This is a genomic window from Azospirillum himalayense (genome assembly GCF_042657465.1).
Lineage (GTDB): Bacteria > Pseudomonadota > Alphaproteobacteria > Azospirillales > Azospirillaceae > Azospirillum > Azospirillum himalayense.
The window spans coordinates 167,527-220,635 of record NZ_JBHSLC010000005.1 but is presented as its reverse complement, the minus strand read 5'-3'; the positions used below and the strand labels follow the sequence as shown (position 1 = coordinate 220,635).

The following is a 53,109-nucleotide window of genomic DNA, read 5'->3' as shown; positions in this document are numbered from 1 at the left end:
AGACGCTCGCGGTCCTGGAGCGGAGTCCAGTCGCCATAGGCGCCGACCAGCTCGCCGAGATAGGGCTTGGCGATCTCCAGGATGCGCTGGAAGTCGATCTCGTCCGGCTCGACAATGCCGCGGTTGGGATTCTCCAGCGCCCAGATGATGCCGGCCAGAACCGCCACCGTGACCTGCAGCGAGGTCGCGTTGTTGTAGGGCACCAGGGCGCGCGCCTCGTCGATGCCCAGGCGGGAACCGAACCAGTAGATGCCCTTCTTGTGGCCCATCAGCAGCACGCCCAGCTCGTCGGTGCCGCTGACGATCTCGTGCATCATCAGGCGCTGGCTCGGCTGCATGTACCAGTTCTTGCCGGCCAGCTCGTGCACCGACTTCACCGCGTCATCGCACGGATGATAGGCGTAATGCACGGTCGGGCGGTAGGTGACGTGGTTGCCGTCGCGCTGGGTGTAGTAGTCGGCGATGGAGATCGCCTCGCTGTGGGTGATGAGGAAGCCGTGGAACGGCCCCTCCAGCGGGGTCCAGGTGCGCACGCGGGTGGAGGCGCCGGGCCGCATCAGATAGATGGCGGCGTCGCAGCCGAACTCGTGGCGGCGGCCATCGACCGGGAAATGCTTCTCGTGGCTGCCCCAGCCGAGTTCGGTGGGCTGGCAGCCTTCGCCGACAAAGCCGTCGATCGACCAGGTGTTGACGAACTCGCCCACCTTCTTCGGCTCGTTGGAGACCTGGGTGTCGCGCTCGGCGATGTGGATCACCTTGACGCCCAGCTTGGCCGCCAGGGCGCCCCAGCCGGCGCGGTCCTTCGGGACCTCCGTCGATTCGCCGATGTCGGCGGCGACGTTGAGCAGCGCCTGCTTGACGAAATGCGAGACGAGGCCGGGGTTGGCGCCGTGGGTCAGGACGGCCGTCGGCCCGCCCTCATAGGCGGCGCGGTGCGACAGCGCGGTTTCGCGCAGGGCGTAGTTGGAGCGCAGCGACGGCGACAGCGACGGGTCGGTGTAGCCCCCGGCCCACGGTTCGACGCAGGTGTCGATGTAGAGCGCGCCGACCTTGTGGCAGAACTCGAACAGGGCGACGGACGACACGTCCACCGACAGGTTGACCAGGAAATCGCCCTTGCCCAGCATGGGCTCCAGAACCTGGACGTAATTCTCCTTCGTCAGCGGCAGGTTGATGAATTTGACGCCAAGCTCATCCGCCTCGGCATGACCGCGCTCCTCGGCGGTGACGATGGTGATCTGGTCCTTCGTGATTCCGATGTGGCGCAAAATCAGGGGCAACACTCCCTGGCCAATCGATCCGAAGCCGACAATGACCATGCGGCCGGTGAAGGTGATGTGCTTGGTGTCCAGGGTCATCTAAGACGGTCCCCCGTGGTTGGCGTGACAGAAATACAGCCCGTCACCCTCGCGCCTCTTGCAAAGGCGGAGGGTGGCGGACCAACGATGGTTTACGGTGATTTTTTAGGGATATCCACAGCTTTCCCGCGATGCGGGACTTATGCCACGCAGCTCTTGAGGACGTAGCCGGGCGTTTCCAGCAGCGGCGCGTCCGAAACCTCGACCACGCGGGCCTGGTCGAACCCGTTGAAGGCGGTGCGCAGGCAGGAGCCGTAGGCCCCCAGCTGGCCCAGTTCGATCCAGTCGCCGGCACGGATGTCGGCGGGCAGGTGGAACGGGCCGTTCATGCGGTCCGCGCTGTCGCAGGTCGGGCCGTAGAAGGCGAAGGCCTCCACCGGCTCGTCGCCCATCGGCGCGAACGGACGGATCATGCGGACCGGGAAGCGGAAACCGGGAACCCCGGCGTCCGACAGGGCGCCGTAGACGCCGTCGTTGATGAACAGCTCGTTGCCCCGGCGCTTGACCACCTGCACGACCAGCGACACGCCCGGCGCGACCAGCGCGCGGCCCGGCTCGCACCAGACGCGGCAGTGGGCCGGCAGGTCGAGCTTGGCCACGCCGCGGGCGATGGCCTCCATGAAGTCGCCGAGCGGCGGCGGGGTGACGCCCGGGTAGGAGACGGGAAAGCCGCCGCCGACATCCAGAACGTCGATCACCACGCCCGACTCCGCGATGATGCGGCCGGCCAGCTCCAGCGCCCGCTCATAGGCGGACGGGTCGAGCATCTGCGAGCCGACATGGAAGGACACGCCGACCTTCGAGGCCACCATCCGCACCGCCCGGAGCAGTTCCACCGCATCCGCCGCCGGGGCGCCGAACTTGCCGGACAGGTCGTAGACCGCGTTGCCCTTCGGCAGGGCCAGACGCACGACGAGGCCGAGGTCCTGGGCGTCGCCCGTCTCCTCCAGGATCTTCTGAAGCTCCTCCATGCTGTCGAGCACGAAGTCGCGCACGCCGTACTGCTGGTAGGCGGTGCGGATCGCCTCGCGCCCCTTCACCGGGTGCATGTAATGCAGCACCGCGTCCGGGAACATCTGGCGGATCAGGCGGATCTCGCCGGGCGAGGCCACGTCGAAGTGGCGCACGCCGCCGGCCCACAGGGCGCGCAGCACCGCCGGCTCCGGGTTGCACTTCACGGCGTAGAGCACGTCGCCGGACACGGCGGCGTCGAAGGCGGCTACGAAGCTGGACGCGGTATCGGCCAGGACGCCCGGACGGATGCAGTGCATCGGCTCCTCGGGCCGGGCCAGCGCCACCGCCTGATGGACGGAGGTGCGGCGGTCCGACACCGGCGAAGCGCCGAAGGACGGGGCGGAGACGGAAACGCCGCGGCGCAGCGGGGCGACGGCGGAACGGGAACGGATGAAGCCCATGGCGCACTCCTTACCCTGGGCCACCCGGCGCGGGGCGGTCCAGCGAACAGACGGGAATCCGACACGACCGTCGAAGCCGCGGATCGGAATTCGGGTTGTGGTGAAAGGCGACGGAGAAAAGCCGGGTCGAACGCTCACGAGCGGGCTAACAGCTCCGCAGGTTCAAAGCGTCGATGTCCGGCTATGGGCTACCGTCTGGGAGCCCTGCCGTGGAGAGCCAACATGCCTACCTCCCTCTCGGGACCGGCCCACTGATGACCGGTTCTGCCAAAAAGGACGCGGTACGTCGTTGCATAACCACAGAGGGCCATTGGCACGTGCGAGTGCGTCGTGCCCGATGAATTACGCTTTTTCCCCGGCGATTCAAGTGATTTTTTGATGACAGGCCGGGATCGGCTTGGCAACGGAACGATGGCGGCGATCAGCGGGGCGCCGCGTCCGTCGTCTCGGCGAAGGCCGGGCGGTCTGAGCCGAGCACATGGTCCAACAGCCAGAAGCGCAGGAATCCCCGCACCGCGACACCGGGGTCGAGGCGCCCATCCTCCACCTGCTGGCGGATGCGGGCGAACTGCCCCTCCAGCAACCGGTGATGGTTGCGGTGAGCCACGAAGCGGCCCGGCGCCACACGGCGCAGCACCCCTTCCTCCATGGCGAAATGGGCGTGCACATGGTCGTGCAGCAGCCCCAGAAGGTCCAGTGATTCGCGAACCGGCGCCCCTTGGCGGCTCATCAGGTCCAGTTCGTTCATGAGGTCGGCGAGTTGGCGGTGCTGCGCGTCGAGCGGCCCCACCCCGACGTCGAAGGCGCTGTTCCAGACGATCAGGGTCTGCCCTTCCGGCGTCCTGGAGGCGTCGCGCACCAGCGCGGTGTAATCGCCGTCGTGCCGGATCTCGTGCCCGCACAGCGCGGCGTCCAGAGTGCCCGCAACCGTGCACAGGAAGTCCGAGGTGACGTCGCAGTGGCGCACATAATCGATCAGGCGGCCGAACTGCTGGTCCAGCATCGCGTGATGGCTGGCGTGCTCCTCCCACCGGGTGAAGCCAGCGGCGCGGATGATGACCTCCTCATGGTCGAAATGCGTGCGCATCTCGTCCGCGAAGCGACTGAAGCGGGGAACCATGGAGTCGCGGGTGGCGCCGGACGCGCATTCGCGGCGGATGGTCTCGACATGGTCCATCAGTGAGCTGTGGGCCGCGTCGATGAAGCCGTTGCCCGTGCGCGGGACGGTGTGGCCGTCCGTGGTCATGGAACCTCCGAAGCGGGTGACGCCCCGCCATGGGTTGTGCGCTGGTGCCGAAGGGCTTGTAACAGCACCGGTTTTCGGCCGCAATCGGCTGCGGCGAAAGGTAACGGCCGTGTCCGGATCATGGCGGACAGATCATGGGACGCGACCGGTTTCGGACTCGAACTTCGGAAAGCGGTCGGCGATCACATCGCCGGTCACGGACGCCACCCAGCCGTCCGGACGCGTGAAGAAGCGGATGGCGGTGAATTCCGGGTCCGGTCCCATGTCGAACCAGTGCTTCGTCCGCGCCGGGATGCTCAACAGGTCGCCGGCCCCGCACACGATGCGGAACACCTTCTCGTCGACATGCAGATAGAAGGCCCCGCTTCCCTGTACGAAGAACCGGGCCTCGTCCTCGTCGTGGGTGTGCTCCGCAAGGAAGGCGGCGCGGCGGGCCGCCGCGTCCGGCAGGCCACGCGGCATCCGCACCACGTCGGCGGATTGGAAGCCGCGCGCCTCCTTCAGGGCCGCCACCGGCCCGGCGTAGGCATCAAGCACCGCCTGGGCATCGGCGGCGTCGGGGATGGCCTGGGGCGTCGGCCAGCGCTCGAACAGCACCCCGGCCAGCGCCAGATGGGCGGTGACCAGCGCCGGGTCGGCGGACGAGAGTTCCGCAACGCTGGGATCGGTGTCGCTGTAGACGGACAAACGGGCCATGGTCGCCTCGTTGTGCAGGTGCACTCAGAATGAGACGAAGCGGCGCCCGGCGCAACCGAAACGGTTGAAGCCATACCTCAGTATGCGCGCAATGAACGAATCAGCGGCGGATCGCCAGCCCCAGCGACACGATCAGCCCCACCGCCAGCAGAAGCCCGACGAATCCGCCGACTCCGGCCCAGCCGAACCCGTGCCAGAAAACGCCGCCCAACGTCCCGGCGATGGTGGAGCCCATGTAGTAGCAGAACAGATAGATCGCCGACGCCTGACCACGGTTGACCGGCGCCCGCTGCCCGATCCAGCCGGAGGCGATGGTGTGGACCCCGAAGAAAGCGAAGGTGAACAGGGCGATGCCCGGCGTCATCGTCCACAGGCTGTCCGGCGTCATCAGCGCCAGACCGGCCGCCATCATCGCCGCGGCGACGGCCAGCACCCTGCCCCGCCCCAGCCGCACCGCCAGCCCGCCGAACAGCGGCGAGCTGACGACCCCGCAGAGATAGACGGTGAAGACGGCACCGACCGCCGCCGGGCGGAGGTCGAAGGGTGGCGCCAGCAGGCGGAAGCCGATGTAGTTGAAGACGGTGACGAAGGCCCCCATGGACAGGAACCCCATGGCGAACAGGGCGAGCAGCCCGCGGTCCATCAGGTGCCCGCGCCACGCCTCGGCCAGTTTCCGTACGCCCGCCGGCCGCCGCTGGAAATGGCGCGAGGCGGGAAGCGCGACCCACACCGCCACGGCGGCGGCGATCCCGAGCGTGCCGATCACCCCCATCGCCATGCGCCAGGACGCGACGTCGGCGACCAGCGCCGTCAGCGCCCGCCCCGACATGCCACCCAGCGCCGTTCCGCCGATGTACAGGCCCATGGTGACTCCGGCGGAGCGTGGGTCCACCTCCTCCGACACGTAGGCCATGGCGACCGCGGGAAGACCGCTGAGGGCCATCCCTTCCAGCGCCCGCACCAGCAGCAGCGAGGCCCAGTCCGGCGCCATCGCCCCGCTGATGCCCAGCGTGCCGGAGGCGAGCAGGGAAAGCGCCATGATCGCCTTGCGCCCGAACCGGTCGGACACCGCCCCGGCGACCAGCAGCGCGAAGGCCAGAACGCCCGTGGACACCGACAGGGCAAGGCTGGACTGCGCCGGGGTGACGCCGAACTCCCGCGTGAACTCCGGCATCAGCGGCTGCACGCAGTAGAGCGCCGCGAAGGTGGAGAAACCGGCGACGAAGAGAATGCGGCTCGCCCGCTTGTAGGCCGGCGTGCCGGCGACGAGATACTCCGCCGCCACGCCCTTCTGTTCAGCCGCTCCTTGCCCCGCCGGTTCGATCCGAACCCTGCCGAAATCGCCGTCCGCCACGTCGGTCCGTCCTCATGATGCGCCGCAACATGCACGCAAGAGGGGAATGTGCGCCCGCGACGGCGTCCTGTCCAACGGATCGGACGCAGTGCAGCAATATGATTCCGTTATGACAACCGGCCACTTATGACAACAGGGTGCCCGGCGGATTCAGGGGATCAGCGCGCCGAGGTCGAACTCCTTGGCGAAGGCCAGCATGGCGCCGCAGGCGCTGGCCGACGACACGCGCAGCACGCCGTTGCCGACCACCGTCGGGAACTTGCTTTTCTGAAGCGCCTGCTGGGCGCGCTCCAGATCGGCCACCGTCAGCACCATGCCGGCCAGGAAGGGGCGCGGAACAGCCAGCGCCGGGTCGCCGGTCCAGCCCCAATGCAGCGCGGCCGGATCGGCCACCACGATGGGGGCGCTGCCGGTCGGCACGACGCGCGCCGGTCCCCGCGCCTCCACCGCCGTGCCGAACAGCCGGGCGTAGGAGGCGGCGGTGGCGTCGGGATCGTCGGCGGCAACGACCAGGGCGGCGAGGCCGGTCACCGTGTTGTCGTGCTGGATCAGCTCGGGACGCCAGACCACCTCGGGGGTGTGGTGCTGGCACAGGAAGACCCGCCCGCCCCATTCCGGCACACCGTCGATCGGGGTGGTGGTGAAGCGCGCCTGCTGCGCGCCGCCCGGCAACTCGACGGGGCGGCCGAACTCCACCGGCTCGCCCGCCGGATAGCCGGCCTCGACCAGAAGCCGCTGCGCCGCCCGCGCGTCGTCGGTCTTCAACGCCGCCGCGGCAATGCCCTCGCGGGTCTTCAGCACGTCGCTGAAGAAGGCGGTGAAGGGGTGCGGCTGCTCGATGGCGAGCAGTTCCAGATAGTCGCCCGCCCCGAACATGATGGTGTGGTTGGCCGACTTCAGCTCGCCATGCCGGCCCTTCGGCGAGATGGTGAAGCCCATGCGGCGATAGGCGTCCTGCGCCTTCTCCAGATCGCGGACGACGATGACGAGGTGGTCGATGCCGTTGATTCCGTGTGCGCCCATGACCCTTGCCCTTCCGCTTTGCCGGCTTTTCGCGTCCGGCCAGCCATAGTGCAAGGGGGCGGCGCGGCGCAAGTGTCAGGGAGCAAGGGTCAGGGCGCCAGCGGTCGCTCGCGCCATGCGGCAACGACGTCCGGCATGGGCGGCGATTCCCCATGCTCGCCGTGGATCGCCAGAATCTCCGCCGGGGCGACCACGGCGCCGCGCGCCACGAAGGCGCCCTGCACCACGGCCAGCGCCGCCGTGCCCGCGGCGGTCTCCACCCGGTGCTCGATGAAGAAATACTTGTCGTCCCAGCACAGCACGCGGGTCGCCAGCTCGAAGCGCTGGAAGGGCGCCAGCGGGCGGCGGAAGCGAACGTTGGCGGCGCCGATCACCGGTTGCCAGCGGTGGCGCAGGATCGACCGCCCCATGCCGGAGCGCAGCATCAGATCGACCCGTCCCAGGTCCATGACGCTGAAATAGCGGGCGTTGGTCATGTGCAGGTTGAGATCAAGGTCGGTCGGCCAGACCCGGAAGCGCAGCCGCGCCGGTTCCAGGAACCCCACCGGCCGGCCGCTCAGAGCGGTCGCGATGACGGCGATCAGGCGGAACAGCAAATTCATGACCCTATCCCCTCCGGCCCGGCCGGGCGGACGGGACCGCACCGGCTCAGGCGCTCTTGGACGCCAATCCGCGCTCGTCCAGCGCGGCCTGCACCTGGGCCTCGATCTCCCGCAGTTCGCCCACGGTCGCCTCCAGGTCCTGGCGCTGCTGCTCCAGGTCCTTCAGCCGCGCGTCGATGCGCTTCTGCAGGACCTTCAACTGCTCCACCCCGCCATCGACGTTGTAGAGGTCCAGATACTCGCGGATCTCCGCCAGCGAGAAGCCCAGCCGCTTGCCCCGCAGGATCAGCTTCAGCCGGGCGCGGTCGCGCTTGGTGTAGACGCGGTTGTTGCCCAGGCGGTTGGGCGACAGCAGCCCCTTCACTTCGTAGAAGCGGAGGGCGCGCGGCGTGATGCCCAGTTCCTCCGCCAACTGATTCACCGTGTAGAGCTGTTCCATGGTGGGGGGCACGCCTTCCGTCACGTCGCGCCGCGGCGGCGTGGGGAACGAAGGCCGCTCGTTCCACGCCGCCGGACGGCGTCTCCGTTCCTACCACACACACCACGGCGTGACAAAGCCACGCGCTTTTCCCACGTCACTCCCCGGTGTCACTCCCCGGTGTCACTCCCCCGGCTTTTGCAGGGTCTCGGCGATCAGCTCCTTCTTCGACAGCTTGCCAACCGCCGTCTTGGGCAGCTCGGCACGGAAGTCGATCAGCTTCGGCATCTCGATCCGCGAGATCTTGTCGCGCAGGAAGTCCTTCAACTCCTCCGCGGTCAGGCTGGCGCCGGGCTTGAGCTGCACGAAGGCCTTCGGACTCTGGCCGCGGTAGTCGTCGGGGATGCCGATGACGCAAACGGCCACCACGTCGGGGTGCTGGTAGATGGCCTCCTCGATCACGCGTGGATAGACGTTGTAGCCGCCGCAGATGATCAGGTCCTTCAGCCGGTCGAGCAGGAAGACGTAGCCGTCCTCGTCCATCAGCCCGACGTCGCCGGTGAACAGCCAGCCGCCGACGATGGTGCGCCGGCTCTCCTCGTCCTGGTTCCAATAGCCGGCCATGACGTTGGGGCCGGACAGCGCGACCTGCCCCTTCTCGCCGGGCGGCAACACGCGGTCGGGATCATCCAGCGCGCGGATCTGCACCATGATGCCGGGGAGCGGCAGGCCGATGGAGCCCTCCTTGTTCACCCCGGTCAGCGGGTTGCAGGCGCAGACCGGCGACGCCTCGCTGAGACCGTAGCCCTCCACCAGCACGCAGCCGGTGGCCTCCTCGAACTGGCGCTTCAGCTCCATCGGCAGCGGCGCCCCGCCGGAGATGCAATAGCGGATCGACCGCATCGGATGGCGCGCCACGTCGGGATGGCTCAGCAGCGCCTTGTACATGGTCGGCACGCCGGGCAGCAACGTGGGCTTGCGCCGGGCGATGGTCTTCAGGACCTGCAGCGTGTCGAAGCGCGGCAGCATGACCAGCTCCGCCCCCGCTGCCAAGCCCATGTTCAGGATCACCGTCATGGCGAAGACGTGGAAGAAGGGCAGGACGGCGAGCATCCGCTCCTCGCCCAGCGCCATGCCGGGGAACCAGGCCTGCACCTGCCGGGCGTTGGCCACGAGGTTGGCGTGGGTCAGCATCGCCCCCTTGGGCACGCCGGTGGTTCCGCCGGTGTACTGCAGCACCGCCACGTCGCGCCGCGGGTCCACCCGCACCGGCTGGACCACGCCGTCGTTGGCCAGCAGCGAGTCGAAATCCACGTGCCGCCCGTCCTGCGGGATGCTGGCCAGTTCGCTGCGCTTTAGCACGCGGAACAGCACGCTCTTCACCGGGGACAGGATCGAGGCCATGCGGCAGACGACCACCGTCTTCAGCCGTGTGCGGTCCAGCATCGCCTCGATGCGCGGGTAAATCTGCTTCAGATCGAGCGTGACCATGATCTCGGTCCCGGAATCCTCGATCTGATGCTCCAGCTCCCGCTCGACATAGAGCGGGTTGTAGTTCACCACCGTGCCGCCAGCCTTCAGAATCCCGAAATAGGCGATCACGTAGGTCGGCGTGTTCGGCAGGCACAACCCCACCCGGACACCCGGCTTCACCCCCATCGCGGCGAAGCCCTTGGCCGCCCGGTTCACCAGCCCCAGCACCTCCGCGTAGCGGTAACGGCGGCCGAGAAAGTCCAGGCACGGACGGTCGGCGTAGCGACGGGCGGCCTCCTCGAACAGCTCGGCCAGCGACGTCACGGCGATCTGTTGGTCCCAGGCGATGCCCTCGGGGTAGTGGGTCAGCCAGGGATGGGCCGGCGTGTCCTCCCCGATGCTGCCCCGGCGCGCAAGATTCTCGGTCATCTCCGATCCTTCCGGCTGCGCGGCGGGTCAGGACAAGCGACGGCGGAAGGCGGTGCGGGGCTTTCGGAGTCCGGGCGCGGCGGTCTGCATGGTTTCACTCCCCTCGATTGATTTGATGGTTCCCGGATCGTTGAGGCGCCGGAAACGTTTTGGTTATGACGTTGACGTAAACGTAAACTCCGCCTACTGTCAAGGTCCGACAGACACGAATTCAAGGGAGAGTGACTGATCCATGGTTGAGGACATCCTGCGCGAACTTCAGTCCCGCTCCACCAGCTTCCGCAGCCTGAAGGCCGACGTCCGCTTCGCGCTGGAGGACGGCGAGGCGGTGCGGGTCAACGCCCGCGAGACGCCTGTCGCCATCGCGCGGGAGGACGCCGGGGACGCCGATCCCGACTGCACCATCCGCATCTCCGCCGAGAATCTGAAGAAGCTGATGGACGGGCGGCTGAACCCGATGCTGGCCTTCACCATGGGCAAGCTGAAGGTGGACGGATCGATGGGCGTCGCCATGAAGCTGGCGCAGCTTCTCGACGACTGAGCGACGGGAACCGGGCGGCGGCACCACCGTATCTCCGGCGACGTGGAGCGCGATCTGTGGTTCGACGCGCAGGGCACGCTGCTGAAGACCCGCTTCAAGCGCAGCGGCTACGATGTTACCTACATCCTGGACTGAGATGTGTTCTGCGTGAGGGTGTGATGCCGCTGTTCGTGTTCCCCGACGACCCGTCCTGGAACGAGGAGGCCGATGCCGTGGAGTTCGCGGTGGAGGTGGGGGAGTATCACGGGCGGGTCTTCGTCCCGCGCCGCGCCTTGCAAACCCTCGCCGGCCATCTGCCGAAGCCGGACGAGGCGCTGCAGTATGTCTGCCTGAACCGGCCGGTCTTCGACAAGGCGGTGGAGGCCCGCATCATGGACCGCAAGCTGGACCCGGATGCGAACGTCCATTTGACGGCACGGGACGTGCGGCGGGTGGCGCCGTAGGGTTGAGTGGTCGCGTCGCCCCCCTCCCGGCCTCCCCCCGCTCCGCAGGGGGAGGAGAAAAAGCCCTCCCCTGCGCAGCTCTCGCGCAAACCGGAGGTTTGCGCTGACGCGGCAGGCGGACCTTTGGTCCGCCGAGAGCGGGGGAGGGTTGGGTGGGGGCCCGGCTCGACACCCTCAAATGCTGTAATTGTCCGCGATCCCCGACCGCAGCTGCTCGACCTGCTCGCGGAAGCCGCCGCTCTCGCGGCCCGGCTCGTTGCGCACGTCCTGGACGATGCGCGCCGGGCTGCCACCCAGAACAATGATGCGGTCGGCGAGATGCACGGCCTCTTCCAGGTCGTGCGTGACGAACAGCACGGTCTTGCCCGTCTCGCGGTGGATGCGCAGCAGCTCGTCCTGAAGGCTGTGCCGCGTGATGGCGTCGAGCGCGCCGAACGGCTCGTCCATCAGCAGAATGTCCGGATCGACGGCCAGGGCGCGGGCGATGCCGACGCGCTGGCGCTGGCCGCCGGACAGCTCGTAGGGCCAGCGCCGCCCGTAATCGTCCAACCGGACGAGGCGCAGCGCGGCGGCCACCCGCTCCTCCCGCTCGGCGGTGGAGATCGGCAGCCCCTCCAGCCCGAAGCGGACGTTCTTGGCGACCCGCCGCCAGGGCAGCAGGCGGGCGTCCTGGAAGACGAGGCTGACCGGACGGTGGCCGGGCTTCTTCGTCTCGTGGATGGTGACGGCACCGGCGCGCGCCGTGTGCAGCCCGGCGACGACGCGCAGCAGCGTGGACTTGCCGACGCCGGACGGCCCGACGATGGCGACGAAGCTGCCGCGCTCGATGGACAGATCGACGTCCACCAGGACCGGCGGGGCCTCGGCGCCGTAGCCGATGGCGACGCCCTTCAGATCGATCACAGCGGAGCCGTTTACTTTTGCCATGCGAGCACCCGCTGCTGAACCTGCATGAACAGGAAGTCGCACACGCCGTAGAGCGCCGCGATGGTGACCATGTAGAGCACGACGATGTGCGTGGCGAGCAGGCCGGAGGCGTCGGACATGCGCGCGCCCAGGCCGGAGATGCCGAACAGCTCCGCCGCCACCACCGTCATCCAGCCCTGCCCCAGCCCGGCGCGCACGCCTGCCAGGATGCCCGGCAGCGCGCCGGGCAGGACGATCTTGAACAGGCGCGGGATCAGCCCGCCCTGCCCGAAGGCGTGGCCGAGTTCGATCAGGTCCTTGTCCACCCCGCGCACGGCGCTGTAGGTGGCGTAGTAGTTGATCCAGAAGACCGTCAGCGCGATCAGGAAGGTCGCCGCCGACTTGCTGACGCCGAACCAGATGATGGCGAAGGGAATCCAGGCGATGGACGGGATGGGGCGCAGCATGCGCACCACCCAAGCCTGGAAGGCGTCCCAGATGCCCCAGGTCGCCGCCGCCGTGCCGAAGGTGATGCCGAGGACGGTGCCGAGCGCCAGCCCCGACAGGTAGTGCGACAGGCTGGCGAAGACCATCGCCTGCCAGGTGCCGGACCGGAACTCCGCCAGGAAGGCACCGGGCACGGCGCTGGGCGACGGCAGCAGGCCGGAAGGCACGATGCCGCTGCGCGCCAGCGCTTCCCAGGCGAGCAGGAAAGCGCCGACGCCGAGCGCCGACAGGGCGATGGAGCTGTGAAGCTTCAACGGCTGACGCATCGCGCTTACTTCGCGGCGGCCGCGTCGTAGAAGCGGAAGTCGAACGCCTCCGCCACCGGGACGGTGCCCTCGGCGGAACCGATCTCCTTGGCGTAGGCCATCATCTGCTCGACCGCCGGGACCACGCCGTGCGGGTCGGCGACGAACTTGGAACCCGGCGAACGGAAGGCGGCCTCCAGCGTGGCCGGCTCCATCAGGCCCTTGCCGAGATACTCGTTGGCGACCTTGGCGGAACGGGCCGGATCCTTGGCGATCTGGTCGACGGCGCGGATGTGCGCCTTGAGCAGGCGGGTCAGCGCCTCGCCATGCTCCTTGGCGACCGGGTCGCGGACCGCGATGACGGTGCCGGGCTGGTTCGGGAACATCTCCGCGCCGGTGGCGAGCAGACCGACGTTCGGGTCGACCTTCTGGGTCACGGTCACCGTCGGCTCACGGATCGTCGCGGCGTCGAGCGCGCCGGCGAGCAGAGCCTGCTGGGTCTTCTCGATGCCCATGGAGATGATCTCCACGTTCGCCGGGTCGGCCTTCACCACCTTGAACAGCCAATGGCGCAGCACCGTGTCCGGGACCGAGCCCGGCGGCTGCGTGCCGATCTTGACCTTGCGGCCGCTGTCGGCGACGAACTTCGCGATGGACTCCGCGGTGGCCTTGCCGCCCAGCGCCTTGGCGAACTCGCCGCGGCTGGCGACGACCATCTCCTCGACCGCCGAGTTGGCGATGACCGACACGTCCGCACCCTTCGAACGGGCGACCAGGACCGGGGCGACGCCGGCGTAGAGCAGGTCGATCTTGCCGGCGGCCATCGCCTGGATCGCGTGCGGGCCGGATTCGAACTTGGTCAGCTTCAGGTCGATGCCCGCCTCGCGCGCCCAGCCCTCCCCTTCCAGGATGAACAGCGGCGCGGCGGCGAGGATGGGGATGTATCCGACCTCCAGCTTCACCGGATTGGCGGCGCGGGCCGCGCCGGGCGTGAAGGCGGTCAGGGACGCGGCGGTCAGGGATGCGACGGCGGCCACAGCCAGCATCGCGGAGCGTCGGGTCAGGGCGGTCATGAATCCATCCTCGCTGGAAATACCCGGCCTATTTAGCACATCCCCTATCGGAAGGAAGAGCGAATTGCACAAATTTGCATGATGCAATGCCCTATTAAACTGTGAAAATTTGTTCTTTTGACCGTCAAAAAGGCCCAGCCAAAGCGGTTTTCCGGCCTCCGAACTTTGCCGCCGCGATTACTTCAACCTCTAATTATCATTTATAAAAGATTAGCAACCAGTATCCAATTATCCGGTATGGCCCACAGCGGGAGAGGGAATATGACCGCCATCGACTCCACAAAGGCGCAGCCCTTCGCATCTGCCCTTTCCCAATGGACCAGAACCGGTCCGACGAAGCTTCAACCCACCATCCCGGAGAACGGCTCCAGCCCCGCGGGCGATCAGGTGACCTTGTCCGCTCAGGCCAAAGGCCTCATGGCTGGCGGTTTGGAAGCGATTCCGGCCAAGGGAGGACCGACGGAGTTCGCCATCACGGACATCCCGCCGGCGAGCAGCGACCCGACGGACGATTATTTCGCGAAAATGCAGAAGTATTTTGAGGATTTGAACAATTTTACAAAGAAGACCCTCGGCCTGGGCGATCGGGCGGGCGTGACGGGGGTTGGACTCACCGGCGACATCATAAACATCATGAAGAAGGCGGCGGCGAAGGCGGGCATCGTCGAGCCGGAAATGCCCGCCTCGATCAAGGCGATGAAGGAGGAGCGCGAGGCGCGCAGCGCGTCCGAACCGGAGAAGGAACCGGGGCCGGGGATGAAGGGGACCTCTCTGATCACCCTGTACATGCCGGAGGAACAAGGCGGCGGACAGGTTGAAATATGGATCGACAACAAGGGCCTGGACAAGCTTGCTGACCTGTCGTCGCAGACGGTCAAATCCAGCCTCGTCGACCTGATGAAGGGCGACGACAAGGCGGCGGCGGCGAACGCCGCGATCGACAACGGCATCTTCGGAAAGGCCTTCGCGGAGAACGCCGCCTGGCATCCGGAATTCCGGACCCCGAAAGCGCGCATGGCCTATTTCGACCCGAGCGCGGAACCCGGCGAAACTCCGTTGTTCATGATCCAGTCGAAGCAGCAAGCCGGATACGTGTCCCAGCACGCCGGTGATTTGGCGGCAAACCTCATCAACCTGCTGAAGGCGGCAAAGGATTGAGGCGCCGACCTCCCCTTCCCGAAGGAAACGGAAAGCCGACGCCCCTCGTAATGCCCGTCCGCGTTACACCCGGTCGCGCTTCAAGGCGTTCCGGCCGAACGCGCCGTCCACATAGTCGAGCAGTTCGCCCAGCGCCTCCACCGGGGTGACCGCGCCGGTGTCGATGGTCAGCTCCGCCGACTCCGGGGCCTCGTAGGGGGCGGAGACGCCGGTGAACTCCGGAATTTCCCCGGCGCGCGCCCGGCGGTAGAGGCCCTTGGGGTCGCGCGATTCGCAGGTGGCGAGATCGGCGGCCACATAGACCTCGTGGAAGCGCTCGCCGCCGATGGCCCGCGCCCGCGCCCGGTCGGCCTGGAGCGGCGAGATCAGCGACGCGATGACCAGAACGCCCGCGTCCGCGAACAGCTTGGCCGTCTCGGCGACGCGGCGAATGTTCTCCGCCCGGTCCTCCGCCGAGAAGCCCAGCCCGGCGTTCAGCCCGTTGCGGACATTGTCGCCGTCCAGCACGAAGACCTGCCAGCCGCGGTCGAACAGGGCGCGCTCCAGCGCCATGGCCAGCGTGGACTTGCCGGCCCCGGACAGGCCGGTCAGCCAGAGGACGCCGCCCTTGTGGCCGTTGGCGGCGTTGCGCTCGTCCGCCGTGACGGCGTGCGACACCTCGGTGGTGTTGGCCGAGGCGGCGGGACCCTCGTCCACCTCCACCACGATGCAGCCGCCGACCACGTCGTGGCCGTCGATCAGCACGCCGCGCCCGGTGCGCGACAGCGTCGAGGCGAGGTCGACCGCGATCGGCGAGCGGGAACGCAGGACGACCTCGGCCACCTCGTTGCGGTGGACGGCCTTGGCCGGGGTGCTCGACAGGTCCTCGATGTCGATGACGGCGGTGATGCTCTCCACCGTCACGCGATGCTCGCCCGTCGTGATCTTCAGCGTGTAGGTCTTGCCGACCGCCAGCGGCTCTGAGGTCAGCCAGAAGGCCCGCACGCCGACACGGTGGGTGACGTGCGGCGCCCCCTCCTCATGGTGGGCGATGTGGCCGCGCTCGGCGAAGATGCGCTTGTCGAGCGTGATGCCGATGCTCTGCCCGGCCTGGGCGGCGACGATGGGCTGGCTGTGGTTCCACCCCTCGATGCTGACCACCGTGGCGGTGGCGCCGGTCGGCGAGAAGCGCAGCGTGTCGCCGACGCGCAGGCGCCCGCTCTCGATCCGGCCGGCCAGGATGCGGCGGTCGTCGGGCTTGTAGACGTCCTGCAGCGGGAAGCGCAGCGGCAGTTCGGTCGGCGCCTGCTGCGGACGGAAGGCGTCGAGCGCCTCCACCACGGTCGGGCCGTCGTACCAGGGCGCCTTGTTGGAGCGGGTGACGATGTTGTCGCCGTGGCGCGCCGCGATGGGGATCACTGTGGAGGTGTGCAGGCCGAGCTCCGCCAGATAGGCGCGGATCTCGTGGGACACCGCCTCGAACCGGTATTGGTCGAAGTCGACGCGGTCCATCTTGTTGACGGCGACGGCCACTTGGCGCACGCCCAGCAGGTGCAGCAGGAAGGCGTGGCGGCGCGACTGCTCCAAGGCACCCTCGGCGGCGTCGATCACCAGCAGGGCGGCGTCTGCCTGCGAGGCGCCGGTCACCATGTTCTTCAGGAACTCGGTGTGGCCCGGCGCGTCGATGATGACGTAGGGGCGCTGCTCCGTCTTGAAGTGGATCTGCGTGGTGTCGATGGTGATGCCCTGGTCGCGCTCGGCCTGGAGCGCGTCCATCACGAAGGCCCATTCGAAGGGCATGCCGCGCTTGCGGCTCATCTCGTGGACCTGCTCCACCTTGCCGTCGGGCAGGCTGCCGGTGTCGTTCAGCAGGCGCCCGATCAGCGTCGACTTGCCATGGTCGACATGGCCGACGATGACGATGCGGAGCTGGCCGTTCAGTTCGTTCCGGATGTCCATGGTCCCAATCCCCGCTTCTTACATGTAGCCCGAGCTGCGCAGGCGCTCGAAGCTGTCCTCGGCCTCGTTGTCCATGGCGCGGCCGGCGCGCTCCGGAATGCGGGTCACGACCAGTTCGGCGATGATCTCGTCGATGGTGCCGGCGGTGCTGTCCACCGGGAAGGTGATGTTCTTCTCGCCCAGCGAGCGGTAGCGCTTGCCGTCCTTGGCGAAGTACAGCGGGACGATGGGAATCCCCTCGCGCTTGGAATAGCGCCAGATGTCCAGCTCGGTCCAATGCAGCAGCGGGTGGATGCGGACGTGGGTGCCTTCGTCGAAGCGGGTCTTGTAATGGTCCCAGAACTCCGCCGGCTGGTCCTTCACGTCCCAGTCGCCTTCCAGCGAACGCGGGGAGAAGACGCGCTCCTTGGCGCGGGTCGCCTGCTCGTCGCGGCGGATGCCGACCATAATGCCCTGGTACTTGCCGGTGCGCAGGAGGTTCTTCAGCCCCTCCGTCTTGCGGGCGGCGGCGCGGGTCAGCGGCGGCAGGGTCTGGTCCATGTCCGCTTCCGGCGGGCACTGCTCGACCCGCAGGTCGAGGTCCCACTCCCCGGCGATGCGGTCGCGGAAGTCGTAGACCTCCTGCAGCTCCATCGTGGTGTCGAGCTGGACGACCGGGAACGGAACGCGCCCGAAGAACGCCTTGCGGCAGAGCCAGAGCAGGACGTTGCTGTCCTTTCCGATCGACCACAGCAGAGCCAGCTTGTCGATGCGGTTGTAGGCCTCGCGGAGGATGTAGATGCTCTGGCTCTCAAGGTAATCGAGATCGGCGGTCATTGTGCGGTTCCGGTCTTCTTGAAGGTGTGAATGCCGCATTCGGTCTTGGCGGTGCCGGCCCAGCGGCCCGACCGCGGGTCCGCACCGGGAGCGACGCGCTCGGTGCAGGTGAAGCAGCCGATGGACAGGAAGCCGTCGGCCTCAAGCGGGTGGCGCGGCAGGTTGCGCCGCGCGAATTCCTGGTCGATCCGCTCGCGGTCCCAGTGGGCGAGCGGGTTGATCTTGATGCGGCCCGTGCCCTCCTCCGCCTCGAACAGCGGAAGGGCGGCGCGCGTCGATGCCTGGAAGCGCTTGCGCCCGGTCACCCAGGCGTCGAAACCCTCAAGCGCGCGGTCCAGCGGCACCGTCTTGCGCAGATGGCAACAGGCGTCATGCGAGCGGGTGAACAGCAGGCTGTCGGGGTCCCCCGCCGCCAGATCAGCGTCGGTCGGGCCGATCGTGCGCACGCCGGTCAGGCCGAGCGCGGACACCAGCTTGTCGCGGTAGCGCAGCGTTTCCCCGAACAGCTTCCCCGTGTCGACGAAGAGAACCGGGAAGGACGGGTCGGCCTCCGCCGCCAAGGCGAGCAACACCGCCGATTCGGTTCCGAAGGATGAAACCACGGCGACGCGGCCGTTGAATTCATCATGCAGAAGCGCGTTCAGAAGCACCGCCCCGTCCAACCGCCCATAGCGTTCGGTGAGGTCGGCCACGCGGTCGAATTTCACAGCACGAGCGAGTCCATCGAGCATGGCCTGTTTGCCTATCCACGAAGTGGAGTATTTGTTCTGAATTGCACATTAACACCAGTTTCACGGCGTTGCAATGCATATACATTGTCTACTTGTATTATAGGTTTAAGTGAGTTTGTGAAATCTGTTGATTACACCCTGCCATAGCGCTTAAATGCGCCCATGATGTCTATTCACGATGGCTTCGGTGTGCATTCCGGGTGGCGGCGGTGATTCCGGTCGCCCTCGACCCTGCGCATGTGCGGATCACGCTGGTCGGCCAGGGGCCGCTGGCGAAGCGCCGCCTTGCGCAGTTGCTGGAAGGCGGCGCGGCACCGGCGGTCTATTCACCGGAACCGGATGCGGAATTGATTGCCCTCGCGGGAGCGGCCCTGCGCCGGGCACTGCCCTCGCCTGCCGACTTGGATGGCGTGCAGGTGCTGTTCGTCGTCGGCATCGACGACCCCGCCGCGGAGTCGCTGGCCCGTCAGGCACGCGACCGCAGCATCCTGGTCAATGTCGAGGATGTGATTCCGCTCTGTGATTTCCACGCGCCGTCTGTGATACGGCGCGGCGACCTTCTGATGACCGTCTCCACCGGCGGCAAAAGCCCGGCGCTGGCCCAGGTGCTCCGCGAACGGCTGGAGACTCTGTTCCCCGCCGTCTGGGCGGACCGGCTGGCCGAACTCGCCGCGCTCCGCGACCGCCTGCGCGCCGCGGGCGCCAAGGGACCCGAGGTGCTGCGCGCCTGCCGGGATCTGATCGCCGCCAAAGGATGGCTGCCATGATCGCATCGTCTCTTCTCTCGCGCCTGCCCGCCTTCGAGCCGGGCAGCGTCTGGCTGGCCGGGGCCGGCCCCGGTGATCCGGGCCTGCTGACCCTGCTGGCCGCCAAGGCGCTGGGCGAGGCCGACGCCATTGTCCACGACGCGCTGGTCGGCGGCGGCATCCTGGAGGCCGCCAACCCCGACGCCCTTCTGGTGGACATGGGCAAGCGCGCCGGCCACCCCTCGCCCAAGCAGGAGGCGATCAACGCCCGGCTGGTGGAGCTGGCGCGCGAAGGCCGGCGGGTGCTGCGGCTGAAGGGCGGCGACCCCTTCGTCTTCGGGCGCGGCGGCGAGGAGTGCCTGGCGCTGGCCGAGGCCGAGATTCCCTTCCGCGTGGTGCCCGGCGTCACCGCGGGGATCGGCGGGCTGGCCTACGCCGGCATCCCGGTGACCCACCGCGGCTTCGGCACCACGGCGACCTTCGTCACCGGCCACGACAAGGCCGGCGGTCTGCCCGCCGACCTGGACTGGGACGTTCTGGCGCGGCTGCCCGGCGCGCTGGTGTTCTACATGGCGCTGGGCACCATCGGGACCATCGCCGAACGGCTCGAAACCGCCGGCAAGCCGCCGATGACCCCGGTCGCCATCGTGTCGAGCGCCAGCACCGAGGCGCAGAGCGTCATCGAGACCAATCTTGCCCATTGCGCGCGGGACGTCGTGCGGCTACAGGCCAAGCGCCCCGCGATCGTCGTGGTCGGCGAGGTCGTGCGGCTGCGCGCCCTGATCGGCGCGTGGCAGCAAACCACCGGCCGGAACCCGTTTTCCATCGCCGTGTCGGCGTGAGCGTACGTGTTAGGAGTTGAAGGCATGGCGTTGAACGATAAGTCCAGGAACGAGGCGGTGCTGAAGGCCATCACCGCCAACCGCCTGCGCGACGGCGAGGTGATCTTCCTCGCCCCCGGCCCCGACCTCGGCTGGGTTGAGCGTCTGGACGACGCCGCCCTGTTCGAGGACGCGGCGGCCGCCGAAACGGCCCTGGCCGCCGCCAAGGCCAAGGCGGAGGGCGAGCAGTTCGCCGTGGACGTCTATGCCTTCGAACTGCGCGTCATGGACGGGCAGCGGGTGCCGGTCAAGACGCGGGAGCGCATCCGGGCGCTCGGCCCCACCGTCCGCATCGATCTCGGCAAGCAGGCTGCGGCCTGAACCGGGCGGCCACTTTTTTGACAAGGGCGAGTTCCATGAACCACATCGCGCCCGGCCGCAACGCCGGGGTCTACAGCTACGACGACATCGACCGCCGCTTCGTCGCGGAGCGCGTGGAGCAGTTCCGCGCCCAGGTCGAGCGCCGCCTGTCCGGCGAGCTGACGGAGGACGAGTTCAAGCCCCTGCGGCTGATGAACGGCCTCTACCTCCAGCTTCACGCCTACATGCTGCGCATCGCCGTCCCTTATGGCGTCCTGACCGCGCGGCAGCTCCGCAAGCTGGCCGAGATCGGGCGGAAGTACGACAAGGGCTACGGCCACTTCACGACCCGCCAGAATCTCCAGTTCAACTGGATCAAGCTGGAGGACACCCCGGCGATCCTGCACGAGCTGGCCGAGGTGGACATGCACGCGCTGCAGACCAGCGGCAACTGCGTGCGCAACGTGACCACCGACCAGTTCGTGGGTGCTGCGCGGGACGAGGTGGTGGACGGGCGAGTCTACGCCGAGATTCTGCGGCAGTGGACGACCCTGCACCCCGAATTCACCTTTCTGCCGCGCAAGTTCAAGATCGCCATCATGGGGTCGGACGCCGACCGCGCGGCCATCCGCGTCCATGACGTGGGCGTCTTCGCAAAGCGCAACGAGCGGGGCGAGGTCGGATTCACCTTCTACGTCGGCGGCGGTCTCGGCCGCTCGCCCTTCATCGGCAAGCTGATCCGCGACTGGGTGCCGGAAGAGGACTTCGTCGCCTATCTCGAAGCCATCCTGCGCGTCTACAACCAGTACGGCCGGCGCGACAACATCTACAAGGCGCGCATCAAGATCCTCGTCCACGAGCTGGGCCAGGAGAAATTCACCCAGGAGGTGGAGGAGGAGTTCGCCCGCCTGCGCGGCCCGAAATACCGCCTCGCGCCGGAGGTCGTCGACGAGATCCGCCGCCGCTTCGGCGGCCCGGCCTTCGAGACGCTGACCGACGAGCCGGAGTCCTTCCAGGCCGCCAAGGCCGCGAACCCGGACTTCGCCCGCTGGGTGGCGGTCAACGTGCTGGCCCACAAGGTCCCCGGCTACGCCGCCGCCACCATCTCGCTGAAGCCCGCCGGCGGCATCCCCGGCGACGCCACCTCGGAGCAGATGGAGCTGATCGCCGATCTGGCCGACGCGCACAGCTTCGGCGAACTCCGCGTCAGCCACGCCCAGAACCTCGTTCTCGCCCATGTCCGGCAGGACGCGCTGTTCACGCTGTGGACGGCGCTGGAGGCCAACGGGCTGGGCACGCCGAACGCCGGGCTGATCGGCGACATCATCGCCTGCCCCGGCCTCGACTACTGCGCGCTGGCCAACGCCCGCTCGATCCCGCTGGCCCAGGCCATCTCGGCCCGCTTCGCCGATCCGGCGCGGCAGCAGACCATCGGCGAGCTGGGCATCAAGATCAGCGGCTGCATCAACGCCTGCGGCCACCACCATGTCGGCGCCATCGGCATCCTCGGCGTGGATAAGAAGGGCGAGGAGTTCTACCAGATCACCGTCGGCGGCGACCCGACCCTGACCACGGCGATCGGCGACATCCTCGGCCCGGCGGTGACCGCCGACGAGACGGTGGACGCCATCGAAGCCATCGTCGAGGTCTATCTGTCCAACCGGCACGACGGGGAACGCTTCATCGACACGCTGAAGCGCGTCGGCCACGGCCCGTTCAAGGAGAGAGTCTATGCCGCTCATTAAGGACGGCCGCATCGTCGAGGACGAGTGGGTTGCGGTCGCCGACGGCGAGCCGGTTCCCGCCGACCGTCCCGCCATCGTCACCTTCGAGCGCTGGCAGGCGGAGCGCGCGAGCTTCGACGGGCGCAACGCGGCGCTCGGCGTCCGGGTCAAGAGCGGGACCCTGGCCCCGGCCATCGCGCCGGACCTGGACCGCTTCGCCCTGGTGGCGATCGAGTTCCCGAAGTTCCGCGACGGCCGCGGCTTCTCCACCGCGCGCGAGCTGCGGGAACGCTTCGGTTATCAGGGTGAAATCCGGGCGGTCGGGCACGTCATCCCCGACCAGTACCGCTTCCTCCTGCGCACCGGCTTCACCTCCGCCGAAGCGCCGGAGAACACCAACCCGGAGAGTTGGGCGCACGCCCTGACGGAGATCACCGTCGCCTTCCAGCCGTCGCTGGACGACCCACAGCCGCTGTCGCTCCTGCGCCGCCGCCTGGGGTCCTGACACGCTTCGCCCCGCGCCCGCGTCCCAATTTCATCGGAGCGGGCGCGGCGCGGTTTCACACCCCGCCAAACGCCCAGAACAGGCCGCCCGCCGCCGCCGCGGCGAGCGCGACCAGCACCCCGGCCACGGTGCGCCGCAACCGGGCCTCGCGCCGTTCGACCTCCTGGCGCTTTCTCAGCAGATACTGTTGCTCCGGCCCGAGAAAGGCCCCCGAATCGCCGTCCAGAGAGACGGAGCGTTTCGCATTGCCCCGGCTTTGTAAGACCGGGGTCGTCCGGACCTGCGGTCGCGGCGCCCGCCCCTCAAGGACCATCGATTCGCCCGCCAAAGAACGCCCGGCGGCGGAACGCCCCCGGCCGGTCTTCCTGGATGCCTTGCGTCTCTTGCTTGCCATAGCCATTCCCTCCCCATCCGCCTGCGGAGCATAGCGGTCCCGGCCGGCTTATCCAGCCCTGGAACGCGACAAGCCAGCAAAGTCACACCGCATGGATTCAGACTCTTATGCCGACGCATTGGGCAATTGAGGCGAATTTGCGGCGATCCCACGTCAGTTCCCGCGAATGCGGGCGAACGGCTGGAAAAATCCCGACAACATTGCTCACACCTCCAGCCAAAATCCGTACTATGCGGCATCGCGCCGATGCAGCCAGGATTCTCGCATGTCCCATGATGTTCCGCTTATTTCCATGATCGCCATCGCATTCGGGTTGGCCTTCATCTTCGGATATCTCGCCGACCGCATTCGCTTGCCTCCCCTCGTCGGTTATCTGGTCGCCGGCATCATCATCGGCCCCTTCACGCCGGGCTTTGTCGCCGACGGTGCCCTGGCCGCCCAGCTGGCCGAGATCGGCGTCATTCTCCTGATGTTCGGCGTCGGTCTTCATTTCTCGCCCTCCGACCTGCTGGCGGTCCGGAAAATCGCCGTTCCCGGCGCGGTCGGCCAGATCGGCCTCGCCACCGCGCTGGGCGTCGGGCTGGCTTGGTTGTGGGGCTGGAGTCTCGGCGCCGGTCTCGTGCTGGGCCTCAGCCTGTCGGTGGCGAGCACGGTCGTCCTGCTGAAGGCCCTGGAAGAGCGCGACATGCTGAACACCGCCGAGGGCCGCGTGGCGGTCGGCTGGCTGATCGTCGAGGACCTCGCGATGGTTCTGGCGCTCGTGCTGCTGCCGGCTCTGGCGGAGGTCCTGGGTGGCCACGCGCCCGGTGCCGCCGGGGGTGCCGCCGGGGGCCATGGCGCCGGCTCGGACGGGCCGATCTGGCTGACTCTGGCCCTGACGCTGGGCAAGGTGGCGGCCTTTTCCGTTCTGGCGATCGTGCTCGGCCCGCGCGTCGTCCCGGTGATCCTGACCAACGTGGCGCGCACCGGCTCGCGCGAGCTGTTCACCCTGTCGGTTCTCGCCATCGCGCTCGGCGTCGCCTACGGTTCGGCGGTGCTGTTCGGCGTGTCCTTCGCGCTGGGTGCCTTCTTCGCCGGCGTGGTGCTGAACGAATCGCGCTTCAGCCACAAGGCGGCCACCGATTCGATGCCGTTGCAGGACGCCTTCGCCGTTCTGTTCTTCGTGTCGGTCGGCATGCTGTTCGACCCGTCGATCCTGCTGCGCGACCCGCTGGCGGTCATCGCTGTGGTGGCTCTGATCGTGGTCGGCAAGTCGCTGATCGCCTTCGGCATCGTGATCCTGCTGCGCTTCCCGGTGGGCATGGGTCTGGCGGTGTCGGCCAGCCTCGCCCAGATCGGCGAGTTCTCCTTCATCCTCGTCGGGCTGGGCCTGTCGCTCGGCCTGTTGCCGGAAGAGGGGCGCGACCTCGTGCTGGCCGGCGCGCTGCTGTCGATCACGTTGAACCCGGCGGTCTTCGCGGGGGTCGCCGCGCTGCGCAAGCATCTCCAGGCCAAGCGGACGGCCGGTGTGCCGCCCTATGGCTGGGAGCAGTTCGAGCGGCTCCAGAGCAGCCTCGCCGACGCCCGCCACCAGGCGGAGGAGCGCGAGAAGGAGCATGACCTGCAAATCCAGGCGCTTGCCAAGACCTTCCCCGTGCTGTCGCTGCTGGACGCCCACGAGCAGGAACGGCTGATGATGCTGTTCCGGCCCAAGTCGGCGGTGCCTGGCGAGCGGATCATCCGCAAGGGCGACCGCGCCAACGCCATGTACTTCATCTCCTCAGGCGCCGTGGAGGTGCTTATGGAGGGCCAGACCATCCGCCTGGGCGCTGGCACGATGTTCGGCGAGATGGCGCTGCTGAGCGGCCAGCGGCGCAACGCCGACGTCGCCGCGGTCGACTATTGCCAGCTTCAGGTGCTGGAGCGGCGCGACTTCAACCAGTTCACCGCCCGCCACCCGGCGCTGCGCACCGCCCTGATCGACATGGCCGCGCAACGGCGCAAGATGAACCAGCAGGACGCCGCCACTGACGAGGCCGTGGCCGCATCGGAAAGCGCCGCCTGAGCGCACGCGCATTGCAACGGAACCGCCGCCGGCCTCTCCAGCGGAGGCCGGCGCCTTCGGCAATCCGGCCTTTGGAGAAAAGCAAAAGAAAAGGCCTTGGAGCCGATCAGCTCCAAGGCCTTTTCATCTTCCAGAACATTGGTCGGAGCGACAGGATTTGAACCTGCGACCCCCAGACCCCCAGTCTGATGCGCTACCAGGCTGCGCTACGCTCCGTTCGACGGACCGCCCTTCGTTCTGGAAGGGAGCGGGACTATAGCCGGGACCTTGGTCCAACGCAAGCGCTACAGTTCACTTTTTTCACACTTCTCGAATTTCTTTTTCCTCTCCCACCGCGAGCAGTAGGCGCGCCTCCCTCAACTCGTCAAGCGCCTGGGCGATGGCCTGCCGGATGGTGTCCGATAGGCCGTCGAGCGCAACGACCGGAGCGCCCCCCTCCCCGTCGAGCACGGCCACGCCTGCCTCGTTGGGAACGGCCTCGAAGGTGTCGGGTACATCCGGTTCCTCCGGCGTTTCCTCCACCCTCCGGGCGTCCGGATCGTCGTCCACCTTCCCGTCCTTCAGGAGGCGCTGGACACCCTTGATCGTGTAACCTTCGCCATACAGCAGGTTCTGAATCTGCCGCAGCAGGTCCACGTCCTCCGGGCGGTAGTAGCGCCGCCCCCCACCGCGCTTCAGCGGGCGGAGTTGCGGGAACTTGCCTTCCCAGAAACGCAGCACATGCTGCGGCACGTCCAGGTCGGACGACACCTCGCTGATCGTGCGGAACGCCGTGGCGGACTTCGTGGGGCCGCGCGCCTTCATATCCGGGAAACCCTTGTTGCCGGCCGGTTCGTGCAGCGGATCAGGAGACCGCCTTCACGCGCTGCGCCTCGGCTTCCTCCGCCTCAACGACCTCGTTGATGCGGTTCTTCAGGACGTGGCTCGCCCGGAAGACCAGGACGCGCCTGGGCAGGATCGGAACCTCTTCGCCGGTCTTCGGGTTGCGGCCGACCCGCTGCCCCTTCTGCCGGATCTGGAAACTGCCGAAGGACGAAATCTTGACCATCTCGCCGCGGGCCAGGGCGTCGGAGATCTCCTCCAGGACGCTTTCGACCAGATCGGCGGATTCGTTGCGCGACAGGCCGACCTCTTGGTAGACCGCTTCGCTGAGCTGCGCGCGGGTGACGGTGTTCTGTGACATGGTTCGCTTCCCCCCCGAAACCATAGGGGAAAAACCGTAATCCGGGGAAAGAACCCGGTCAATTCAAAAGCTTGGATCGCGTCGTTGTGAGCAGCGCAGCAAACGCCACCCTGCGGAAAAAGAAGCGGGTGCGCCGCTTACCAGCGCACCATCGCGGCACCCCAGGTCAGGCCGCCGCCGATGGCCTCCATGAGGATCAGGTCGCCGCGCTTCACGCGGCCGTCATGCACCGCCTCGCACAGCGCCAGCGGGATGGAGGCGGCGGAGGTGTTGCCATGGCGGTCCACCGTCAGCACGACCTTGTCGGACGGCAGCTTCAGCTTGCGGGCGATGCCGTCGATGATCCGCTGGTTGGCCTGGTGCGGCACCAGCCAGTCCACCGCCGACGGCTCCAGGCCGTTGGCGGCCAGGGCCTCCTCGACGACCGAGGACAGCTTGCTGACGGCGTGGCGGAACACGTCCTGGCCGTTCATTCGCACATGCCCGGCCGTGCCGGTGGTCGACGGGCCGCCATCGACGTAGAGCAGCCCGTACTGGGCGCCGTCCGAATGGAGGTGGGTCGACAGCACGCCGCGGTCCGCCGCGGTCCCGGCGGCGTCGTACCCCTCCATCACCACGGCCCCGGCGCCGTCGCCGAACAGGACGCAGGTGGTGCGGTCCTTCCAGTCGAGCAGGCGGGAGAAGGTCTCCGCGCCGATGACCAGGGCGCGGTTGGCCTGCCCAATGCGGATGAAGTTGTCGGCGATCGACATCGCGTAGACGAAGCCGGCGCACACCGCCTGGATGTCCAGCGCGAAGCCCTTGGTCCCCAGCGCCGCCTGCACCTTGGTCGCGGTGGCGGGGAAGGTGTTGTCCGGAGTCGTCGTCGCCAGCACGATGCAGTCGATGCTGGCGGCGTCCACCCCGGCATGCTCCAGCGCGCGGGTCGCCGCGGCGATGGCGAGGTCGGAGGTCAGTTCCCCGTCGGCGGCGATGTGGCGCGACTTGATGCCGGTGCGCTGGACGATCCACTCGTCCGAGGTGTCCACGCGGGCTTCAAGGTCGCGATTCGTGACGACGTTGGCCGGGAGGTAGGAACCGCAGCCGAGAACTCGGGAACGCTTGACCATGATGTTAGACCGCCGCCGCCTTCGTGTCGGGAAGAGGCTTGGCGTCGGCAAGACGCTGCATCTCTTCCTTGATTCGGTCGTTGAAACCGTTTGCCGCCAGATTGTAGGCCACACCGATGGCGTTGGCGAACCCGATGGCGTCGGTGCCCCCGTGGCTCTTCACGCAGACGCCGCGCAGGCCCAGGAACATGGCGCCGTTGTAGCGGCGCGGATCGGTGCGCTGCTTCAACCGCTTGAAGGCCCCGCGGGCCAGCAGGTAGCCGAGACGCGCCGTCCAGGAGGACTGGAACGTCCGGCGCAGGAACTCCGTGAAGAGCTTCGCCGTGCCTTCGGCGGTCTTCAGGGCGACATTGCCGGTGAAGCCGTCGGTGACGATCACGTCCACCGTGCCGGTGGCGATGTCGTTGCCCTCGACGAATCCGTGGAAGCGCCCGGGCAGCGGCATTTCGCGCAGACGGGTCGCGGCGGCGCGCACCACCTCGTTCCCCTTCACCTCTTCCGAACCGATGTTCAGCACGCCGATGGTCGGCTCGGACAGGTTCAGCGCGGTGCGCGCGAAGACCGCGCCCATCACGGCGAACTGCACGAGATTCTCGGGCTGGCATTCGGTGTTGGCGCCGAGGTCGAGCATGACGCTCTCCCCGCGCAGGGTCGGGAAGAAGGAGGCGATGGCCGGGCGGTCGATCCCGGGAATGGTCTTCAGCACGAACTTGGCCATGGCCATGAGCGCGCCGGTGTTGCCGGCGGAGACCACGCAGGCGGCTTGCCCGCCCGCCACCGAATCGATGGCGAGACGCATGCTCGACTGGCGTCCGGCGCGCAACGCGACCGACGGCTTGGCGTCGCCGGCCACGGCGTCCGGGGTGTGGCGCACCTCGGCCACCGCTCTCAAGGCGGGCCGCTGCGCGAGCAGCGGCTCGATGCGGGCGGTGTCCCCGAACAGCAGGTAATGCACCTGCGGGTGACGCTCGCGGGCGATATCCGCCCCGGCAATCACCATGTCGGGTCCTTTGTCACCGCCCATGGCATCAAGGGCAATGGTCAGGCGCTGGCTCACCGCGGACAGGCTCCCTGGCTAGGACGTAGGGCGGCCAACCAAACCGCCATCAGGCCGCCGGAGCGCTCTGAACCACTTCGCGCTGGTCGTAGTGACCGCAAGAGCCGCAGACATGGTGCGGGCGCTTCAGCTCGCCGCAGTTCGAGCACTCGGCGTAGGACGAGGTCGGGAGAGCGTGGTGCGAGCGACGCATGTTGCGGCGCGACTTGGAGGTCTTCTTCTTCGGAACAGCCATGGCCGTAAACTCTCTTCATTGTAAAAGGCGGCCCGAAGAGGGGCCGCCTGACGCGAGCGGCATTCAATACGGCAATTGCCCCCGAAGGGCAAGCCCGTTCCGCCCTCAATTCTGTCGTTTCAGACGTTCCAGCGCGGCGAACGGGTTCGGCTTCTCCGGATCGGCGCCGGCATCATCATCGGCGGGGGCCGCAGCCTCCTCCTCCTCTTCGCCTTCGCTGTATCCGTCGAACGCCACGCCTTCTGCATGAGGATAGGGGTCGAGCGCCAGGGACAAATGCTGGGCGGTCAATTCACCGATGTCGATGCGCCCGTTGGCCATCGCCTCCGGGATGTCCTCCTCGGCGATGTTCGGGTCGATTTCGATCTCGTCCTCCTCGCCGGGGACCATCGACTCCGGCGCGAACAGAGCGCCGAAGCGATCGGAAACCTGGGCGGGCACCGGCTCCAGCGTGACGACGCAGGTCTGCACCACGTCGGCTTCCAGTTCCCCTTCGACGCGCACCATCTGGCCGCCGCGCACGGAGCGCAGGCGGACCCGGGCGGTCAGCCGCCCGATTCCCTCCAATTCGAACCGCTCGGCCAGCGCCTTGCGCTCGGCCTCCGTCGCCTCGATGGTTTCGACCAGGTCGCCGTCGCGGTGGACGGCGTCGGCGCGGACGATGCGCGAGAATTCCGGAATGGGGCCGGCGGAGAGCGGAGGCGTGTTGCGCATGTCAGGCAGTTCCTTGTCACAGCGCCCGTTCTGGAGCGGGCGCCTTCGTCTCAATGTCAGATGAATTCGGACGCCGGGAAAGGCAAGTCCAATTGGCGCGCCCAATAGCAAGGAGAGACTCGATGGGTGCGATCAGCCGGCGCCGGGCGGCGGACCGAAGCGCACCTCTCCGGCCATGAGCGACTCCAGAGACTGCGCCTCCAGCCCGGCGGCCTCGCGCCGGACATAGGCCGCCAGAACGGCCAGCCGCTGCGGCGGCACCTCCGATACGGTGCCATAGACGTTGTTGTCGAGCGCGACCTGCAACGCCGCATCGCCCTCGTCGCCGTCTTCGGCGGCAAGCGCGCGGTCGTAGACCTCGATCCGGCCGGCGATGCCGCGCGCCATGGTCTTGATGCGCCGCCCGACTCCGCTGTCGCCCACCCCCTGCTCCATCAGCGACTTCTCGAAATGGTCGATCATCGCTTCGAAGAGCAGGCGCGAGCGGTCCGCCGCGGCGGCCCCCTGCCCCTTCAGGCGGCGCATCACCAAGAAGACGTGAAGCACCACCATGTCGAATCGCCCGTCCAGCGTGTCGGGAACGCCGAGGTCACGGTAAAAGGCCGGCCGGCGGGCCTGCGCCGCGATGGTGAGATAGAAATCGGCGACGGCACGGGCTTCACGCCGGCGCCGGAACAGGCGGTCAAGCACGGTTTCTCTCTCGCTCGGAGTTTCGTTGACAGGACAAACCGCGTGATGCGATTGTCCCGGCATTGCGGGCGGAGTCCGGCCTGCCGCTCGAGTCCGGCGGTCCGCCCGCGCCATCATAGCCTGAGCACCATGACGAGATCGATTCCTTCGGCGCTGTGCGCCTTCGCCTTTCTGGGTCTCGCCGTCTCCGCGTGCTCGCCCACCGTGGCGACCCGCGGCAACATGGCGGACCCCGACCGCATCGCCGAGATCAAGGCCGGCCAGTCGCGGCGGGAGGATGTGGCGGACATCCTCGGCACGCCGACTTCCGTGGGAACCTTCGACCAGAATGTCTGGTACTACATCGGCCAAAAGACGGAGAAGGTCGCCTTCTTCCAGCCGAGCGTGATGGAGCGCCGTGTCGTCGTCGTCCATTTCGACGACGCGGGCGTGGTGACGGAGATGAAGCAGCTCGACGCCACGGACGGCCAGCAGATCGACATCGTCGATCGCAGCACCCCCACCGCCGGCCGCGAGCTGAACTTCCTCGAACAGATGCTCGGCAACGTCGGGCGCTTCTCCGCCAAGGACTCGCGCAACCGCGGCCCCGGCCGCTGACGCCAATCGGTCTGCAGACACACGAAAAGCCCCGCTTCCGCGGGGCTTTTCTTTTGGTGCCGTCCCGACCTCCGTCGATCCGACTCAGCCGATCTGGGCGAGGATCGCCAGCAGCAGGATCGCCACGATGTTGGTGATCTTGATCATCGGATTGACCGCCGGACCGGCTGTGTCCTTGTACGGGTCGCCGACGGTGTCGCCGGTCACCGCCGCCTTGTGCGCGTCGGAGCCCTTGCCGCCGTGATTCCCCTCCTCGATGAACTTCTTGGCGTTGTCCCAGGCACCGCCGCCCGAGGTCATTGAGATGGCGACGAAGATTCCCGTCACGATGGTGCCCAGCAGCATGGCGCCCAAGGCGGCGAAGGCCTGGGCCTGACCGGCGATGGCGGCGATGACGATGTACAGCACCACCGGCGCCAGCACCGGCAACAGCGACGGGATGACCATCTCCTTGATCGCGGCACGGGTCAGCATGTCGACGGCGCGCCCATAGTCGGGTTTGGCGGTGCCCTCCATGATGCCGCTGATCTCACGGAACTGGCGGCGCACCTCCACCACCACCGATCCGGCGGCGCGCCCGACCGCGGTCATGCCCATCGCCCCGAACAGGTAGGGCAACAGGCCGCCGATCAGCAGCCCGACGACCACATAGGGATCGTCCAGCCGGAACTCGACCGCCACGTTCGGGAAATAGTGCTTCAGATCCTGCACATAGGCGGCGAAGAGCACCAGAGCGGCAAGGCCGGCGGAGCCGATGGCGTAGCCCTTGGTCACCGCCTTGGTGGTGTTGCCGACGGCGTCCAGCGCGTCGGTCGTCACGCGGATGTCCTTCGGCATGTCGGCCATTTCGGCGATGCCGCCGGCGTTGTCGGTCACTGGGCCATAAGCGTCGAGCGCCACCACCATGCCGGCCAGCGCAAGCATCGTGGTCGCGGCGATTCCGATGCCGAAGATGCCGGCCTGCCCATAGGCGATGATGATGCCGACGCAGATGACCAGGACGGGAAGAGCCGTCGCCTCCATCGACACGGCCAGCCCCTGGATCACGTTGGTGCCGTGCCCGGTCTCCGACGAGCGGGCGACGCTGCGCACCGGGCGGAAGGCGGTGGAGGTGTAGTATTCGGTGATCCACACCAGCAGGCCGGTCACGCCCAGCCCGACCAAGGACGAGACGAACAGGTTGCCGCCGGTCACATACCCGCCGCCGTTCAGGGGGATGGGCCGGGTGAAGCCGAACATGATCGCGGTCACGATCAGGATCAGCACCAGCGAGATGCCGGCAGTCGCCGCCAGCCCCTTGTAGAGGGCGGCCATGATGTTGTTGTTGCTGCCCAGCTTCACGAAGAAGGTGCCGGCGACGGAGGCGGCGATGCAGACGGCGCCGATGACCAGCGGGTAGACGAGCAGCAGGCGGATCACCTCGCCCGAAAAGAAAATCGCCGCCAGCAGCATGGTGGCGACGATGGTGACGGCGTAGGTTTCGAAGAGGTCGGCGGCCATTCCGGCGCAGTCGCCGACATTGTCGCCCACATTGTCCGCGATCACCGCAGGGTTGCGGGGATCGTCCTCCGGGATGCCGGCCTCGACCTTGCCCACCAGATCGGCTCCGACGTCGGCCCCCTTGGTGAAGATGCCGCCGCCCAGACGCGCGAAGATGGAGATCAGCGAGGCGCCGAAGCTGAGGGCGACCAGGGCCTCCAGCACGGCGCGGACCTCGATCGGGTCGGTCACGCGGTAGATCATCGTCAGGATGCCGTAATAGACACCCACCCCCAGCAGACCCAGCCCGACCACCAGCATGCCGGTGATCGCTCCCGCCTTGAAGGCGATGTCGAGCGCCGGGGCCAAGCCGTGGGTCGCCGCCTGAGCCGTGCGCACATTGGCCCGCACCGACACGTTCATGCCGACATAGCCGGCGGCCCCCGACAGGACCGACCCGATCAGGAAGCCGATGGCCACATGCAGGCCGAGGAAGGCGCCGAGGATGATGAGAAGAACCACGCCGGCGATGGCGATGGTGGTGTACTGGCGATTCAGATAGGCTCGGGCGCCCTCCTGCACGGCCGCAGCGATTTCCTGCATGCGGTCGGAACCGGCGGAGGCCGCCATGACTTGCTTGCCCGCGTAGTACCCATACGCCAGGGCCAACAGGCCGCTGGCGATGATGATGACGAACGCTGCTGCCATCGGTTCCCCCAAATTCTTATGGTTTCGGGCCCGATTACCGCCTTGTCGTGAAAACGACCCGTACAAACGAAGGTGGATGACGGGCGAGTTGTTCCCGAAAAGGATGCCGAAGAGAATGGCACAATGCAACAGCCGCCACGCTCGAATAGGCGCGGCGATTTGGCCGAGGCGCTCCTGACTTTCGGATAGGCTTTTTTAAGAACGGTTACAAATTGCGCTGTGTAACCACCTGAACAAGAACATTTTGCACCACACCCTCCCCCACCACTTTCGCGGCGGCGGCGGCGAGTTTTTCTTTTACGGCAATGATGTTGACCAAGTTGCCGGTCATCACCGACCGGTCGTCGACAGCGGCGTAGAGGGTCGACAGGCAGCGGTCGTAGACGAGCGGCTGGCGGGCCTGGACATAGGGAACCTTGTCGAGAGCGACTTCCAGCGTGACGACCACGGTCACGAACTGCTCCACCTTCTGCGTGCCGATGGCCGGGACGACAAAGGGAGCCATGCGGACGAAGCCGGTGGGCGGCTTGGGCGGCGGCTCCTCCTTCTTGGGAGCCGACTCCTCATGCTCGACGAAATACTTGTTGTAGATCATCCAGCCGCCGAAGCCCGCGCCGCCCAGCAGCAGCAGGCCCAAAACCAGCAATATGACGGCCTTGATCACGCCCATCCCTTCCCGGATACGGAACGGATCGAGCCTAGCGCCGCCCTGCTTTCGATTGCGTTAAGCGGAGTCGCGCGACGAGGGGGCTTTCAGAAATGGTCCCAGCCGCGAGTCGGCAGGTCGAGAACCCGCCCCTGCGCATCGGTCACCGTCACCTCGCCCGCCGGTCCTTCCAGCAGATGGCCGATGGCGGTCACCGGCACGCCGGTCTCCGCCGACAGGGCGGCGAGCGCCGGAGCGGCGTCCTCCGCGGCGGTGAAGAGCAGCTCGTAATCGTCGCCGCCGGTCAGAGCCATGGCGAAGCGCACCGGATCGTCGCCGATCACCGACCTCGCTGCATTCGACAGGGGCACCCGCCCCGACTCCAGAACCGCGGCGCAGCCCGATTCCTCGCACAGATGGCCGAGATCAGCGACCAGACCGTCGGACACGTCCAGGCAACCGGTCGCCAGCCCGACCAGACGCGGTCCCAGCGTGGTCCGTGGATCGGGCCGCCGCAGGCGCCCCAGCAGCGTGGCGCGCGCCGAGTCGTCGGCCACCTCAAGCGTTCCGTAGGCGATCCGCAGGCCGAGCGCCGCGTCGCCGATGCTGCCGGTGACGTAGACGCGATCGCCGGGGCGCCCGCCCCAACGCGGCACCGCCCCGCCCTTCGGCACCAGACCGAAGGCGGTCACCGACAGGGTGATGGGTCCGGAGGTCGAGACCGAGTCGCCGCCCGCCAGCACGATTCCGAACCGGGCCTGATCCTCGCCAAGACCGGCGGCGAAGCCGGCCAGCCAGTCCTCCCCCACCGTCTTCGGCAGGGCGGTGACCAGGGTGTAGGCGTAGGGGGCCGCCCCCATGGCGGCGAGGTCCGACAGGTTGGTGCGCAGCAGCTTTGCGGCGATGTCGCCGGGCGCGTCGTCGGGGAAAAAATGGACACCCGCCACCATGGCGTCCGTGGTGACGACCAACTCCTGGTCTGGCGGAACGCCGAACACGGCGGCGTCGTCGGCAAGCCCGCGGGCGCCGGGAAACCCGGACGCCAGCGGCCTGAAGTAACGGTCGATCCGCCCGAACTCGCCGAGCGGCTTGCCGGGGTCTGCCCTAGCGGTCTTTGGAGTGGTCACGGCTGGGGTCCGGCTGGGCCAGTTCGTCCGGCCGCAGCGCACGGGCCACGTGGTCGAGCACGCCGTTCACCATGCCCGGCTCCCGCGCCGCAAAAAAGGCGTGCGCCACGTCCACATACTCGCTGATGAGGATGCGCGGGTGCGTGTCGTTGTGGACGAACAGCTCATAGGCGCCGGCCCGCAGGATGGCGCGCATCAGCAATTCCAAGCGGTCCAGCGCGTAGCGCGGCTCCAGCGCGGAGGACAGCATGCCGTCCACCTCGGCCCGGCGGTGCGCGGCGCCGCGGACGATGTCGGCGAACAGCTGCGGGTCGGCGGAAACGAACTTCGCCCCGTCGATCTCCTCGCCCAGCCGGTGGTTGATGAATTCCCCGATCACGGACTCCACGGCGATGCCGGTCGGTTCGATCTGATTCAGGTCGATTTGGTACAGGGCCTGAACGGCGGCAAGGCGCGCGGCCTTGCGCCGGGCCTTGGCCGATCCGCCACCCGTCCGGTTCCGGGAGCTGCGCTTCTGTTTCGCGCGGTCAGCCGCGTCGTCGTTGCTCATGATGCTCAGTCTGTCAGGAATTGCACCGCGGGGTCACCGCGGATAGAGGCGGAATTGGCGCTTGAGTTCGATCATGTCAAGGCAGGCGCGCGCCGCGAAACCGCCCTTGTTCTTGGCCGTCACGGAGGCCCGCGCCCAGGCCTGCTCGCGGTTCTCCACGGTCAGCACGCCGTTGCCGATGGCCAGCGCGTAGCGCAGCGCGAGGTCCTGGAGACCGCGGGCGCTCTCGTTGCAGACGATGTCGTAGTGGGTGGTCTCGCCGCGGATCACGCAGCCCAGCCCGACATAGCCGTCGAAACGCTTGCGCGCCGTGAAGAAGTCCATGGAACGCAGGGCGTACAGGATCGCCGCCGGGATCTCCAGGCACCCCGGGACCGAGACGCGCTGGTAGGTGGCGCCCTCCTTCTCGATCTCGGCGATGGCGCCTTTCACCAGCTCGTCGGCGATGTCCTCGTAGAAGCGGGCTTCCACGATCATCAGATGGGGCTTTTCGGTCATCTCGGGTCGCTCGGCTGGCGGTTACTGGTCTTGCAGGGGAATCGGGCGGTGGCCGAGCACGGTCAGGCCGTACCCCTCCAGCCCGATGATGGACTTCTTGCGGTTCGACAGCAGAACCATGTCGCGCACGCCCAGGTCCAGCAGGATCTGCGCCCCCACGCCATAATCCCGCAGGGCGGGCGTCGGATTCTCGTGGCCTTCCAGCCGCGCCATCACCGATTCGGTCAGGCTGTTGGCCATCGGCTCGCGCAGCAGGACGATGACGCCGCGGCCTTCCCGCGCGATCATCTCCATGGAGGCCTGAAGCTCGCCGTCGCGCGCAGCGCTCTTGTCGCCCAGCACATCGTCCAGCACCGACAGGGCGTGCATGCGCACCAGCACCGGCTCGTCGCCGGAGATGTCGCCACGCACCAGCGCGATGTGCTCCGCGTAGGCCACCTTGTTGACGTAGACGTACATCTGGAAACGCCCGCCGAAGCGGCTGTCCAGCGTCGCCGCCAGCTTCTGCTCGACGATCGTCTCGGTGCGGCGGCGGTAGGCGATCAGGTCGGCGATGGTGCCCACCTTCAGCCCATGGAACTGCGCGAACTTCACCAGATCCGGCAGGCGGGCCATGGTGCCGTCGTCGTTCATGATCTCGCAGATCACGCCCGCCGCGCTCATGCCGGCCATACGGGCGATGTCCACCGAGGCTTCCGTGTGGCCGGCGCGGACCAGCACGCCGCCGTCGCGGGCAAGCAGCGGGAAGACGTGGCCCGGCGTCACGATGGCGTCCGGCCCTGCGGTCGGGTCGATGGCGACCTGGATGGTGCGGGCGCGGTCGGCGGCGGAGATGCCGGTGGTGACACCCTCGCGCGCCTCGATGGAGACGGTGAAGGCGGTCTGGTGGCGGGTGCCGTTCTGCTGCGCCATCAGCGGCAGGCGCAGCCGCTCGATGTGGTTCTGGTCCATGGCGAGGCAGATCAGGCCGCGCCCGTACTTGGCCATGAAGTTCACGGCCTCGGGAGTCGCGCACTGGGCCGGGATGACCAGATCGCCTTCATTCTCGCGGTCCTCGTCATCGACGAGGATGAACATCTTGCCCTGGCGCGCCTCCTCGATGATCTCCTCGGGGCGCGACAGATACTCGTGAAACTCGGACGTCATTCCTGCCCTGCCAGCCGCGCCACATACCGCGCGAGCATATCGATTTCCAGGTTCACCCGGTCCCCGGCCTTCAGCGCGCCGAAGGTGGTCGCATCCTGGGTGTGCGGGATGATGTTCACACCGAAGCGCGCACCATCGACCTCGTTCACCGTCAGCGACACGCCGTCCAGCGCCACCGACCCCTTGGAGGCGATGTATTTCGCCAGGGTGGCCGGCGCCTCGAAGGTGAAGCGCTTCGACTCGCCGTCGGCGCGGACCTCCACGACGGTGGCGACGCCGTCGACATGGCCGGACACGATGTGCCCGCCCAGCTCGTCGCCGACCTTGAGCGCCCGCTCCAGATTGATGCGCGTGCCTTCGGCCCAGCCGCCCAGCGTCGTCTTCGACAGGGTCTCGGCGGAGGCCTGGACGGCGAACCAGCCCGGCCCCTTCTCGACCACGGTCAGACAGACGCCGTTGTTGGCGATGGACGCGCCGATGGGAACCGTCTCCATAGCGAAGACGGTTTCGACGGTGAACCGGGTGTCGCCCTGCCGTTCCACGGCCCGAACGCGCCCAACATCGGTGATGATTCCGGTGAACATGGGCCGGCAATTTAGCAGGTTTTCAATCGTGTGAAAGATTCATCCGCACGGCGTGGCACGCAACGGACTGTTGCGCGCCGCACGGTGCCGGACGCCGCACATTCCCGACCGCTCAACCGCGGCGGACGTAGCTTTCCACGAGGTCGTCCCCGGCCTGCCGCAGGTCGGTTCGGCGGAATCGCGCCATGCGCTCCAACCCGTCCACCCCGAAGGCATGGACCGCCGGCAACCCGTCGCCCCCCATGACGGAGGCGGCGCGGAACCATTCCAAGCGATCCACCAGATTGGCCCGCAGCAGCGAGGCCGCCAGCGTGGCCCCACCCTCCACCAGCACACGGGTCAGGCCACGGCGGGCCAGGGCGGCGCTCGCCGCGACCAGATCCGGCAGGCCCGCGGAGTCGGCGGGCACGCGGATCACCTCGAGTCCGCAGTCCTGGAAGACGGCCAAGCGGCTCGGGTCCGCGTCCTCGCGGGTGACGACCCAGGTCGGCACGGACCGCGCGCTTGCCGCCAGCTTCCCGGTCAGCGGCAGGCGCAGCCGGCTGTCCACCACGATGCGCACGGGCGACCGGTGGCCAAGCCCCGGCAGGCGGCAGGTGAGTTCCGGATCGTCGGCCAGGGCGGTGCGGATGCCGACCATGATCGCGTCGTGGGTGGCGCGCAGCCGATGCCCCCAGGCCCGCGCCGTCGGCCCGGTGATCCATTGCGACTGGCCGCTGTGGGTGGCGATGCGCCCGTCCAGCGTCGTCGCCGCCTTGAGTGTATAGAGTGGACGTTCGTCCTGGATGCGCCGGAAGAAGCCCTCGTTGAGCGTCCAGGCCGCGGCCTCGCAGACGCCGGTGTCCACCGCGACCCCGGCGGCGCGCAGCCGTTCCAGCCCGCCACCCGCCACCCGCGGGTCGGGATCACCGCAGGCCACCACCACCCGCGCCACCCCTGCCTCCACCAGCGCCAGAGCGCAGGGCGGCGTCTTCCCGTAGTGGTTGCAGGGCTCCAGCGTCACATAGGCGGTGGCACCGTGCGCAGCGCCACCGGCGCGGGCCAGCGCTTCCGTCTCGGCGTGGGGGCGTCCGCCCAGCTGGGTCCAGCCGCGCCCGACCACCACGCCGTCGCGCACGATGACGCAGCCCACCGCCGGATTCGGCCAAGTGTTGCCGAGCCCGCGCGCCGCCAGGGCCAGGGCGGCCCGCATGTGGCGGAGGTCGTCGGGGTGGATGGCTTGATTCGCCATGGGCGCCGCCCGCCCCCTCACCCGTTCTGGGCTTCGGGGGCGAGCTGCTCGACGAACTCGTTGAAGTCCGACGCCTCGCGGAAGTCCTTGTAGACCGAGGCGTAGCGGATGTAGGCGACCTGATCGAGCGTCTGGAGCGCCACCATGATCATCTCGCCGATCTGCTTCGACGGGATCTCGCTCTCGCCGGAGGATTCGAGCTGGCGCACCAGACTGTTCACCACCCGGTCGATGCGGTCGGCGTCGATCGGGCGCTTGCGCAGGGCGATGCGCATGGAGCGCAGGAGCTTCTCTCGGTCGAAAGGCTCCCGCTGGCCGGTGCTCTTCACCACCGTCAGCTCACGGAGCTGGACGCGCTCGAAGGTGGTGAAGCGCGCGCTGCAACTGGGGCAGAACCGCCGCCTGCGGATCGCCGAGTTGTCCTCGGTCGGTCGCGAGTCCTTGACCTGGGTGTCCTCGTGTCCGCAGAACGGGCAGCGCATGTCCGGCCTTTCCCCTTTAGTCGGTCTTGATGATTACAGGGTCGGGTAGATGGGGAAGCGGCGGCACAGCTCGCGCACCTCCTCCCGCACCTTCGCCTCGACCGCCGCGTTGTCGCCGGAGTTGCTGGCGGCCAGACCGTCCAGCGTCTCGACGATCAGGCGGCCGATCTGCTCGAACTCGGCCACGCCGAAACCGCGGGTGGTGGCCGCCGGGCTGCCCAGACGGACGCCGGAGGTGACCATCGGCTTCTGCGGGTCGAACGGCACGCCGTTCTTGTTGCAGGTCATGCCGGCGTGCTCCAGGCTCGCCTCGGCGGCCTTGCCGGTCAGGTTCTTCGGTCGCAGGTCGACCAGCACGATGTGGCTGTCGGTGCCGCCGGACACGATGTCCAGGCCGCCCTCGATCAGCACCTTCGACAGGGCGCGGGCGTTGTCGAGGACGCTCTTGGCGTAGGTCTTGAATTCCGGACGCAGCGCCTCGGCGAAGGCCACCGCCTTGGCGGCGATGACGTGCATCAGCGGGCCGCCCTGCAGGCCGGGGAAGACCGCCGAGTTGATCTTCTTGGCGATCTCCTCGCTGTTGGTCAGCACCATGCCGCCGCGCGGGCCGCGCAGCGTCTTGTGGGTCGTGGTGGTGACCACGTCGGCGTAGGGGAACGGGTTCGGATAGACGCCGCCGGCGATCAGGCCGGCGTAGTGGGCGATGTCCACCATGAAGTAGGCGCCGACCTCGTCCGCGATGGCGCGGAAGCGCTGGTAGTCGAGGACGCGCGGATAGGCGGAGCCGCCGGCGATGATCAGCTTCGGCTTGTGCTCACGGGCCAGACGCTCGACCTCGTCGAAGTCGATCAGGTGGTCGTCTCGGCGCACGCCGTACTGCACGGCCTTGAACCACTTGCCCGACAGGTTCGGGGCGGCGCCGTGGGTCAGGTGGCCGCCGGCCGCCAGCGACATGCCGAGGATGGTGTCGCCCGGCTGGAGCAGGGCGAGGTTGACCGCCTGGTTGGCCTGCGAGCCGGAGTTCGGCTGGACGTTGGCGAAGCCGCAGCCGAACAGCTTGCAGGCGCGCTCGATCGCCAGCGTCTCGGCCACGTCGACATACTCGCAGCCGCCGTAGTAGCGCCGGCCCGGATAGCCCTCGGCGTACTTGTTGGTCATGACCGAACCCTGGGCCTCCAGCACCGCCTGGGAGACGATGTTCTCGGACGCGATCAGCTCGATCTGCTCCTGCTGGCGGACCAGCTCGTCGCGCACCGCGCGGGCCAGTTCGGGATCGGTCTCGGCGAGCGAGGCGGCGAAGAAGCGGCCGATCTCGGCGCGGGGGTCGGCGTTGGTCACGGTCATGGCAGGGCAGGTCCTTGGTTCAGAAAGCAGTCACGGGCCGGGTGAAGGGCCGTCTCATCCCATCTTGGCGATTCGCCGGCTGTGCCGCTCACCGCCTTCGAAATCGGTCGTCAGGAAGGCGTCCACGCAGTCCTTCGCAATCTCCGCGCCGATGATGCGCGCGCCGAGCGCCACCACGTTCGCGTCGTTGTGCTGGCGCGCGAGGCGGGCGGTCGTCACGTCATGCACCAGGGCCGCACGGATGCCCGGATGGCGGTTCGCCGCGATGCTGATACCGATGCCGCTGCCGCAGATCAAGACGCCGCGCGCCGCGCGCTGGTCGTTGATGGCACCGGCCAGCGCCGTGGCGAAATCCGGATAGTCCACCGATTCCGGACCGTTGCAGCCGAGGTCCAGCACTTCGTAGCCGTTGCCGGCCAGCCAGGAGGCGATCTGGGCCTTCATCTCGTATCCCGCGTGATCGGACGCGATCGCGATGGTGGTCATGAAAGAAAAACTCCGTGCACGAATACCAATGGCGCCGGACCCGGGGGGGAAACACCCGGTGGGGACGGCGGCATGGCGCGCAAGCTACCAGATATCGCCCCGAACCACCAGAAGGACACAATGCACGGGGGCTTTGCGCCGGGCACAGGAGCGCGAAAGGAGGAACGCAGGGACGGGCGCGGAAAGATCGGCACGGCTCACGATACATGCCGAGAACAAATATTTCTCTATTTCCCGCAGCCGTTGACGTTAAGGGCCAGTAAGCAGCTTGACCGATTCGGTCTCTCATCACGAATCGGCCAGTTGCGGTGCCCGATTCCCATGGTCTTGCCCAACTTCCCCGCACTAGACGATGCCTAAACGTGGGGCAGTGCAGCCGCAGCCCGGCCATTTCCTGCGACATCTGATTTGCCACGCCTTGTAACTTCATGCAGTTTGCAAATAACTTAATTCGCTCCTCTCGAAATTATATTGACACCCAAATCACGCTGTGCAACTTGGTTGCTAGGGACAAAATGAAAAATCAGGACTAATGGCAATGAGTGACCAGCTTCGCGCCGATGTGCCCGATAACGAGCTTCTGCGGATGACCGCGGACATCGTCTCCGCATATGTCAGCAAGAACGTTCTGCCGGCGCAGCAGATTCCCGAGGTGATCAACACGGTCTACTCGTCGCTGACCGGACTGAACACGCAGCCTCGAGAAATTCCTTCAGAGCCCCTGAAGCCGGCCGTGCCGATCCGCAAGTCGGTGACGCCCGAATACATCGTGTGTTTGGAAGACGGCAAAAAGCTGAAGATGCTGAAGCGCCATCTTCGCTCCACCTACAACATGTCGCCGGATGAATACCGGGCGCGCTGGAGCCTGCCGCCGGATTATCCGATGGTCGCGCCGAACTACGCGGCGCAGCGCTCCGAGTTCGCGAAGCGGATCGGCCTCGGCCGCAGCTCCGGCCGCCAGACCCGCCGCAAGGCCGGCTGAACGCCAGCACCGTCCTGAACGAACAGGGCCGGCCTCCCCGATGGGAGGCCGGCCCTGTGTCGTTACGCCGTTATGCCGTTTTGGCCCTGGATCGATCCGAACCGTCGCGCGGGCGGGCTTTGCCAAACCCGCCTGCGCTGCTCATCACCCACAGTTGCGACCCGACAGGCGGCAATTGAATCGTTCCACGTTGCGGGTCAGTTCCTGGCCTGTGCTGGTGTTTTCCTCGTTCAGGCAGCGCAGATAGTCCATGGTCTTGTCCACGTACTCCTTCACCTCGAACTGACAGGCGGCCATCTTGTCCGCGCTGACAAAGGTGCTGGTGTCGCTCATGCAGAGCGGAACGCCGGGCTTCGTGCAGATGATGGTGGTTTCCGCCTGCACCGCCGGGCTTAGCAGCACCACGGCCGGCACCAGCAGCGTAGCCGCCGGCTTCAGGGTCGCTCTCAACAGCACGGGCAATCTCCGCAAGACCGTCACGCAACGCATTGCGATCGTCTCCCTCCGCATTCGGTCGGGACCACCGCCATCTGGAAAGCATTGCCCAGGAATCACGGAGGTCCGTTCGTTCGTGGAACGGGTTCTACAGGCGTTACATCCGATGCACCAGTGCCCACGACGCGGCATAGGTCTAGAGTCGGAACCGAGCAGTTCACCCCCGGATCGGTTCCGCAGGTCCGGCACCGGGATGTCAGTGCTCACCATCAGCAGAAGCCAAGACTAGCCGCGCCCCCCGCCCCGCCGGGAGGGCGCGCTTCTTGGCGTCTGTACTCGCGTATAAGATTCAGCGTTTGGCCGCGTCGCGCTTCATAACGAACTGGAGCTTGCTGATCGCGGTACGCTTCAACAGCTCCAGGCTACCGGTGGCCGGACCGACGACCGACACTTCCGTCGCGGTGACGGGGTCGATGGCCATGACCTTCAGATAGCTGCCGACCCTCTGGAATTCGAACAGCACCTCGCCGACGCCGCCTCCCGCGCCGTTTCCAGCGGTCTGGCCTTTTCCAGGCGCTCGATTGCCCACCATCGCTTCTTCTCCATCGCCGGCCTTCGCCGGTCCCGTTACCACCTTAGCACAGCGCAACCGCTCCGGAACCCCGTCTGCTACGTCCTGTTGTTGGCGGACGACGCACTCAGCAAGGGAGTACCGGCACCATGGCTGCCAAGACCATGCAGGATCTGCTGATCGAAGAACTCCGCGACATCTACCACGCCGAAAAGCAACTCACCAAGGCCCTGCCGAAACTGGCCAAGGCGGCGCATTCCGAGCAGCTCCGCGCGGCCTTCGAGTCCCATTTGGAAGAGACCCGCGGCCAGATCGAGCGGCTTGAGCAGGTGTTCGACGAGTTGGACACCCGCACCCGTGGCAAGCATTGCGACGCGATGGAAGGGCTGATCAGCGAAGCGCGCGAGATCATGGAGATGGGCCTAGCCCCGGAGGTGCAGGACGCCGCCCTGATCGCGGCCGCCCAGAAGGTGGAGCATTACGAGATCGCCAGCTACGGCACGGTCCACGCCTACGCCACCGCCTGCGGCCTCACCAAGGTGGCGGAGCTGTTGGAGCAGACTCTGAACGAAGAGAAGGAAACCGACAAGAAGCTGAACATGCTGGCGATCAACGATGTGAACAAGAAGGCGATGCAGGCCAGCGGTCAGAAGGCAGCCTGAGGACCGCACGCCGGATCATAAGCCGAATCTCTTGTTACAGCGGGCGCCATTGAAGGCGGGCGGGCGAACCCCTACTATCGGGGTCACCCAATCGATTTCTCCGGTGCCCGCTTATGCGCAGGGTCGCGTCCTTCCTCGGTTTCCTCCTGATCGCCGCCACCGTCGCCGGTTCGGTCACGGTCGTCCAGGCAGCGGAGGGGCCGGCGGCCCTGCCGCCCTCCGTCCGCATCAAGCCGGTGATGGTCCCCATTGTCACCCGCGGGCAGGTCGAGCGCTACACCCAGATCGAGGTGATGCTGGAGGTGGCGAACGCCACCCGTTTGGGTGAAGTCCAGGTCGCTATCCCGCGGCTGCACGACGCCGCTCTTCGCGCGGTTTATCTGGGCATCGAAGAGGGATGGATCGTCCGCGGTAACATCGCCAACATGCCCGCCCTGCGCCGCAAGATCGACGAGGAAAGCGTCAAGCTGTTCGGCAAGGACGTGGTCAGCCGCATCCTCATCACGCCGCTCTCCCGGCAATCCTCCTTCCCCTGACACCATCCCCATCTTCCGGCGGTTGCCTCGGCGGACGCTTCGCGGCAGCATGGCCGCCTGACCGGGGAGGATCTGCAAAAATGGCCGTGGTTTATGTGGCGCGCAGCGCTGCGCTGACGAAATGGGCGTCCGACGTCGGACAGGGAAAGCACATCTTCAAGCTGGGCGTGGTCGCCGACAATGACGAGGCCAAGGTCGCCATCGAGGCCGGCTGGGCAGGCGAATCCGACTGGCGCCTGATCCACAGCCAGGAGGTGCCGGACCTTGAGGAGGAGACGGTGATCGAACGCCTGATGCGCAAGGAGAAGGTCATCGATCCGACCTACTACCCAAAGCTGAAGGGCGCCACCGGCATCTTCCGCATCACCCTGACCAACGTGCAGAACAGCCTTCTCGTCGCGAAGGCGATGACCGCCGACGAGCCGCTGACCGACGTCAAGGTGAAGCCCAAGGACATCGCGGAATACATGATCCGCAACGCTCTTCCCTCCCCGTCATGAGCAGCCCGCCGCCGCTCTACACCATAGGTTACGAAGGCGCCTCCTTCGACTCCGTGCTGCGTGCGTTGAAGGCGCGGGGTGTCGGAGTCCTACTGGACGTTCGCGAACTGCCCCTGTCCCGCCGCGCCGGCTTCTCCAAGAGGCCGCTGTCCGCTGGGCTGGAGGAGGCCGGGATCGGCTACGTCCATCTGAAGGGGCTGGGCACGCCCAAGGAGGGCCGCGTCGCCGCCCACCAAGGCGACCTGGACCGCTTCTGGTCGATCGTCGAAGAGAAGATGCAGACGCCGGAAGCCGAGCACGACATCAACCGCGCCGCAGCCCTGGCGCGGGAAAAGCCGGCCTGCCTGCTCTGCTTCGAGGCGTCGCCGCACCTCTGCCACCGGCTCCGCGTCGGCGAATTGCTCCACAGCCGCTTCGGCTTCGCGGTGGAGCATCTGAACCCCACCGATTTTTCCTTTTAGGGGCTGACATGCATTCCCGCTGGTTCCGCTTCGCCGATCTGTCCGCCGGCACCTTCCACGACATGCTCCACCTCCGCCAGAGCGTGCTGGTGGTGGAGCAGGCCTCGCCCTTCCCCGACCTCGACGGGCGCGACCCGGTGGCCAGGCATCTGGCGCTGTATGACGGCGACGCACCGATGCCAGTCGGCTACGCCCGCATCTTCGGGCCGGACGCGGAGACCGGCGCCACCTCCTTCGGGCGGCTGGCGGTCGCTCCGGCGTGGCGCGGCAAGGCGTTGGGCCGCCGGCTGGTCGCCGAATGCCTGGAGCGGCTGGCCCAGGAATGGCCGCAGCACGACGTGCTGATCAGCGCGCAGCTTTACTTGGAGAGTTTTTACGGCGGCTTCGGCTTCCGGCGCGTCAGCGAGATTTACGACGATGTCGGCATCGACCACATCGACATGCGGCTGAGCAGATAGAGCGGACAATCCGGTTTATTTCCTGGCCTCGGCCAGGATATCGCCGGCTTCCTTGCGGATGACGTTCAGGTTCTTCAGCAGGATCGCCAGCGCCTGATCGTAGTTGAAGGCCTCCTCCGACTCGTCCGGGATGTCGGTGTCGTCGGCGGCGACGGAGACCTTGGCCTTCTTCTTCACGGTCGCGAAATACTCGCTGCCGGTCTTCTCGAATCCCTTGATGGCCTTTTGCAGGGCATCGACGTCGTTGGCGCGTGTGGCGGCGTCCAGCGCCTTCGTCGCTTTCTCAAGCCCGCTCGACGCCCGGAAGGCGAGCAGGAAGCCTTCGGCGGGCTTCTTCTTGCCGGTCAGCGCCTCGAACATCTTCTTGGCGGCGGTCCAATCGGCGAAGAAGGTGGTGGCGGGCATCTCCTTGGCGCTTCCCGCCTTCTCCAGCTTCTTCAGGGCGAACTGGCTTTCCAGCTGGGCCATCTGCTCGACGTTCATGGCGCCGCCCAGCATGTCGGCCGCCACCTCGACGGCGCCCTCGTTCTTCGCCTTCTGCGCCTTCACGATCACCGCGCTGAGCTTCGCCCGGAAGATCTTGGTCGCCTGGAGCAGGTCGGCCAGCGCCTCGCGCAGCGCCTTGGCGTCCCCGCCTTTGTAAGCCTTGTCCCAAGCCGCAGCGGCCTTCTCCACGTCACCGGACTTCTTCACAACCGCCAGGGCGTCGCCCGAGTTCGGGATCTTCTTCGCCTCGGCCTCACACTTCGCCTTGTGCTTCTTGAATTCGGGAGCGGCGGCGAACGGCATGGTCAGGTCTCCGGCTTGATGTCTTCCAACCCGCTCGACCGCAGCGAACGGTTGCAGAAGACTAGCCCCCGTCCCGCCAGCGTCAACGCCGACCCGGTTCAAAATGGAAGAAGCGGCCCGTCTGAGCCGTTTATCCCACGACCATCGCCTGGAGCGTTTCCAACCGGTCGGCTTCCGCCGCCGGCTTGTCCCAGCGGATGCGGTGGACGCGGGGGAAGCGCATCGCCAGACCGCTCTTGTGGCGGTTCGACGGGTGCACGCTGTCGAAGGCGACCTCCAGCACCAGCCCCGGCTCGACCTCCCGCACCGGACCGTAGCGGCGGGTGGTGCGGTTGCGCACCCAGCGGTCGAGCTCCACCAGCTCCGCGTCGGTGAAGCCGAAATAGGCCTTGCCCACCGGCACCAGCTCCTCGCCGCGCCAGACGCCGAAGGTGAAGTCCGAATAATAGCTGGACCGCTTGCCGTGCCCGCGCTGGGCGTACATCAGCACGGTGTCGAGGGTCAGCGCCCCGCGCTTCCACTTGAACCAGGGCCCCTTGGGACGCCCGGCGACGTAGACGCTGTCCTTGCGCTTCAGCATCAGCCCTTCGATGCTGTTCTCCCGGCTGCCCTCGCGCAGGCCCTTCAGCGCCTCCCAGCCCTCGAACGGCACCAGCGGCGACAGGTCCATCCGCCGCGGCCGCACCGCGTGGTGCCAGCGCTCCAACCGGGCGCGGCGCTCGGTGAGGGGCAGGCTCCGCAAATCCTCCTCGCCGTCGAACAGGATGTCGTAGAGCCGCACCCAGGCGGGAAATTCCTTGAGCATCGCCGCGGTGACCGTCTTGCGGTTCAGCCGCTGCTGAAGGTCGTTGAAGGGTGCGATCTGCCCCTCGTCGCGGGCGACCAGCAGTTCGCCGTCCAGCACTGCGTCGAAATTCATGTGGTCCGCGATGTCGGGAAAGGCGCCGGACACGTCGTCGCCGGTGCGGCTGTAGATGCGCCGCTCGCCGCCGCGGGCCGCCAACTGCACGCGGATGCCGTCCCATTTCCATTCCGCGGCATAGTCGGCCGGATCGAGCCCGGCCATGTCCTCCTCTTCCAGAGGGTGCGAGAGCATCAGCGGGCGGAAGCCGGCGCCCTTCCCCGCCGCCGGCCGGTCGGACTTCCCCTCCAGCCAGGTGAAGAGGTCGGCATAGGGCGGAGTCAGCCCATGCCAGCACTCCTCAAGGTCGGCAAGTTCGACCTTGCCCCATTCCGCCAGCGCCGTCTTGGCCAGCCGCGCCGACACGCCCACCCGCAGGCTGCCGGTGATGAGCTTGAGCAGTGCGAAGCGGCCCGATGAATCCAGCGTGTCGAGCCAGCCCTCCACCAGCCCCATCACCTGCCCGCGCTTGGCCGCGCGCAGAGTCTCCACCACCTCGGTCATGGACGGCGGCAGGCTGTTCGCCCGCTCCGGACGCTCCGGCCAGATCAGCGCCACCGTCTCGGCGAGGTCGCCCACATAGTCGTAGGACAGGGCGAACAGTTCCGGATCGACGCGGCTGGCGACCAGTTGCCGGATGGCCGCCGGCTTGGCCTCGTGGAAGACCAGCGATTCCGTCAGGGCCGCCAGAGCCCAGCCGCGGTCGGGGTCCGGCGTGGTGGCGAAAAAGTCGGCCAGCAGGCGGATCTTGCCGTTGCGCGCTGGCATGAAGACCAGCCCGTCGATCAGCGCGGAGAAGTTCTTCACGCCCCCTCCTCCTCGAATCCGACCAGGGCCAGGGCACGGGCGCGGATGCCGCGCTGGGTCGCATGGTGGACCAGCGCCTCCTCCCGGCCGTGGGTCACCCAGACCTCGGGCGCCGCGACCTCGTCGAGCGTCTGGACCAGCTCGTCCCAATCGGCGTGGTCGGAGATGACCAGCGGCAGTTCGACGCCGCGCTGGCGCGCCCGCTGACGGACGCGCATCCAGCCGGAGGCCATCGCCACCACGGGGTCGGTCAGCCGGCGTGCCCAGCGGTCGGCCACCGCGCCGGGCGGGGCCAGCACCAGGGCGCCCTTCAGCTCTTCCTTGGCCGCCACAGTGGCCGGGCGAAGCTCGCCCAGGGGCACGCCGAAGCCCTCGTAAAGTTTGCAGATCGGCTCCAGGGCGCCGTGCAGATAGATCGGCCGGTCGTAGCCGGCGGCGCGCAGCAGGGAGATGACCCGCTGGCATTTGCCCAGCGCATAGGCCCCGACGACGTGGCTGCGCTCGGGAAAGATCGACAGCGAGTGCAGCAGCTTGTCGATCTCCCCCAAATCCGGCGGGTGGCGGAAGACCGGCAGGCCGAAGGTCGCCTCGGTGATGAAGACGTCGCAGGGCACCGGCTCGAACGGGGCGCAGGTGCGGTCGAAGCGCCGCTTGTAGTCGCCGGACACCACCACCCGCGTCCCGGCATGCTCCAGCACCACCTGCGCGCTGCCCAGCACATGGCCGGCGGGGACCAGACGCACCGTCACGTCGCCGATGCGGATCGCCTCGCCGTAATCGAGCGTCTGCGTCGCCGCCCCCGCCCCCTCGCCCAGCCGTTGCCGCATGATGGCGAGCGTTCCGGCGGTGGCGAGCACATGGGCGTGGCCGGGCCGGGCGTGGTCGGAATGGCCGTGGGTGACGACCGCCCGCTCCACCGGGCGCAACGGGTCCACGTAGAAGCCGCCGGGTTCGACATAGAGTCCCTCGGGGCAGACCTTCATCCAGCGTTCGGCGGGGGGACGGGCGGGGCTTTGTGCAGGCATGTGCTGCAATATAGGCCGTCCTCGCGAAAGGACAAAATTCCGATTCCTGCGGTTGCGCCGACGCGAACCACAGCGCAGGATGCGGGAGAACGAGGGAGACCCTGACCATGCACCACCGCCTGTCCCCGACGCCCGAGGTCGCCGCCGCCCTGGCCGAGGGTCGGCCCGTGGTGGCGCTGGAATCCACCGTCATCTCCCACGGCATGCCCTTCCCGAAGAATCTGGAAACGGCGACGGCGCTGGAGGACGCGGTGCGGGCCGAAGGGGCGGTGCCCGCGACCATCGCCGTTCTCGACGGTCGCATCCGCGTCGGGCTGGACGGCGAATCTCTGGAACGGCTTGCCAAGGGCGGCACCAGCGTCATGAAGCTGAGCCGCCGCGACCTGCCCGTCGCTCTGGCGACCGGGGCGCTGGGCGCCACCACCGTGGCCGCCACGATGATCGCCGCAAGGCTGGCCGGGATCGCCGTTTTCGCCACCGGCGGTCTGGGCGGTGTGCACCGCGGCGCCGAAATCAGTTTCGACGTGTCGGCGGACCTCGACGAGTTGGCCCGCACCAGCGTCTGCGTCGTGTGTGCGGGTGCCAAGTCGATTCTCGACCTGCCGAAGACACTGGAGGTGTTGGAGACCCGCGGCGTTCCCGTCCTGGGGCTGGGCACCGACGCCTTTCCGGCCTTCTACAGCCGCAACTCTGGTCTGCCTGTCTCTCATTGCTGTGACAACGTGCATGAGGTCGCGGCGATCCTGCGGGCCAAATGGGAGCTTGGTCTGGAGGGTGGCGTGGTCCTTGCCAACCCCATCCCGGAAGCCGACGCGCTCGATGGCGAGGCCATGGAGCGGGCCATCACCCGGGCGCTAAAGGATGCGGAACATCATGGAATCACGGGAAAATCCGTCACGCCTTTTCTCCTCGCGGCGCTTGAGCGGATCACCGGCGGGCGCAGCCTGACCGCGAACATGGCTCTGATCCGCCACAACGCGGTGACCGCGGCGCGGCTTGCCGCGGCTTACGCGGCGACAGCGACCTGATCCGTCATAGGTCGTTACGCATAAGAGGTAAGCCATCCGTGACATCCGGATTTAAGCCCCCGTTAACCGACGCCGGGTGAATCTGCGCTCGTTCTTCAGCGGAGGTCTCTATGCGTGCGCCCAGCCCGTCGAACCTGGTTTCCCGGATGATCGCCATGGCCGCCCAGCCCGACGAGGGCATCGGCGAGCCCGACAACCGCCCGGCTGCGCGGGTCAAGAAGATCGTCTGGGCCTCCCAGGCGGCGAAATTGCGGGGTTCCCTCTCCTCCCGCCTCGTTCATGAGATCGAGTGCGCGGTGTCCGCCGACCTCGACAGCATGGAACTGCCGGAGGTGTTCTTCACCTCCGTCGAGTTCGCCGGCCGCGTCATCACCTGCGACCTGGACGCCTCGGGCACCGCGTCCATCTTCGGCCTGATCGACATCAGCGACTATGACGAGCTGGTGGAAGAGGCCGGCGACGACGCGCTGTTCGGCGTCGATTGGGACGGCGTCTACGTCACCCCGGCGCGCACCCGCCACTGAGGCTTTCCGGCCGACCAAAAGAAAAAGCCGCGGAACCCGGACGCACGCCGGGTCCCGCGGCTTTTTCCATTGGCGTCCTCAGCCCAGCGCGCGGGCGAGGATGACGTCGAGCGCCTTCAGCATCTCCGGGTCGCGCTTGTCCGGCGCGGTCATGATCGCGTGGTCGAGCGCGGTGTGGCAGCCCTGGGCGCACAGCCCGTCGCGCACCTGCAGCTTCGGCGCGAGCGTCTTGACCAGCGACCGGGCCTTGCCGGCGTTTGCCACCACCACGCGGATGACGGCGTCCACGGTGACGTGGTCATGGTCCGGATGCCAGCAGTCGAAGTCGGTGACCATGGCGACGGTCGCGTAGCACATCTCCGCCTCGCGGGCGAGTTTGGCCTCCGGCATGTTGGTCATGCCGATCACGTCGCAGCCCCAGCCCCGGTACAGCTCGGACTCGGCCTTGGTCGAGAACTGCGGGCCTTCCATGACCATGTAGGTGCCGCGGCGCTGGTGCGGCACCTTCAGCTCGACCAGCGCCTCCTCGATCAGGTCGCCCAGCCGACCGCAAACCGGATGGCCCAGCGCCACATGCGCCACCAGACCGGTGCCGAAGAAGCTCTTGCTGCGGGCGAAGGTGCGGTCGATGAACTGGTCGATCACCACGAAGGTGCCCGGCGGCAGATGCTCCTTCAGCGAGCCGACGGCGGAGACCGACAGGATCTCGGTCACGCCCAGCGCCTTCAGCGCGTAGATGTTGGCGCGGAAGTTCAGCTCGGATGGCGGGATGCGGTGACCGCGGCCGTGGCGCGGCAGGAAGACCAACTTCTGTCCGTCCAGCTCGCCCGTCAGCAGCTCGTCGGATGGGTCGCCGAAGGGCGTTTCCACCGTCACCCAGCGCTGGTTTTCCAAGCCGTCGATGTCGTAGACGCCGCTGCCGCCGATCACGCCGAGCACCGGCGCGGACCCGGTTTGCGCCATAGTCACATGCCTCCGTCAATGGAAGGGCGCAGTATTCCGCCCCGGCCCGGCAAAGGCAACGGTCACAGCAAGGACGGTCACAGGGTGCGCAGCAGAACCACCACCAGCGTCAGATAGATGGCGGCCTTCGCCGCGGTGCTGAGGCGCGCCACGCTCCACAACGCCACGCCGGGGCGGCGGAACAGAGCGACAAGCGCCATCCCCGCAGCGAACCCGCCGAGGTGGGCAGCCCAGGCCACGTCGCCCAAACTGGAATCCGGAGCCGGCGGCATCAGCGTCATCGCCACGTTGATCGCCAGGAAGCTGCCCACCACGAAGGAGGCGGGAACCCGCGGTCCCGGCGTCACCCCGAGCGTCGCCTGCGGGTGCAGCAGCAGGAAGGCCCCCATCACCCCGCAAATCGCCCCGCTCGCCCCGACCAGCGGCGCCATGGGGTCGACAGCCAGCGCCCCCTCCACCACGGCCCCCGCCGCGGCGCAGAGCAGAAAGAACAGCAGGTAGCGCAGGCTGCCCATCGCCAGCTCGACCGCACCGCCGAAGGCCCAGAGCGCCAGCATGTTGCTGACCAGATGCACGATGTCGCTGTGGATCAGGACATGGCCGAACAGCCCGCGCCACACCGCCCAGTTGGGCAGCGGCCCGGCCGTCTCCACCGTTCCGAAAAAGTAGGCGGGGACGAAGGCGAGGGACTCCGGCGGCACGCCCAGCACGAAGGCCAGCGTGCAGGCCATGACGATGCCCTGGTTGACGTAGGGAATCCTTCTGGCAGCGCGCACCGCTCCCCCTTCGCCGATGACCGGAGCCTTGGCGGCGCGGCCTTCATCCTTGCTCGATATGGGGGCTCCCGCGCCGATGACCAGCGCCCGAAAGCGGCTCGCAAACAGGTTAGAAGGTCGGACCTGTCAGTAGTTCCACTCCCACTTGACGCCGACGCGGGTGTCGGAATCGGCGCCGACGTCCGCCTGGGCCTTGATGTTCTTGGTGATGTCCACCTCGACCGTGGCGCGGCTCTGGTTCGCGCCGATGCCCTGCTCCACCCCGACATAGACGCGGTCGCTGACGTAGCGCCCAGCCTCCACCGCCCCGCCCTTGCCGTCGGCGCCGCCGGTGAATTCCAGCCGGTCGATGCCGAGGCCGCGGCGCAGATTGCCGATCAGGCCGGGTCCCCCGCCACCGAAGCCGGCCAGCGTCGCCGCGGACTGCGCGAGTTGGACCGCTTCCACCGCGTTCAGGTTGCCGACCGACTTCCCGAACAGCACGGCGGACAGCACCTCGTCCTGCGGCAAGCCCTGCGGAGAGGTCAACTCCAGCTTCGGCTGTCCGGCGGTGCCGGTGACCAGGACCTGGGCGGTCACGTCGTTGGCGGTGGCCTCCGCCAGGAAATCCAGCCGCGGATCGATGGTGGGGCCGCCGTCGAACTCGATGATGCCGCGCTTGAAGACAAAGGTCTTGGCGAGAAGGTCCAACTCGCCCTTCAGCATGTTCAGCCGCCCGCTGACCAGCGGCTGGCTGGAGGTGCCGGTGACAGCGAGCTGTCCGGCGAACTCCGCCTCAAGCCCACGACCCCGGACGAATATCTGGTTCTGCGCGCTGATCGTCAGATCGAGGATCATCGCGAAGGCCGGCTCCGGCGCC

The 53,109-nt window shown here is 67.6% G+C and carries 61 protein-coding genes and 1 tRNA gene (2 of these 62 cut by a window edge); 19 read left to right on the top strand and 43 right to left on the bottom strand.

Annotated features, from left to right (window positions below; all coding sequences use genetic code 11):
• From ACFPMG_RS04525 to ACFPMG_RS04485, 9 genes are all read right to left on the bottom strand, one after another.
• Nucleotides 1-1,358, bottom strand: the 5' portion of a protein-coding gene (locus ACFPMG_RS04525; protein WP_376994006.1) for a homospermidine synthase. 61 nt of this gene lie to the left of the window's left edge; only the first 1,358 of its 1,419 coding nucleotides appear in the window; it begins with the start codon at nucleotides 1,356-1,358; the stop codon falls past the left edge of the window.
• Between the two features lie 140 nt (nucleotides 1,359-1,498).
• Nucleotides 1,499-2,773 (bottom strand): type III PLP-dependent enzyme, encoded by a 1,275-nt coding sequence (locus ACFPMG_RS04520; RefSeq protein ID WP_376994005.1) that lies wholly within the window; start codon nucleotides 2,771-2,773, stop codon nucleotides 1,499-1,501.
• Between the two features lie 421 nt (nucleotides 2,774-3,194).
• Complete coding sequence (locus ACFPMG_RS04515; RefSeq protein WP_376994004.1) at nucleotides 3,195-4,019, bottom strand: hemerythrin domain-containing protein; 825 nt, start codon at nucleotides 4,017-4,019, stop codon at nucleotides 3,195-3,197.
• A gap of 132 nt (nucleotides 4,020-4,151) precedes the next feature.
• Nucleotides 4,152-4,715: a 1,2-dihydroxy-3-keto-5-methylthiopentene dioxygenase gene (locus ACFPMG_RS04510; protein WP_376994003.1), complete on the bottom strand. Its 564-nt coding sequence runs from the start codon at nucleotides 4,713-4,715 to the stop codon at nucleotides 4,152-4,154.
• A gap of 100 nt (nucleotides 4,716-4,815) precedes the next feature.
• Nucleotides 4,816-6,069, bottom strand: a complete 1,254-nt coding sequence (locus tag ACFPMG_RS04505) for an MFS transporter (RefSeq protein ID WP_376994002.1) — start codon at nucleotides 6,067-6,069, stop codon at nucleotides 4,816-4,818.
• A gap of 150 nt (nucleotides 6,070-6,219) precedes the next feature.
• Nucleotides 6,220-7,092, bottom strand: coding sequence for a VOC family protein (locus tag ACFPMG_RS04500; protein ID WP_376994001.1), 873 nt, complete (start codon nucleotides 7,090-7,092; stop codon nucleotides 6,220-6,222).
• An 89-nt stretch (nucleotides 7,093-7,181) separates the two neighbouring features.
• Nucleotides 7,182-7,694 (bottom strand): thioesterase family protein, encoded by a 513-nt coding sequence (locus ACFPMG_RS04495; RefSeq protein ID WP_376994000.1) that lies wholly within the window; start codon nucleotides 7,692-7,694, stop codon nucleotides 7,182-7,184.
• Nucleotides 7,695-7,740: 46 nt separating this feature from the next.
• A complete protein-coding gene (locus ACFPMG_RS04490) occupies nucleotides 7,741-8,133 on the bottom strand; it encodes a MerR family transcriptional regulator (protein WP_094302185.1) in 393 nt (130 codons plus the stop codon).
• A 162-nt stretch (nucleotides 8,134-8,295) separates the two neighbouring features.
• Nucleotides 8,296-10,014, bottom strand: coding sequence for a long-chain-fatty-acid--CoA ligase (locus tag ACFPMG_RS04485; RefSeq protein WP_376993999.1), 1,719 nt, complete (start codon nucleotides 10,012-10,014; stop codon nucleotides 8,296-8,298).
• 232 nt (nucleotides 10,015-10,246) lie between these two features.
• Here ACFPMG_RS04485 and ACFPMG_RS04480 point away from each other — a divergent pair, with 232 nt between their 5' ends.
• From ACFPMG_RS04480 to ACFPMG_RS04470, 3 genes are read left to right on the top strand one after another with little or no spacing between them, the layout of a single operon-like run.
• Entirely contained in the window at nucleotides 10,247-10,555 is a 309-nt protein-coding gene (locus tag ACFPMG_RS04480; RefSeq protein ID WP_014240763.1) for an SCP2 sterol-binding domain-containing protein, read from the top strand.
• 42 nt (nucleotides 10,556-10,597) lie between these two features.
• Nucleotides 10,598-10,690, top strand: coding sequence for a DUF6134 family protein (locus tag ACFPMG_RS04475; RefSeq protein WP_247889751.1), 93 nt, complete (start codon nucleotides 10,598-10,600; stop codon nucleotides 10,688-10,690).
• 23 nt (nucleotides 10,691-10,713) lie between these two features.
• Entirely contained in the window at nucleotides 10,714-10,998 is a 285-nt protein-coding gene (locus ACFPMG_RS04470) for a DUF1488 family protein (protein ID WP_038527656.1), read from the top strand.
• Nucleotides 10,999-11,172: 174 nt separating this feature from the next.
• On the opposite strand, the gene ACFPMG_RS04465 is transcribed toward ACFPMG_RS04470, so the two are convergent.
• Genes ACFPMG_RS04465 through ACFPMG_RS04455 form a run of 3 tightly spaced genes read right to left on the bottom strand, consistent with a single transcriptional unit; the run spans nucleotide 11,173 to nucleotide 13,729 of the window.
• On the bottom strand, nucleotides 11,173-11,925 hold the full coding sequence (locus ACFPMG_RS04465) for an ABC transporter ATP-binding protein (RefSeq protein WP_376993997.1): 753 nt from the start codon (nucleotides 11,923-11,925) through the stop codon (nucleotides 11,173-11,175).
• Entirely contained in the window at nucleotides 11,913-12,677 is a 765-nt protein-coding gene (locus tag ACFPMG_RS04460; RefSeq protein WP_014240759.1) for an ABC transporter permease, read from the bottom strand. Before ACFPMG_RS04460 ends, ACFPMG_RS04465 begins: the two co-directional genes overlap by 13 nt.
• A gap of 5 nt (nucleotides 12,678-12,682) precedes the next feature.
• The gene (locus ACFPMG_RS04455; RefSeq protein WP_376993996.1) at nucleotides 12,683-13,729 is read right to left on the bottom strand and encodes an ABC transporter substrate-binding protein; all 1,047 of its coding nucleotides are present in this window, start codon (nucleotides 13,727-13,729) and stop codon (nucleotides 12,683-12,685) included.
• 261 nt (nucleotides 13,730-13,990) lie between these two features.
• Here ACFPMG_RS04455 and ACFPMG_RS04450 point away from each other — a divergent pair, with 261 nt between their 5' ends.
• Nucleotides 13,991-14,887 carry a hypothetical protein gene (locus ACFPMG_RS04450; protein ID WP_376993995.1) on the top strand — a complete coding sequence of 299 codons (897 nt, stop codon included), beginning with the start codon at nucleotides 13,991-13,993 and terminating at the stop codon, nucleotides 14,885-14,887.
• 63 nt (nucleotides 14,888-14,950) lie between these two features.
• Here ACFPMG_RS04450 and cysC read toward each other — a convergent pair whose 3' ends face one another.
• From cysC to ACFPMG_RS04435, 3 genes are read right to left on the bottom strand one after another with little or no spacing between them, the layout of a single operon-like run.
• Nucleotides 14,951-16,825, bottom strand: a complete 1,875-nt coding sequence (gene cysC / locus ACFPMG_RS04445; protein WP_376993994.1) for an adenylyl-sulfate kinase — start codon at nucleotides 16,823-16,825, stop codon at nucleotides 14,951-14,953.
• Nucleotides 16,826-16,843: 18 nt separating this feature from the next.
• On the bottom strand, nucleotides 16,844-17,641 hold the full coding sequence (gene cysD, locus ACFPMG_RS04440) for a sulfate adenylyltransferase subunit CysD (protein ID WP_376993993.1): 798 nt from the start codon (nucleotides 17,639-17,641) through the stop codon (nucleotides 16,844-16,846).
• Nucleotides 17,638-18,372: a phosphoadenylyl-sulfate reductase gene (locus tag ACFPMG_RS04435; RefSeq protein ID WP_376993992.1), complete on the bottom strand. Its 735-nt coding sequence runs from the start codon at nucleotides 18,370-18,372 to the stop codon at nucleotides 17,638-17,640. Before ACFPMG_RS04435 ends, cysD begins: the two co-directional genes overlap by 4 nt.
• A gap of 209 nt (nucleotides 18,373-18,581) precedes the next feature.
• Here ACFPMG_RS04435 and ACFPMG_RS04430 point away from each other — a divergent pair, with 209 nt between their 5' ends.
• From ACFPMG_RS04430 to ACFPMG_RS04410, 5 genes are read left to right on the top strand one after another with little or no spacing between them, the layout of a single operon-like run.
• Entirely contained in the window at nucleotides 18,582-19,139 is a 558-nt protein-coding gene (locus ACFPMG_RS04430; protein ID WP_376993989.1) for a precorrin-2 dehydrogenase/sirohydrochlorin ferrochelatase family protein, read from the top strand.
• Nucleotides 19,136-19,960, top strand: coding sequence for a uroporphyrinogen-III C-methyltransferase (gene cobA, locus ACFPMG_RS04425; RefSeq protein ID WP_376993988.1), 825 nt, complete (start codon nucleotides 19,136-19,138; stop codon nucleotides 19,958-19,960). Before ACFPMG_RS04430 ends, cobA begins: the two co-directional genes overlap by 4 nt.
• 24 nt (nucleotides 19,961-19,984) lie before the next feature.
• Nucleotides 19,985-20,320: a DUF2849 domain-containing protein gene (locus ACFPMG_RS04420; protein ID WP_376993987.1), complete on the top strand. Its 336-nt coding sequence runs from the start codon at nucleotides 19,985-19,987 to the stop codon at nucleotides 20,318-20,320.
• Nucleotides 20,321-20,355: 35 nt separating this feature from the next.
• Nucleotides 20,356-22,044, top strand: a complete 1,689-nt coding sequence (locus ACFPMG_RS04415) for a nitrite/sulfite reductase (protein WP_014240753.1) — start codon at nucleotides 20,356-20,358, stop codon at nucleotides 22,042-22,044.
• Entirely contained in the window at nucleotides 22,031-22,528 is a 498-nt protein-coding gene (locus ACFPMG_RS04410; protein ID WP_149648679.1) for a DUF934 domain-containing protein, read from the top strand. Before ACFPMG_RS04415 ends, ACFPMG_RS04410 begins: the two co-directional genes overlap by 14 nt.
• Nucleotides 22,529-22,583: 55 nt before the next feature.
• Here the strand turns inward: ACFPMG_RS04410 and ACFPMG_RS04405 are convergent, their stop codons facing one another.
• The gene (locus tag ACFPMG_RS04405) at nucleotides 22,584-22,922 is read right to left on the bottom strand and encodes a hypothetical protein (protein WP_376993986.1); all 339 of its coding nucleotides are present in this window, start codon (nucleotides 22,920-22,922) and stop codon (nucleotides 22,584-22,586) included.
• A gap of 292 nt (nucleotides 22,923-23,214) precedes the next feature.
• On the opposite strand from ACFPMG_RS04405, the gene ACFPMG_RS04400 reads away from it, so the two are divergent.
• The gene (locus tag ACFPMG_RS04400; protein WP_417281697.1) at nucleotides 23,215-24,966 is read left to right on the top strand and encodes a cation:proton antiporter domain-containing protein; all 1,752 of its coding nucleotides are present in this window, start codon (nucleotides 23,215-23,217) and stop codon (nucleotides 24,964-24,966) included.
• Between the two features lie 139 nt (nucleotides 24,967-25,105).
• Here the strand turns inward: ACFPMG_RS04400 and ACFPMG_RS04395 are convergent.
• The 8 genes from ACFPMG_RS04395 to ACFPMG_RS04360 all read right to left on the bottom strand — a co-directional run bounded on the left by ACFPMG_RS04395 (nucleotide 25,106) and on the right by ACFPMG_RS04360 (nucleotide 29,954).
• Nucleotides 25,106-25,182 (bottom strand) — tRNA-Pro (locus ACFPMG_RS04395).
• An 84-nt stretch (nucleotides 25,183-25,266) separates the two neighbouring features.
• Complete coding sequence (locus ACFPMG_RS04390; protein WP_376993983.1) at nucleotides 25,267-25,770, bottom strand: MerR family transcriptional regulator; 504 nt, start codon at nucleotides 25,768-25,770, stop codon at nucleotides 25,267-25,269.
• Nucleotides 25,771-25,810: 40 nt separating this feature from the next.
• Entirely contained in the window at nucleotides 25,811-26,149 is a 339-nt protein-coding gene (locus ACFPMG_RS04385; protein WP_014240747.1) for an integration host factor subunit alpha, read from the bottom strand.
• Nucleotides 26,150-26,286: 137 nt separating this feature from the next.
• Entirely contained in the window at nucleotides 26,287-27,258 is a 972-nt protein-coding gene (locus ACFPMG_RS04380; RefSeq protein ID WP_376993982.1) for a beta-ketoacyl-ACP synthase III, read from the bottom strand.
• A gap of 4 nt (nucleotides 27,259-27,262) precedes the next feature.
• Nucleotides 27,263-28,315 (bottom strand): phosphate acyltransferase PlsX, encoded by a 1,053-nt coding sequence (gene plsX, locus ACFPMG_RS04375; RefSeq protein WP_014240745.1) that lies wholly within the window; start codon nucleotides 28,313-28,315, stop codon nucleotides 27,263-27,265.
• Nucleotides 28,316-28,364: 49 nt separating this feature from the next.
• Complete coding sequence (gene rpmF / locus ACFPMG_RS04370) at nucleotides 28,365-28,550, bottom strand: 50S ribosomal protein L32 (protein WP_014240744.1); 186 nt, start codon at nucleotides 28,548-28,550, stop codon at nucleotides 28,365-28,367.
• A gap of 105 nt (nucleotides 28,551-28,655) precedes the next feature.
• Complete coding sequence (locus ACFPMG_RS04365) at nucleotides 28,656-29,264, bottom strand: YceD family protein (protein ID WP_376993981.1); 609 nt, start codon at nucleotides 29,262-29,264, stop codon at nucleotides 28,656-28,658.
• A gap of 132 nt (nucleotides 29,265-29,396) precedes the next feature.
• Entirely contained in the window at nucleotides 29,397-29,954 is a 558-nt protein-coding gene (locus ACFPMG_RS04360) for a ubiquinol-cytochrome C chaperone family protein (RefSeq protein WP_376993980.1), read from the bottom strand.
• A gap of 129 nt (nucleotides 29,955-30,083) precedes the next feature.
• Between ACFPMG_RS04360 and ACFPMG_RS04355 the strand changes: the two genes are divergently transcribed.
• The gene (locus ACFPMG_RS04355) at nucleotides 30,084-30,551 is read left to right on the top strand and encodes an outer membrane protein assembly factor BamE (RefSeq protein WP_376993979.1); all 468 of its coding nucleotides are present in this window, start codon (nucleotides 30,084-30,086) and stop codon (nucleotides 30,549-30,551) included.
• An 84-nt stretch (nucleotides 30,552-30,635) separates the two neighbouring features.
• Here ACFPMG_RS04355 and ACFPMG_RS04350 read toward each other — a convergent pair whose 3' ends face one another.
• The 11 genes from ACFPMG_RS04350 to rpiB all read right to left on the bottom strand — a co-directional run bounded on the left by ACFPMG_RS04350 (nucleotide 30,636) and on the right by rpiB (nucleotide 40,832).
• Nucleotides 30,636-32,738: a sodium-translocating pyrophosphatase gene (locus tag ACFPMG_RS04350; RefSeq protein WP_376993978.1), complete on the bottom strand. Its 2,103-nt coding sequence runs from the start codon at nucleotides 32,736-32,738 to the stop codon at nucleotides 30,636-30,638.
• 205 nt (nucleotides 32,739-32,943) lie between these two features.
• A complete protein-coding gene (locus ACFPMG_RS04345) occupies nucleotides 32,944-33,408 on the bottom strand; it encodes a hypothetical protein (protein WP_376993977.1) in 465 nt (154 codons plus the stop codon).
• Between the two features lie 83 nt (nucleotides 33,409-33,491).
• On the bottom strand, nucleotides 33,492-34,511 hold the full coding sequence (gene thiL / locus ACFPMG_RS04340) for a thiamine-phosphate kinase (RefSeq protein ID WP_376993976.1): 1,020 nt from the start codon (nucleotides 34,509-34,511) through the stop codon (nucleotides 33,492-33,494).
• A complete protein-coding gene (gene nusB, locus ACFPMG_RS04335; RefSeq protein ID WP_376993975.1) occupies nucleotides 34,489-35,061 on the bottom strand; it encodes a transcription antitermination factor NusB in 573 nt (190 codons plus the stop codon). The genes thiL and nusB overlap by 23 nt, the downstream gene beginning before the upstream one ends.
• Nucleotides 35,062-35,094: 33 nt before the next feature.
• Complete coding sequence (locus tag ACFPMG_RS04330) at nucleotides 35,095-35,559, bottom strand: 6,7-dimethyl-8-ribityllumazine synthase (RefSeq protein ID WP_014240735.1); 465 nt, start codon at nucleotides 35,557-35,559, stop codon at nucleotides 35,095-35,097.
• 21 nt (nucleotides 35,560-35,580) lie between these two features.
• On the bottom strand, nucleotides 35,581-36,705 hold the full coding sequence (gene ribB / locus ACFPMG_RS04325; protein ID WP_376993973.1) for a 3,4-dihydroxy-2-butanone-4-phosphate synthase: 1,125 nt from the start codon (nucleotides 36,703-36,705) through the stop codon (nucleotides 35,581-35,583).
• Complete coding sequence (locus tag ACFPMG_RS04320; protein WP_014240733.1) at nucleotides 36,702-37,289, bottom strand: riboflavin synthase; 588 nt, start codon at nucleotides 37,287-37,289, stop codon at nucleotides 36,702-36,704. Before ACFPMG_RS04320 ends, ribB begins: the two co-directional genes overlap by 4 nt.
• A 112-nt stretch (nucleotides 37,290-37,401) precedes the next feature.
• A complete protein-coding gene (ribD, locus tag ACFPMG_RS04315) occupies nucleotides 37,402-38,520 on the bottom strand; it encodes a bifunctional diaminohydroxyphosphoribosylaminopyrimidine deaminase/5-amino-6-(5-phosphoribosylamino)uracil reductase RibD (RefSeq protein ID WP_376993972.1) in 1,119 nt (372 codons plus the stop codon).
• Nucleotides 38,521-38,537: 17 nt separating this feature from the next.
• Nucleotides 38,538-39,002, bottom strand: a complete 465-nt coding sequence (gene nrdR / locus ACFPMG_RS04310; RefSeq protein WP_014240731.1) for a transcriptional regulator NrdR — start codon at nucleotides 39,000-39,002, stop codon at nucleotides 38,538-38,540.
• 33 nt (nucleotides 39,003-39,035) lie between these two features.
• Nucleotides 39,036-40,346, bottom strand: coding sequence for a serine hydroxymethyltransferase (gene glyA / locus ACFPMG_RS04305; RefSeq protein ID WP_376993971.1), 1,311 nt, complete (start codon nucleotides 40,344-40,346; stop codon nucleotides 39,036-39,038).
• A gap of 54 nt (nucleotides 40,347-40,400) precedes the next feature.
• Nucleotides 40,401-40,832 carry a ribose 5-phosphate isomerase B gene (gene rpiB, locus ACFPMG_RS04300; RefSeq protein WP_376993970.1) on the bottom strand — a complete coding sequence of 144 codons (432 nt, stop codon included), beginning with the start codon at nucleotides 40,830-40,832 and terminating at the stop codon, nucleotides 40,401-40,403.
• A 538-nt stretch (nucleotides 40,833-41,370) separates the two neighbouring features.
• On the opposite strand from rpiB, the gene ACFPMG_RS04295 reads away from it, so the two are divergent.
• Nucleotides 41,371-41,814 (top strand): Ros/MucR family transcriptional regulator, encoded by a 444-nt coding sequence (locus ACFPMG_RS04295; RefSeq protein ID WP_014240726.1) that lies wholly within the window; start codon nucleotides 41,371-41,373, stop codon nucleotides 41,812-41,814.
• A gap of 144 nt (nucleotides 41,815-41,958) precedes the next feature.
• Here the strand turns inward: ACFPMG_RS04295 and ACFPMG_RS04290 are convergent, their stop codons facing one another.
• A complete protein-coding gene (locus ACFPMG_RS04290) occupies nucleotides 41,959-42,270 on the bottom strand; it encodes a hypothetical protein (RefSeq protein WP_376993968.1) in 312 nt (103 codons plus the stop codon).
• 328 nt (nucleotides 42,271-42,598) lie between these two features.
• Entirely contained in the window at nucleotides 42,599-42,841 is a 243-nt protein-coding gene (locus ACFPMG_RS04285) for a DUF6898 family protein (RefSeq protein ID WP_376993967.1), read from the bottom strand.
• A gap of 128 nt (nucleotides 42,842-42,969) precedes the next feature.
• On the opposite strand from ACFPMG_RS04285, the gene ACFPMG_RS04280 reads away from it, so the two are divergent.
• The 5 genes from ACFPMG_RS04280 to ACFPMG_RS04260 all read left to right on the top strand — a co-directional run bounded on the left by ACFPMG_RS04280 (nucleotide 42,970) and on the right by ACFPMG_RS04260 (nucleotide 45,437).
• Nucleotides 42,970-43,482, top strand: a complete 513-nt coding sequence (locus ACFPMG_RS04280) for a YciE/YciF ferroxidase family protein (protein WP_376993966.1) — start codon at nucleotides 42,970-42,972, stop codon at nucleotides 43,480-43,482.
• Between the two features lie 113 nt (nucleotides 43,483-43,595).
• On the top strand, nucleotides 43,596-44,018 hold the full coding sequence (locus ACFPMG_RS04275; protein ID WP_376993965.1) for a hypothetical protein: 423 nt from the start codon (nucleotides 43,596-43,598) through the stop codon (nucleotides 44,016-44,018).
• Nucleotides 44,019-44,098: 80 nt separating this feature from the next.
• A complete protein-coding gene (locus tag ACFPMG_RS04270; RefSeq protein WP_376993964.1) occupies nucleotides 44,099-44,518 on the top strand; it encodes a hypothetical protein in 420 nt (139 codons plus the stop codon).
• Nucleotides 44,515-44,979 carry a DUF488 domain-containing protein gene (locus ACFPMG_RS04265; RefSeq protein ID WP_376993963.1) on the top strand — a complete coding sequence of 155 codons (465 nt, stop codon included), beginning with the start codon at nucleotides 44,515-44,517 and terminating at the stop codon, nucleotides 44,977-44,979. The genes ACFPMG_RS04270 and ACFPMG_RS04265 overlap by 4 nt, the downstream gene beginning before the upstream one ends.
• An 8-nt stretch (nucleotides 44,980-44,987) precedes the next feature.
• Nucleotides 44,988-45,437 carry a GNAT family N-acetyltransferase gene (locus ACFPMG_RS04260; protein WP_376993962.1) on the top strand — a complete coding sequence of 150 codons (450 nt, stop codon included), beginning with the start codon at nucleotides 44,988-44,990 and terminating at the stop codon, nucleotides 45,435-45,437.
• Between the two features lie 15 nt (nucleotides 45,438-45,452).
• Here the strand turns inward: ACFPMG_RS04260 and ACFPMG_RS04255 are convergent, their stop codons facing one another.
• The 3 genes from ACFPMG_RS04255 to ACFPMG_RS04245 all read right to left on the bottom strand — a co-directional run bounded on the left by ACFPMG_RS04255 (nucleotide 45,453) and on the right by ACFPMG_RS04245 (nucleotide 48,917).
• Complete coding sequence (locus ACFPMG_RS04255) at nucleotides 45,453-46,226, bottom strand: hypothetical protein (protein WP_376993961.1); 774 nt, start codon at nucleotides 46,224-46,226, stop codon at nucleotides 45,453-45,455.
• Nucleotides 46,227-46,356: 130 nt separating this feature from the next.
• The gene (locus ACFPMG_RS04250) at nucleotides 46,357-47,934 is read right to left on the bottom strand and encodes a cisplatin damage response ATP-dependent DNA ligase (protein ID WP_376993960.1); all 1,578 of its coding nucleotides are present in this window, start codon (nucleotides 47,932-47,934) and stop codon (nucleotides 46,357-46,359) included.
• The gene (locus ACFPMG_RS04245; RefSeq protein WP_103038984.1) at nucleotides 47,931-48,917 is read right to left on the bottom strand and encodes a ligase-associated DNA damage response exonuclease; all 987 of its coding nucleotides are present in this window, start codon (nucleotides 48,915-48,917) and stop codon (nucleotides 47,931-47,933) included. Before ACFPMG_RS04245 ends, ACFPMG_RS04250 begins: the two co-directional genes overlap by 4 nt.
• Before the next feature lie 149 nt (nucleotides 48,918-49,066).
• Here ACFPMG_RS04245 and ACFPMG_RS04240 point away from each other — a divergent pair, with 149 nt between their 5' ends.
• Nucleotides 49,067-49,987: a pseudouridine-5'-phosphate glycosidase gene (locus ACFPMG_RS04240; RefSeq protein WP_376993959.1), complete on the top strand. Its 921-nt coding sequence runs from the start codon at nucleotides 49,067-49,069 to the stop codon at nucleotides 49,985-49,987.
• A gap of 110 nt (nucleotides 49,988-50,097) precedes the next feature.
• Nucleotides 50,098-50,511 (top strand): hypothetical protein, encoded by a 414-nt coding sequence (locus ACFPMG_RS04235; protein ID WP_041811100.1) that lies wholly within the window; start codon nucleotides 50,098-50,100, stop codon nucleotides 50,509-50,511.
• 78 nt (nucleotides 50,512-50,589) lie between these two features.
• Here ACFPMG_RS04235 and ACFPMG_RS04230 read toward each other — a convergent pair whose 3' ends face one another.
• From ACFPMG_RS04230 to ACFPMG_RS04220, 3 genes are all read right to left on the bottom strand, one after another.
• The gene (locus ACFPMG_RS04230) at nucleotides 50,590-51,474 is read right to left on the bottom strand and encodes an S-methyl-5'-thioadenosine phosphorylase (RefSeq protein WP_376993958.1); all 885 of its coding nucleotides are present in this window, start codon (nucleotides 51,472-51,474) and stop codon (nucleotides 50,590-50,592) included.
• Nucleotides 51,475-51,551: 77 nt separating this feature from the next.
• Nucleotides 51,552-52,250, bottom strand: coding sequence for a rhomboid family intramembrane serine protease (locus ACFPMG_RS04225; RefSeq protein ID WP_376993957.1), 699 nt, complete (start codon nucleotides 52,248-52,250; stop codon nucleotides 51,552-51,554).
• A 126-nt stretch (nucleotides 52,251-52,376) separates the two neighbouring features.
• Nucleotides 52,377-53,109: the 3' end of a translocation/assembly module TamB domain-containing protein gene (locus ACFPMG_RS04220; protein ID WP_376993956.1), read on the bottom strand. The gene runs 3,587 nt beyond the window's last position; the window shows 733 of its 4,320 coding nt (coding positions 3,588-4,320); the start codon falls outside the window, past its right edge; it ends in the stop codon at nucleotides 52,377-52,379.

Excerpts from the sequence above, each read along its gene's own strand:
- ACFPMG_RS04380 (WP_376993982.1), bottom strand. The coding sequence starts at position 27,258 with ATGGTCAAGCGTTCCCGAGTTCTCGGCTGCGGTTCCTACCTCCCGGCC.
- ACFPMG_RS04480 (WP_014240763.1), top strand. The coding sequence starts at position 10,247 with ATGGTTGAGGACATCCTGCGCGAACTTCAGTCCCGCTCCACCAGCTTC.
- ACFPMG_RS04265 (WP_376993963.1), top strand. The coding sequence starts at position 44,515 with ATGAGCAGCCCGCCGCCGCTCTACACCATAGGTTACGAAGGCGCCTCC.
- ACFPMG_RS04420 (WP_376993987.1), top strand. The coding sequence starts at position 19,985 with ATGGCGTTGAACGATAAGTCCAGGAACGAGGCGGTGCTGAAGGCCATC.
- ACFPMG_RS04410 (WP_149648679.1), top strand. The coding sequence starts at position 22,031 with ATGCCGCTCATTAAGGACGGCCGCATCGTCGAGGACGAGTGGGTTGCG.
- ACFPMG_RS04460 (WP_014240759.1), bottom strand. The coding sequence starts at position 12,677 with ATGCGTCAGCCGTTGAAGCTTCACAGCTCCATCGCCCTGTCGGCGCTC.
- nrdR (WP_014240731.1), bottom strand. The coding sequence starts at position 39,002 with ATGCGCTGCCCGTTCTGCGGACACGAGGACACCCAGGTCAAGGACTCG.
- ACFPMG_RS04490 (WP_094302185.1), bottom strand. The coding sequence starts at position 8,133 with ATGGAACAGCTCTACACGGTGAATCAGTTGGCGGAGGAACTGGGCATC.
- ACFPMG_RS04355 (WP_376993979.1), top strand. The coding sequence starts at position 30,084 with ATGACGAGATCGATTCCTTCGGCGCTGTGCGCCTTCGCCTTTCTGGGT.
- cobA (WP_376993988.1), top strand. The coding sequence starts at position 19,136 with ATGATCGCATCGTCTCTTCTCTCGCGCCTGCCCGCCTTCGAGCCGGGC.
- ACFPMG_RS04285 (WP_376993967.1), bottom strand. The coding sequence starts at position 42,841 with ATGGTGGGCAATCGAGCGCCTGGAAAAGGCCAGACCGCTGGAAACGGC.
- rpmF (WP_014240744.1), bottom strand. The coding sequence starts at position 28,550 with ATGGCTGTTCCGAAGAAGAAGACCTCCAAGTCGCGCCGCAACATGCGT.
- ACFPMG_RS04330 (WP_014240735.1), bottom strand. The coding sequence starts at position 35,559 with ATGACCGAAAAGCCCCATCTGATGATCGTGGAAGCCCGCTTCTACGAG.
- ACFPMG_RS04280 (WP_376993966.1), top strand. The coding sequence starts at position 42,970 with ATGGCTGCCAAGACCATGCAGGATCTGCTGATCGAAGAACTCCGCGAC.
- ACFPMG_RS04495 (WP_376994000.1), bottom strand. The coding sequence starts at position 7,694 with ATGAATTTGCTGTTCCGCCTGATCGCCGTCATCGCGACCGCTCTGAGC.
- ACFPMG_RS04295 (WP_014240726.1), top strand. The coding sequence starts at position 41,371 with ATGAGTGACCAGCTTCGCGCCGATGTGCCCGATAACGAGCTTCTGCGG.
- ACFPMG_RS04515 (WP_376994004.1), bottom strand. The coding sequence starts at position 4,019 with ATGACCACGGACGGCCACACCGTCCCGCGCACGGGCAACGGCTTCATC.
- ACFPMG_RS04240 (WP_376993959.1), top strand. The coding sequence starts at position 49,067 with ATGCACCACCGCCTGTCCCCGACGCCCGAGGTCGCCGCCGCCCTGGCC.
- ACFPMG_RS04275 (WP_376993965.1), top strand. The coding sequence starts at position 43,596 with ATGCGCAGGGTCGCGTCCTTCCTCGGTTTCCTCCTGATCGCCGCCACC.
- ACFPMG_RS04485 (WP_376993999.1), bottom strand. The coding sequence starts at position 10,014 with ATGACCGAGAATCTTGCGCGCCGGGGCAGCATCGGGGAGGACACGCCG.
- ACFPMG_RS04520 (WP_376994005.1), bottom strand. The coding sequence starts at position 2,773 with ATGGGCTTCATCCGTTCCCGTTCCGCCGTCGCCCCGCTGCGCCGCGGC.
- cysD (WP_376993993.1), bottom strand. The coding sequence starts at position 17,641 with ATGACCGCCGATCTCGATTACCTTGAGAGCCAGAGCATCTACATCCTC.
- ACFPMG_RS04470 (WP_038527656.1), top strand. The coding sequence starts at position 10,714 with ATGCCGCTGTTCGTGTTCCCCGACGACCCGTCCTGGAACGAGGAGGCC.
- ACFPMG_RS04230 (WP_376993958.1), bottom strand. The coding sequence starts at position 51,474 with ATGGCGCAAACCGGGTCCGCGCCGGTGCTCGGCGTGATCGGCGGCAGC.
- glyA (WP_376993971.1), bottom strand. The coding sequence starts at position 40,346 with ATGACCGTGACCAACGCCGACCCCCGCGCCGAGATCGGCCGCTTCTTC.
- ACFPMG_RS04435 (WP_376993992.1), bottom strand. The coding sequence starts at position 18,372 with ATGCTCGATGGACTCGCTCGTGCTGTGAAATTCGACCGCGTGGCCGAC.
- nusB (WP_376993975.1), bottom strand. The coding sequence starts at position 35,061 with ATGAGCAACGACGACGCGGCTGACCGCGCGAAACAGAAGCGCAGCTCC.
- ACFPMG_RS04400 (WP_417281697.1), top strand. The coding sequence starts at position 23,215 with ATGATCGCCATCGCATTCGGGTTGGCCTTCATCTTCGGATATCTCGCC.
- ACFPMG_RS04500 (WP_376994001.1), bottom strand. The coding sequence starts at position 7,092 with ATGGGCGCACACGGAATCAACGGCATCGACCACCTCGTCATCGTCGTC.
- ACFPMG_RS04345 (WP_376993977.1), bottom strand. The coding sequence starts at position 33,408 with ATGGGCGTGATCAAGGCCGTCATATTGCTGGTTTTGGGCCTGCTGCTG.
- ACFPMG_RS04450 (WP_376993995.1), top strand. The coding sequence starts at position 13,991 with ATGACCGCCATCGACTCCACAAAGGCGCAGCCCTTCGCATCTGCCCTT.
- ACFPMG_RS04270 (WP_376993964.1), top strand. The coding sequence starts at position 44,099 with ATGGCCGTGGTTTATGTGGCGCGCAGCGCTGCGCTGACGAAATGGGCG.
- ACFPMG_RS04405 (WP_376993986.1), bottom strand. The coding sequence starts at position 22,922 with ATGGCAAGCAAGAGACGCAAGGCATCCAGGAAGACCGGCCGGGGGCGT.
- ACFPMG_RS04465 (WP_376993997.1), bottom strand. The coding sequence starts at position 11,925 with ATGGCAAAAGTAAACGGCTCCGCTGTGATCGATCTGAAGGGCGTCGCC.
- ACFPMG_RS04365 (WP_376993981.1), bottom strand. The coding sequence starts at position 29,264 with ATGCGCAACACGCCTCCGCTCTCCGCCGGCCCCATTCCGGAATTCTCG.
- ACFPMG_RS04385 (WP_014240747.1), bottom strand. The coding sequence starts at position 26,149 with ATGTCACAGAACACCGTCACCCGCGCGCAGCTCAGCGAAGCGGTCTAC.
- ACFPMG_RS04350 (WP_376993978.1), bottom strand. The coding sequence starts at position 32,738 with ATGGCAGCAGCGTTCGTCATCATCATCGCCAGCGGCCTGTTGGCCCTG.
- ACFPMG_RS04455 (WP_376993996.1), bottom strand. The coding sequence starts at position 13,729 with ATGACCGCCCTGACCCGACGCTCCGCGATGCTGGCTGTGGCCGCCGTC.
- cysC (WP_376993994.1), bottom strand. The coding sequence starts at position 16,825 with ATGGACATCCGGAACGAACTGAACGGCCAGCTCCGCATCGTCATCGTC.
- ACFPMG_RS04235 (WP_041811100.1), top strand. The coding sequence starts at position 50,098 with ATGCGTGCGCCCAGCCCGTCGAACCTGGTTTCCCGGATGATCGCCATG.
- rpiB (WP_376993970.1), bottom strand. The coding sequence starts at position 40,832 with ATGACCACCATCGCGATCGCGTCCGATCACGCGGGATACGAGATGAAG.
- ACFPMG_RS04260 (WP_376993962.1), top strand. The coding sequence starts at position 44,988 with ATGCATTCCCGCTGGTTCCGCTTCGCCGATCTGTCCGCCGGCACCTTC.
- ACFPMG_RS04510 (WP_376994003.1), bottom strand. The coding sequence starts at position 4,715 with ATGGCCCGTTTGTCCGTCTACAGCGACACCGATCCCAGCGTTGCGGAA.
- ACFPMG_RS04415 (WP_014240753.1), top strand. The coding sequence starts at position 20,356 with ATGAACCACATCGCGCCCGGCCGCAACGCCGGGGTCTACAGCTACGAC.
- ACFPMG_RS04245 (WP_103038984.1), bottom strand. The coding sequence starts at position 48,917 with ATGAAGGTCTGCCCCGAGGGACTCTATGTCGAACCCGGCGGCTTCTAC.
- ACFPMG_RS04320 (WP_014240733.1), bottom strand. The coding sequence starts at position 37,289 with ATGTTCACCGGAATCATCACCGATGTTGGGCGCGTTCGGGCCGTGGAA.
- ACFPMG_RS04255 (WP_376993961.1), bottom strand. The coding sequence starts at position 46,226 with ATGCCGTTCGCCGCCGCTCCCGAATTCAAGAAGCACAAGGCGAAGTGT.
- ACFPMG_RS04390 (WP_376993983.1), bottom strand. The coding sequence starts at position 25,770 with ATGAAGGCGCGCGGCCCCACGAAGTCCGCCACGGCGTTCCGCACGATC.
- ribB (WP_376993973.1), bottom strand. The coding sequence starts at position 36,705 with ATGACGTCCGAGTTTCACGAGTATCTGTCGCGCCCCGAGGAGATCATC.
- ribD (WP_376993972.1), bottom strand. The coding sequence starts at position 38,520 with ATGGCGAATCAAGCCATCCACCCCGACGACCTCCGCCACATGCGGGCC.